The sequence below is a fragment of the Pseudomonas sp. Irchel 3E13 genome (assembly GCF_900187455.1).
Lineage (GTDB): Bacteria > Pseudomonadota > Gammaproteobacteria > Pseudomonadales > Pseudomonadaceae > Aquipseudomonas.
Map to the genome: position 1 here is coordinate 285,068 of NZ_FYDX01000004.1, position 57,671 is coordinate 342,738.

A 57,671-nucleotide genomic window follows, 5' to 3' on the forward strand; every position below is an offset into this window, starting at 1 on the left:
CGGCGACTCGACCAGCGCCTGTTCGATCACGGCGATGCCGGCCTCGTATTGCCCTTCGGCGATCAGCGCCTGGCCGTCCTTGCGCACGGCACTGGTGCCGCAACCGGCGACGGCGACGAACAGCGCCAGCAGCAGAAACGGCGCGGGTTTGTGAACGACTGGCGAAATCATGGTGCGCTCCCTACAGACAAGGTCTGGGACAGGTGCATGGGCAGGTAGACCAGGCTCAGCTCGGTGGCGGAGATCTGTTCGATCCGGTAGGTGTCGTCGATCACATCGCCGCGACGCACGACGTAGAGTTTTTCCCCGGCTTGCAGGAACACGCGCTGGTCGTCGCGATCATCCAGGCGCCCGACGAACTGGAATGGCAGCGCCGGGGCCACCGGAAGCACCTCCAGCGGCGCCACCACCAGCGGCTGCTCGGTGACTGTCGCCAACACCGTGGCCGGCTTCCACTGCTTGCTGGCGAACAGGTCGCGGGGCGGCGTTTTCAGGGTTTCGCGCACCGCGGCCTGGGCCTTTGGCGCAGGGATGGCGCTGCGCGGGGCGGCGATCACGGCGGCGCTGTCGTCCGGCGCCTGCGTTTCGAAGAAAAACCCCGGTGCCCAGGCCAGGGCGCCCGATACACCGAGAAAAGCGGTCCAGCCCAACAGCCGCTGAGTGTTCATCACGACCTCGACAGGTAAAGGGTCATGCGGATGCGCCCGGTCAGCTCGCTGTCGCCGATCCGTTTGCGTTGCAGGTCGATGTCTTCCAGCACCAGCGCCGGCATCTGCGCCAGCAGGGCCTGGAGAAAGCGGCGGATCTGCGGGTAGCTGCCGCGCAGCGGCAGGAGAATCTGGTAGCGCGCAAGCTGGGTGTCCGGGTCTACGCCGAGGGCGTATTCGCCACGGGACAGGCTGATCTTTTCGTCCCGGGCCAGGCGGTACAGGCGCTCGATGGCTTCGGTGGCTTCCGGTTGCGCCGGCAATTGCTGTTGCAGGCCCTGCAATGGATCGACGCTGGCGGCGGCGGGCTGACGTTCGCCACGGCGGACCTGGGCGAGTTGTTCGCCGACCTCGTCGCTGCGCATTTGCAGGGCGTGCAGTTCCTGCCACTGAGCAAGCTGGCCGGCGCCGTGCAGCGCCGCGCCGAGCATCAGGGCGATGCCGGCCAACGGTGCCCAGCCGAGCCGCCGCAGGTATTCATGGACACGCAGACTAGAGACGCGCATCGCCGCTCTCCCAATGGGCCGACAGGTTGAACAGGACCGGACGCTCCGGCTGCTTGACGAGGATTTCGTGGTTCAGCAGCGACACGTCGTGCAGCTCGGCGCTGGCTTCCAGGCGTTTATGGAAGGCCAGCATGGCTTCCAGGTCGCGGGCTTCGGCGCTGATCCGCACCTGCCCTTTGCGCGCATCCGGGCTCAGGCTGAGCAGCGCGATATCCTCTTGCGGCAGCCCTTCCAGCAGGCTGAACAGGCTGTCCCAAGGGCGCTGCAATTGCTGCGTCAAATTGCGCATCCGCGCCAGTTTCTGCGCCTGCTCACGGCTCTGGGCCGGGGTCAGCGCGACGACGTCGCGGGCGCGCAGGCCCAGTTGCTGTTCGGCCTGACGCACCTGTTGGTGCAGTTGCGCCTGTTGCCCATCGAGCTGGTGTTGCCAGGCCAGGCTGGCGAGCAGCAGGCCGGCGCCGAGCAGCAGCGGCGCCCAGCTCAGCGGGCCGCGCCGTGGCGGGATGAAGTCGAGCTGCAGGCGGCCCATGTCAAGCCACCACCCGGGCCATGCTGGGCAACAGCGCGGCGGGCTCGTCCAGTTCCAGCAACTCCACCGCGTCCAGCAACGGCTTCGGTGCGCGGCGTGCCGGCGCATGCACGAACAGGCGCAGGTCGGCCTGCCCGGCGTGCAGGTTGCACTCGCGGGCCAGCAACGCCGCCAGTTCCGGGTCGCTGTCGCCGACGCCCTGGCTGCGGATCTGCTGCCAGCCGCCGTCGCGTGCCAGCAGGTAGACACAGCGCTGCGGCTCGGCGAGGGCAAAGAGAAAATCGTTGCCCGGCACCTGCCCGGCAAAGTGGTTCCAGGCCGCCATCAGGTACGGCTGCACCGCGTCCAGTTTCAGGTGCGCGGCGCGGCAGCGAGCGTCGAGCCCTTGCAGCAGCGCTTCGGGCAGCGCCGCGGCAATCCGCGCGCAACCGGCGGGCTCTGGCGACAGGACGATCGCCCAGTCATCCAGCGCCTGCCCGTAGCAGCGTTCGAAACAGGCGCGGGCGTAGACCTCGAATTCCTGCGGCCGGGTGATGCCGTCGCTCCACGGCACCAGGCAGAAGCGGCAGTACTGCGCCGCAACCACCACGCTCAGGCGCCCGCCTTTGCCGGCGTGGCTGGCGAGCAGCGTGGCGAGGGCGTCGAGGGCGACCTCGGCGAGGTGTTCGCGTCCGGCGTCCACCGCAACGCTGGCCAGCCAGTGCTGCTGGCGGCCCTGGCGACGGCACAGGCCGACACCCTGGGCGCCGAGCACGGCGACGAATCGATCAGGCGATAAACGTGACACGATTGATCTCCTCCAGGGTGGTGCGGCCCTCACGAACCAGTTCCAGCGCCGAGCCGCGCAACAGGCGCAGGCCGCGCTGGCAGGCATGGGCCTTGATCCGGGAAAGGGGCTGGCGTTCGACGATCATCTGCCGCAGGTCGTCGTCCAGGTGCAGCAGTTCAGCGATGGCCGTGCGCCCGCGATAACCGCTGCCACGGCACTGGCCGCAACCGGGGGCCTGAACGAATTGCCAACCCTCGACCGGCGTCGTGCCCAGGCCCGAAGCGGCCAGTTCTTCGGCGTCCGGCTGGTGGGGTTGGGCGCAGTGCGGGCAGACCAGGCGAATCAGGCGCTGGGCAAGCACGGCGTTGAGGGCGGAGACGAAGCTGTAGGGATCGACCTGCATCTGGCTGAAGCGGCCGATCACATCGAAGACGTTGTTGGCGTGGATGGTGGTGAACACCAGGTGCCCGGTGAGCGCCGACTGCACGGCGATCTGCGCGGTGTCCGGGTCGCGGATTTCGCCGACCATGATCTTGTCCGGGTCATGGCGCAGGATCGAGCGCAGGCCGCGGGCGAAGGTCAGGCCCTTTTTCTCGTTGACCGGGATCTGCAACACCCCCGGCAACTGGTATTCCACCGGGTCTTCGATGGTGACGATCTTGTCGTGGCCGTGGTTGATCTCGCTGATCATCGCGTACAGCGTGGTGGTCTTGCCGCTGCCGGTGGGGCCGGTGACCAGGATCATGCCGTAGGGTTCGCCCGCCAGCCGGCGCAGGCTGCGCAGGGTCTGTTCCTCGAAGCCCAGGGCCTGGAGCTGCACGCCGCTGACGCGGTCGGCCAGGTCCTGCTTGTCCAGCACCCGCAACACCGCGTCCTCGCCGAAGATGCTGGGCATGATCGACACGCGAAAATCGATCTGCCGGGCGCTGATGCCGATCTTGAAACGGCCGTCCTGGGGCACGCGTTTCTCGCCGATATCCAGCTCGGCCATGACCTTGATCCGCGAAATCACCTGGTCGGCGAACTCGCTGCCGCTGACCTTGCTGATGGCGGTGAGCACGCCGTCGATGCGGTACTTGATCACCAGCCCGCTGCCGGTGACGCCGAGGTGGATATCGCTGGCGTGCATTTTCAGCGCGTCGTAGAGCGTCGAGTTGACCAGCTTGACCACCCGGCTCTGGTCTTCGCTGATGCTGGTCAGCGACAGGCTCTGTAGCGCCTCGGTTTCAACGCCGCCCTCGGCCTCGCTGCCGAGCGAGTCGACGGCGTGGAAGTTTTCTTCCTGGCGGGCGAGAAACAGCGCCAAGTCCGCGGCTTGCGCCAGGTACAGCGGCGCGCCTTGCAGGTGCTCGTCGATCCAGGCCAGGCGCTCGCCGTCGAACGGATCGGCAAACACGCCGGCGCGCTGACCGTCCAGTTCGACAAGAATGAATTCGCGCTTCAGGCACTGGGCCAGACTGACGTGAGTGAACAGCGGGGTGGCGGTGAGCAGGCGCTGGCTGTCCAGCACCGGGTAATGCAGGTGGCTGCCGAGCGCCGCGACGAAGTCGGCGGGCGCCAGGGCGGCCAGGCTGCGCAGGCAATCGAGCAGGCGTTCGCCGCTGTGCCCGGCCTGTTCGCGGGCCTGGCCGAGCAACGTACGTTCAAGGGTTGCCGGGGTGACGGCGGTTGCCGGGGGTACAGCGAGCGACACGGGTTCCATGGCCTGCTCTCCAACGCACGAGGCGCGGCGAGCCGGGGTCGGTGTGCTCGCGCCTACTCCCCGGTGAGCAGTTGATCGTCGTCGGGTGGGGGCGGTGCCGCGCCGTTGCGTCGTCTATCCGCCATAACCCAGGTGCCGTCATACAACTGCAAGGGGAAACTCTCGTTTGCGCTCCGGCGGCGTTCGACGAAACCCGTGTCCGTGTTGCTCCCGGCTCTGGACGTACGCGCGATACCCATCAGGTCGAAGACAGCGCGCGCCAGTTCCGCCAAGGGAAAGGGCTTGAACAGGATGTGACTGACGCCGAGCCGGGCAGCGCGCTCACGGACCTCAGCGGTCGGGTGCGCGGTGATCAACACGAAGTGGCAGTCCCTGTGCGAACGCACGGCCTCCAGAACCTGAAATCCCTCCATATCGGGCAAACGATAATCCAGCACGGTCACGTCGGGCTCGATGCGCTCGGCCAGGCCGATGGCACTTGCTCCGTCGTGGGCAACATGGACGCTCAGACCCTGTGCTTCCAGGTAAGCCTGGAGATTCTGCGCAAGCGTCTGTTCGTCATCGACTACCAGAACTGTCTTCACCAAGGTCGACTCCAAGAACATGCTGGTGCGGTTTCCCGATCCGGCTGAGTGCGGCCTTGTAGAGGCTTACGCACGCTTCATGCCAGACCCGGCCGGCGATTTATGACGGTGTTAACCCGTTGATTCTGTTGCTTTTGCCCTTTCACTCCAAGGCCGCTGCCCCCAACCCCGGGGACAGCATGGCACCTTGCCCCTCCACTTCCCCCAACACTGGGGAAGCCCCTCACCGGGTATCGGCCCGCTCGATCCGGGCTTCGGCCCGCAGACGCTGCAACGCCGCCTGGCGGGCCTGCGCCTGCTGTCGTTCGAAGAGGAGGTTGTGGGTCACTGCGAGTCCCTGCTCTCGTTCGACCGGGCTTTCGTCCTGTTGGTTCGAGCCATTTGCCGCGGTTTGTCGGCGCTCCCGATGGAACGCCAACACCTCTTCATCCGTGGGCGGCGAGACCTGGCCAAGCAGTGAATACACCTGCTGCGCGGCGATCTCATGACGAGTGTAGTCGGCGAACGAAGCCTCATCGAAGCCGGCATCGGCCAGGGCGCGGGTGAAACCGGCGCTGTCGGGGAAGGCCCGGCGCAGCTCTTCGAGCCGCGCGTGCACGGCCGCTTCGTCAACCTCGATGCCACGCCGGCGCGCTTCCTGCCAGAGCAGCTCCTTGGCGATCAACTGCTCCAACGCCTGTTCGCGCAGGCGCTGGTACAGGCTCGGGCTGCGGATGCTGGTGAGGGCGCGGCCCTGGTCTTCCAGGTACTCGGCGAAATAGCGCTCCACGCGCAACGCGCTGATGCCCACGCCGTTGACCCGCACCGCCGCGTCCCCGCCCTCCTCGGCCTTGAGCAGAAACGCCTGGGCCGCGGCGATCAGCACCAGGATCAACAGGAATATCTTCATCGCACACCTCTCATGGCCGATCGGCCGGACGGGTATAAGACGCCACCGGGTAGAACAGCGGCCCGGGCATCGCCAGGGTGACCACATGGGCGCCCGCCAGGCCCTGGCGCCGGCCGGGGCCGAACCCCAGCGGCGGGGTCAGGCCGGTGTCGATGTCGTGCAGGCTTTCCAGGGCGTTGACCAGCTTGTCGCGGCTGGCATCGCGGCCGGCGCGCTTGAGGCCCTCTTCCAGCAGCACCATCGAACACCAGGCGCCGACCTGCAGCAGCGCCTGGCGCCCGTCCAGCCCCTGGCGACGGCGCAGGTCGTTGAGCGCCGCGCGACCGGCCGGGCTCCAGTCGCCGGGCACGAAGGGATAGGCCAGGAACACCCGCCGCGACCACTGCTCCGGCACCTGCATCAGCTCGCCGGCGACCTGGCTGGACGCGGCGAACAGGTACGGCGTGCGGCCTGCGGCCTGGAGCGCGGCGGTCAATTCGCTGAAGGCCGGCGCCAGGCCGAGGAAAAACACCGCCTCGCCCGCCACCGCCCGGCCTTCGAACGGCTGCAGTTGCAGTTGCGTCCAGCCGCGTTGTTGCAGGTCTGCCAGCAGCAAGCGGCCCAGCGCGGCGTGGGCCGGGTCGCTGTAGAGGATGCGCGCCGGGCGCTGGCGCAGGTCGAGGGACGCCGCGGCGTAGTCGGCCAGGCTCAGCAGTTGCTCGTGCAACCCCGGCAGCGGATCGAAGATCTGCCGGCTGTCATTTTCCTCGGCCCGGGCGCCGATCAGCGGCACGCCGGCCTGCTCCAGGCGCGCGGCGAGGGTGTCGTCCAGCGCCGGCGCCAGCGGCATGACCAGGGCGAACACCTGCTCCTCATCGAGCAAGCGGGTCAAGGCCGCCTCGGCGCTGGCCTGGTCGGGGCCGGGGTCGATCACCGACAACTGCAAGGCGCGGCCATGAATGCCGCCGCTGGCATTGATCGCCTCGATGCGCCCGGCGACGATCGCCCGCACCACCCGCGCCGCCTCCGCCAACTCGCCCTCCGCGGGCAATAGCGTGCCGAGGCGCAGAAACTGCTCTTCGACGCCGGGATCGTGATCCTCGGCCAGGCGCTTGAGGTACGCGGTGAGGTTGCGCTGGTCGGCCATGGACAGGGAAAAGCGCGGCATGGCCGGGTCCAGGCGGTTGCCCGCCGGGTCGCGGCCTTCCTGAATGGCCCGGGCCAGGCTGGCATCGCTGTAGGCCGGGTAGCGGCGGCCATTGACCAGACGTTCACCGCCCGCCAGCACCAGCCGCTGCCAGCTCAGCTCGGGCGGGCGTACCCCGCCTTCGGGGCGGCCACGGCCATCGCGGCCATGGCAGTTGGCGCAGGGCACCACGCTGGCCGGGACCTGCATGTCCGCCGCGCCAACCAACGCGGTGACCTGCCCATCGGCCGCCGCCACCCCTTCGCGGTACAGGCGCTGGCCCGCGGTTTCCTGCTCGTTCAGGTCGAGGGCGAGCGCGGCCTGGCCGACGCTCAGCGCGGCCAGCAGCAGCGTGGCGCACAGGCGCTTCATGATTCAGCGCCCGGCCAGTGGCAAGGTCATCAATTGCAGGCGCTGGGCGATGGCCGCCGGCGGCGCGTCCGGGCGGATCTTGCTCCAGCGCTTGCCGGCCACGTCGCCGGCGATCAACTGGGTGGAATGCTGTTCAGGGCTGGGCAAGATGTGTCCGAGGCGCCCCAGCACCCGGTCGATATCGGCCTGGGCGCCGGTGAGGAACAGCCAGTTCGGCCCGTCCACGCCCTGCTGCCCGGCGAAGCGCTTGAGCACCTCGGGGGTATCGTTGGCCGGGTCGCTGCTGATGGAAATGAAGGTCACCTCGGCGGCCTTGTCGCCCAGCGCTTCGCGGACCTCGCGCAGCTTGCGGGTGATCAGCGGGCAGGCATCGTTGCAGTGGGTGAAGATGACGTTGAGCAGCACCACCTTGTCTTTCAACACGTCGCTGTAGAAACGCAGGCGCCGGCCGTTCTGGTCCAGCAGCTCGGTGTCGGTGAAATACGCCTGGGCATCGCGGGTGCCGCCCGCGACTGGCGGCGGCGCGGCGGCCGCCGGTTCAGCGGGCGCTGGCTTGGCATGGCCGTCGTGGGCCATGGCGACGCTGGCGAAAATCCACAGGCAGGCGCCGAGCACCAGCCAGTCGAGGGGCTTCATGCCGGGGCGACGCAGGCTGACTTCACTCATGGCTGTGCTCCTGGGCAATCGCGGTGTGGCGGGCATGGACCCGGCGGGCGCTGAGGCGATCGACTTCGCCGACCAGCTTGTCCGGGTCGGTGAAACCGTAGAACCGCGTCCAGTGACCGGTGCGGCCATCGCCCACGAGAATCAGCGGCGGGTGGTTGCTCAGGTCGGCGCTGAAGCTGCCCAGGCCCTTGAGGGTTTCGGTCACCGCGTAAGGCGTGCCGGTCAGCCAGCGCCAGCCCGGCCCGTGCTGGAAGGCGCGGGCGTAGTCGTTCAGGCGTTTCGGGTCGTCGTGCTGCGGATCGACGCTCAGCGACACCAACTGCACCTCGTCACCGACCCGCCCGCCGAGGCGCTGCTGGACCTTGCCCATGATCGACGAGACCACCGGGCACACCGTGGTGCAGCGGGTGTAGATAAAACCGATAACGGTAATGCGGTCGCCGACCAGGTCTTTTTCCAGGCGCACCGGCATGCCGTCCTGGTCCAGCAGGGCGACATCGGCGAAACGCACCTGGGTCTTTTCCTGATGGGCCGCGGGGGCGTCATGGGCGGAATGATCGACGCCGCCGTGGGCGTTAACCGTGGAGATGGCGCCGGCCAACAGGCACAGGGCCAGGACACTGCGGGCTTTGACGGATTTCATCGCGCGTTCCTCGTGCTGGGGTCATTGCGCCTTGGCGGGCAGCACCCGCAGGCTGGTGTAGTTTTTCTCGGCGAAGGCATCGCCCAGGGACGGCGCCTGCACATGCAAGTACCAGGCGCCGGCTTCGCTCAACTGCAGCGCGGCCTGGTAAACGCCCTCGCCGACTTCCTCCACCTCGCTGCTGCGGGCCCGCGACGACGGCGCGAGGAAGTAGCGCAGCGACAGGTCGCGCACGCCCTCGCGCGGTTCGCCGCTGCCTTCGAGCAGGCGAAAACGCGCCACGAACGGGCTGCCCTGCCGCACCACCGGGCGATCCATAAGGAACTCCACCCGTGGCGTGCGGCGGTGGGCGGCGTCCGGCGCCGCGGCGACCGCGGTGCTGAAGCAATGAATGATCTGCGGTTGGTTGAGCAGGAAGGCGACGTCGAAATCCCCCGCCGCCGGCAGCTTCACCGTCGAGCTGTAGACCCCCGGCGCCACCTCGCGCAGGCTGCGGTCGATGACCAGCGCGGCGCGGGCGTTGGCGCCGCGGTTGGCGTAGCCGGACATCGGCGCGTTCATGCCCTCGGCGTAGAAATAGGTGGTGTTGTCCACCGGGTTGACCACGAACACCGAGTTCTCATCGCGGGCCACCGCCAGGCCCTGGGCCAGCGGCAGGTCACCGGCCTGGCGCGGCGCGGCCGGACCGGCGTCGAAACCCTGGGTGATCGGCGTGCGCCCCTCGCCCAGGCTCGACAGGTTGATCATGGTCACCTTCGGCGACGCCAGGCCGCGCACATAGGCGTAGGCCTGGGTGAACGTCACTTGGTACGGCTCGGCGGCGACGTCGAGGTTGTGCAGCAGGCGGTCGCTGCCGGCATCGATCACCACCGCGCGGTTTTCCAGGGTGTTGAGGACGATGCCGTAACGCCCGTCGCGGCTGAAGCGCATCGGCCCCAGCCCCGGTTGCGCCTGGATGCGGCTGCGCAGGCCGTGGTTGCGGGCGTCGATCACGCTGATGCTGCCGTCGCGGCCGTCGGCCACGTACACCGCCTGGGACAGCGCGGAATACGCCACCGACAGTGGATGCGGGCCGACCTTGAGGGTTTTCAGCAGGCTCAGGTCGCTGCTGTCGATCACGCTCAAGGTGCCGCTGTCGCGGTTGCTGACGAAGGCGTAGCGCGAGTCGTGGCTGAAGGCGATTTCATGGTGGCCCTTGCCGGTGGGAATGAATTTGAGCAGCGCGCGCTTCTGCGTGTCGATCACGCTGACGCCGCTGTGGGCCTCGTCACCGGCGTTGTTGCCGACCCACAACAGGCGCTGGTCGGGCTGCAGCGCCACCCGCACCGGTTGCTGCCCGGCGGGCAGGTCTTCGACGTGCTGGAAGGTGGCGGTGTCGATCAGCGCCACCTTGCCCGCCGCTGGCAGCGACACGTAGACCTGCTTGTCGTCGCTGCTGGCCACCCAGTCCATCGGCGTATCGCTCAGGCCGATGCGCGCCAGGGTGCTGGTGATCCCGCCGACCGAGACTGACGGGTCGATCACGGTGAGGCTGGCGTCCTTGTTCAGCACCAGCAGGAAGTAACTGTTGAGGTCCATCAGCGGCCGGGCGCCGATGCTGCTCTTGAGAAACAGCGCGACCCGCGCCTTGCAGCTTTTGTCACGGTCCCTGGCGGCGTCGCCGCTCAGTGCCGGGTCGATCCAGGCCCCCGGCGACACCCCGGACAGCGGCTGCCCGGAGTTCTGGTCGGTGACCTTGAAGCGGATGCTGGCGTAGCTGCCTTCGGTCAGGCCGCCGTTGCCGCCCAGCGGCGTGGCCTCGAACTCCACGGTGACGCCATCGCGGCTCAGGCGGCTGGCGCCCAGGTCGGGGCCGACCGCCAGTGGCGCGCGCGGGTCGCACCACAGGCTTTCGTAGGCGACGCCGATGCCCATCAGCAGCACGCCGGCCATCAGGCCCAGGTACAGCGGTTTGTTCTTCTTGTTCATGCGCCTGCTCCCTGATTACTGCGCCGGTGCCGTGGCGGGTGGGGTTTCGTTGGTGACCCGAAGGATTCCCCAAAGTCCCGAGGCATTGCCGTAGGCGGCGTAGTCGCGGAACAGGTAGTCGCCCGGGATGGCGTTGCCGCCGCCGGCGCTGGGGTGCATGAAGCTGAAATGCGCCGCCGGCAACACACTTTCCTGGGCGCCGATGTACATCGCCATCGGGTTGTAGGCGAAGCGCACCGAACCGATCCCCGGCAGGCCCATCGGGTAGCCGCCGGTGTCGGCTTTCTCCGGCTGCAGGGCATGCAACGGCCACAGGTGTCCGTCGAGCTGATAGGTGATGCCGCGGCTGCCGCCGGTCGGCATCAGCACATGGGTGCGGAACGGCTGGCCGGGCTTGGCCCACAGCACCGGGGTCTGTGGATCGCCGCCGACGAGCAGGTTGGCGTAGGCCATATGGGCGTTGCCAACGTCGGCCCAGCCGCTGCCATCGGCGTGGCCGAACGGCGCGTCCGGGGCCAGGCCGAAGCGGAACCACAGCGGTTCGCTCTTGTAGTTGATGGCCATGCCGGAGTTGTCCTTCGGATCGCCCGGCACGCCGTTGCCTTCGGTGTTGATGCCTTCCACCGGCCGGCCATCGGCCCAGCGCATGTTCAGGGCGCGCTGCCAGACCGTGGCGAAATCGCGGTAGGCGGCCTGCCCGCTGACCTGCACGGTGGCCGAGGCCCGGCTGGCGCTGTCTTCGGTCCAGGTGGCGTTGAGCGGCAGGATGCTCATGGCGCCGACCAGGCCTTTCTGACCCTGCTTGATCACATCTGCCGGGGTGATGTTGAGGCCACCGAACTCGATCGGCGTGGTGTTGATGTTGTCCACCGCGCGGCCCAGTTGCGACACCGGCTTGCCTTCACGCTCCAGGTGACCGGCGTAGTACTGATAGACCTTGTTCGGCCAGGCGCCGCTGTTGCCGGCCCGTGGCGGAACGGTCTGCACCGGGTTCTGGCCGACGTTGACGCCGTCCGACTTGGTGATGTCGTAGGCCAGCAACTGGGCGTGGAAACCGACATGGCTGGACGGCCGCATCAGGTTGTTGTTGAACGCCGTGGAGCCTTCGCTGCCGTTGCGGTCGCGCTTGACCACGTTCTGCATCGAGGCGGTGCTGGCGAGGTCCGGCATCACCAGCGGCAGGCGGTTTTCCAGGGTCACCTTGATGCATTCGCCGGCGGTGGCGCGCAGCACCAGTGGCTCGATCGGCACGCCGGGCTTGAGCTTGCCGGTGCTGGCGTCGAGGTCGGCCTTGCGCACATAGAGCACCGCGGTCGGGTCATGCAGCGGCCCGGCATGGCCGCCGATGGTGAAGACCTCGCCGTCTTCCGGGTCCATCACGCTGACCTGCGGGATCGCCGTGGCGCGGGTGTTGTAGGTCAGCGTGCCGCCATTGGCCTTGAGCGGCCCGCCGACATGCTGGGCAGCGCCGGCCGGGTCGGTGATGCTGACCGCCTGCGGGTTGCCGAGGATGTCGTTGGCCAGCGCCGCGACGATCTCGTAGCTGCGGGTGACCGTCGGCCGGGTGCCGATGCCGTTGGTATTGGCGGTGTAGCGCGGGCAGATGCCGTCAAACGCCACGGTGTTGCGCGCGGCCATCGGCTGCGGGTTGTTCGGCAAGGCGAACAGGTCGCTGCGGCTGTTGCTGTAGTTGCGCATCACGCCCCAGATGCCGTTCCAGTAACCCTCCAGCGAAGCATCCAGGGAATACAGGTAGTCACCGTTGGGCGCCGCCGAACTGGAGACCATCGACACCGGCGCCATAAAGCCCAGTTGCTCGGAAATACCGACCATCTGCGAGGCCTTCCAGCCCGAATTGGAACTGCTGCCGAAGCCCGAGCCGCTTTGCAGCCACTTGACGCCGTGCAGGGTCACGTTGTGTTCCTCCTCATGGCCGCCGGCGTGCATGCGCAGGCGCACGTTGTCACCGGAATAGGTGCGCAGCATCGGCGTGAACGGGTCGCCCGGCTCGGCGCCGGCCTTGTTGATATGCGGCGGGAATTGCGTGGTGCCGCCCGTTGGGCCGACCGCCTGGGTGATGGCTGCGGGCGACAGGTTCATCGCCGGAATCGCACGGTCGGTACGGGTTTGCATGGCGAAGGCGAGGTCGCCGGCCAGGCCGTCGGCTTGCATGCCGCGCTTGCCGTCCGGGGCGACCTTGTTCGGGTCGAACACCCGCAGGGCCAACGGCTCGTTGCGGTAGTTGACGACGAACATGCCCGGGTCATCCACGGAGATCGCCTGCGGGCACGGCCGGCTCGGGCAGCCCGGCGTCAGGCCGCCACGGGATTCCACCACCGACTCCAGCAGGTTCGAGGCTTTCTGCCGAACCGGCGGGTTGATTGCGTAGCGGAAGCTGTCGGCACTGGCCGGATAGGCCTGGGCGTTGGGGATGCCGTTGGGCCCGGCGCCGACATAGACGCCCGCCTCGTAGGCATGCTGGAAGTCGCTGTATTCCAGGAAGAACTCGCGGTAGCTGTCGTTGCGCCCGTCGCTGTCGAGGTCACCGGTGGCGATCACCGCCTGCCACGACGTCGGCCCGCCGTCCTCGCGTTGCGCTGTGTTGTACAGCGCCTCGCCGGTTTCGGCATGGAACCAGGTGGAATTGGCCGGTTCGGCAAGCACGGTGGCGTACAGGCCCAGTTGCTGGTGGGTCGATGGGCCGAGGTGGTCGTGGGTGAAGATGGTGCCCAGGCCACGGTCGACGTTGTGCACGTTGATCACCGGGTCGGTGAACCAGCGTTGCATCTGCGTGCGCGCGCCCAGCCAGTCGGCCCGGCCGTAGCGGCCGAAGAACGGGTGCGCCTTGGCTTTCGGGCATTCGGCGCTGCCGTCGCGCGGGTCGCTGCTCTGGCACTGGTTGAACGCGCGGATGGCGTGGATGCGCTCGACCACGGTGCCGGGCGAGAGAATGCCGTCCTCGTAGTTCCAGCCGTTGGCCGAGCCGTCGGCGGCGGTGAGGTCCCACTTGGGCAGGTGGATGTGCTGGCCGATCACATCGGTCGGCGTGCGCACCTGATAGTCATCCATCTCGTAGAACGCCGGGATGAGGTTGGTGTGCTGGTACATCACGCAGTCGAAGGTGTTCATGCGCATCACCAGCGGCTCCGGCGGACGCTGCTTGGTGATCACCGGCCAGGCGTCTTCCCACAGGGCGATGATGCGCGCCTGCGGGAAGTGGTAGCCGACCTTGTTGTACACGGCGTCGAACTGGATGTTGGCGCCCTTGTAGATACGTGGGCGGTCGGCGGTGAACGGCGACGAACCGGTGAAGCTCATGCCGTCCAGGCGCTCGCCACTGTGGTATTCGCCCAGTGGCGAGGCCTGGGTCAGGCGCTTGGCGCGGTCGTCCATGCACGGCTCGTAGTACGGCGCGCCGGCTACCGGCAAGGCGCCGTTGGTGCGGAAGGCCTTGGCCACCACCTGGCGGCCCGGCAACAGGGCGTAGCTGGGGTGTTCGGGTTTGGAGTGGAAGCGCATCGCCGCCTGCTCGACATCGGTGCCCTCCTCCGGCATGAACACCGCCTTGGCCCGGGTGATTTCCTTGGAGAAATCCAGCGCCGTGGTGGTGGCATGGGCTTCACCGCCCGCAGCCACGCCGTCCAGCGCATGCCGTGGCAAGCCGCCGTCCCAGCCGGCGGACTGGGCCGGATCGAGGTTGGCCCACAGGCTGTTGCCGCTGTCGCGCAGGCTGCGCGCCTTGTCGGTGTCGAGCATGTCCAGCGGCGGGGTCGGCGGCCGCTGGCCGACGGTGCTTTCCATGCCGCCGATCCAGAACGGATAGCCGGGGTTCTTCAGGCTGCCGTCGGCGTTGCGGTTGGCCTCGCCGCGATCGACCAGGACCACCGAGCCGATGGCGCGCAGTTCGCCGTCGTGGGCCGAATCGTCGTCATCGTCCTCGTCTTCAGGCTCGTCGTCGTCGTCATGACGGGCGACCAGCTCCGCGGCCATTTTCGGGATCACCGCGACCTTGCCCGGCATCGGCGCCATGGCCTTGCCCGGGAGCGGCACCACGGCGGGAATCGGCGTACCGGCGACGATCTCGCCATCAGGCAAAGCCCGCGCGCCCGCGGCCGGCTTGCCGCTGCGCAAGGCCCACGGCGTGGTGTGATAGCCATCGTTGCCCTGCGCCGAGACGTCCAGGCGCGTGCCTTCCTCGAACACATCGTGGACCCGCCACATGCTCCACATGCCCTGGGCGAAGTGCGGATAGAAATGGCAGTGGTAGATGGCGTCGCCGGCTACCCGGTTGCGGTTGCCCGAGCCGCCGTTGGCGATTTCGTAGGTGTAGCCGATGCCCGGGCCAATGCCCTGGGCGTCGACATAATCGGAGTTGTCGTCATTGGGGTTGAACAGCCACTGGTGCCCGTGCAGGTGGAAGATGTGCTGCTCGTGCCCGTTGTGGCTGTTGCGGAACTTGATGAAGTCGCCGATGTAGCTGTGGTTGACGTTGGCCGGCTCCGAGGGATAGAGCGCCATGGTCGCCTTGACCCCGGTGTCGCGTGGGTCCGGGACTTCACCGGGGCGGATGTTCTCGAGGCCGACGTTAGCCGGCACGTCCACCAGCATCGCCACGTCACCGACGGTGTGCGAACTGAGGAAGAATTCCTCGTAGGCGCAGGACAGGCAGTCGTGCATCGGCCCCACGCCAAGACGGTTGGCCACCACCTCGGCGCCCATGCCGCCGGAACCGTAGTTGATCATGAACGAGTCCCGCGCCGGCTCCAGCACATGGCCCATCACCGGATCCGACCAATAGCCGGGGAAGGCCTGGGTGGCGGCGGCCTCATCGGTGAAGATCGAGGAAAAATCGCGAAACGCCTCCAGCCGGTTGGGCAGCGCCGGGTTGCGCTTGCCGAGGCTTTCCAGCGGATAGGTCGAGGCCGGGAAACTGCCATCGGTGTTGGGGCCCATGACCACGGCGTCGGCTTCGCTGGAAACGATCTCGCTGCCATCGACCATCGCCACAATCGGCGCGCCGGCCTTGCCCTCGCTGATCCACGGCTCGCGCTGCGGATAGCGCGCCTCGTAGTCCACCACCGGCTGGCCGGTCGGCGCGCGGCCGGTGGTGGCCATGCGCATTTCTTCCTCGGTGAGGGTATTGCGGTAGCTGCGCCCGCCCTTGGGCAGCACGATCACCTGGCCGAACAGACCGTTGGCGACGTTGCCCGCGGCGCCCTCACCGCCGAAGGTCGCGCCTTTGCTGGTCGCGGCGAAAGCGCCTTCGCGCTCGGCATAAAGGGTGTAGGAACGGCTATTGCCCGGTGCCACCAGAAAGTTGCCATTGCGCCCGGTGAAGGCGGCGATGTCCTGGATACCGTTGACCGCCTGCAGGCCGTTGACCTGGAAACCGACATGGCGGTCACTGACCTGATCATCGACGATCGGGTCATGCTCGCCCTCGGTCTGGTCCTTGTTCGGATTGGCCTGATAGGCCAGCAGGTTGTGCAGATTGACCGTCAGGCAGTCCCCCGCCGCGACCCGCAACACAATCGGCCGCGGACGCTTGTCCGGGCGCAGCGACACCTTGCCCGGCACCGCCGCCCCGCCCTTGCTCAGCGGCACATCGTGCTCATCCACCACATCACGGCGCAGGGCGAACATCATGCCATTGGCGTTCTGCGCGCCGAGGCGGTTGAACATCAGCGGCTGGTCCAGCGCAACGACATTCGCCACCAGCGTTCGCTCGCAGCGGATCGCTGCCTGCGCGGACAACGGGATGGCCAATACAGCCAGGGCCAGGGACAACAGAGAGGGCAACAGAGTGCCTTTGACAGTGATCATCGTGGCGCGCCTCGGTCGGGACGTTTACAAGCCGTTTTGCAAGGCCCGCGCCAGAGTTTTTAGTTGTTGGTTTTCAAGGGGATAGGTGGGGGTTGTGAAGGGAACTGGGGAAAGGGGCCCGGGGATTACCCGGTTTTTGGGGAATTGGGGGGATGACGGTGGATGGGGATTTATAGGTGTTTGGGTGATGTGGTGGCTGGAAGGTGCATGTCGAGGTTTTTCAGCGCTCTCAAGATCGAGCGCCGCCCGCGCGGCGCATCGCGACGGTTCGGCGCCCCGACAAGCTCGCTCCTACAGTTGGTTGCAACGTGCCATGGCCTGTAAGAGTTGGGTTGCTAGCTCTTGGCGCATGACGATCAGTTGAGGAAGGCTGTTAGGGCTGACTCGATACCGCGTCGTACAAACAAGACGGTCAGCTATCGCCTGACAGACATAGGCAGGTTGCAACCAACTGTAGGAGCGAGCTTGCTCGCGATGCGCCGCGCGGGCGGCGCTCGATCTTGAACGCGATGAAAACCTGGTGGCTAGCGCCTTTGGGCACCCCCGACTCCCCGAATAAACCCCTCACTCCCCCCGCAACCGCCGGTAATGCTTCAACACCTCCGGCACATACCGCTGCGTCTCGGCAAACGGCGGTATCACCCTGCCCCGGCTCAGCACCGCATCCGGCCCCGCGTTGTAGGCGGCGACGGCCAGGGCGATGTCGTTGTCGAACAGTTTCATCATGCGCTTGAGATATCGCGCGCCACCGTCGAGGTTAGCGGCGGGGTCGAGGGCGTTGCTCACGCCCAGCTCCTTCGCCGTCTCCGGCATCAACTGCATCAGGCCCATGGCCCCGGAACCGGAGCGGGCATTGGCGTCGTAGCGCGATTCGGCCTGGACCACCGCATGCAGCAAGGCCTCTGGCAGGTCGTTGGCCTTGGCCGCAGCGGCGATCAGTTCGGCATAGGGCTTGCCGGTCACCAGTTCCGCGCGGCTCGCGACCAGCCCGGGTTCGGCGATGACGCGCTGGTAGTGCCGCCCCTGTTGGTGAACGTTGGACAGGACATAGGCGCCACTGGCGCTGACGGAGATGTACACGTCGGCCTGGGCCGGCTGGACGCTGGCCAGCCAGGCCAGCAGTGCGGTGGTCACGATACGCATGATCGTCTCCTCCCGGTTTTCCCCAGAAAGTGGGGGTTATGCCCCGTTCGGGGCGGGCGTGGAGAGGTCAACGCAAGCACTGTGCCGCCCGCCGGAGCGCGGCGCCACGGGCCCCGACGCAGACGCGCACGGCCTTTGCATAAGCCATCTCACACGCTCTGGAGGAGGCCCCGGCCATGAACCGACAACGTCGCACGCAACACGGCTTCACCCTGCTCGAACTGCTGGTGGTGCTGGTGGTCCTGGGTCTGCTGGCCGGGATCGTCGCACCCCGCTACTTCAGCCAGTTGGGTCGCTCGGAAGCCAAGGTGGCGCGAGCGCAGATCGAAGGGCTGGGCAAGGCGCTGGACCTGTACCGGCTGGAAGTCGGCCGCTATCCGTCTTCCGAGCAGGGGCTGCAGGCGCTGGTCAGCGCCCCCAGTGACGAGGCGCGCTGGTCCGGGCCGTATTTGCAGAAGAAAGTGCCCGATGATCCGTGGGGCCATGCCTACATCTATCGCTACCCCGGCGAGAACGCCGAGTACGACCTGCTCTCGCTCGGCAAGGACGGCCAGCCCGGTGGCGACGGCGAAAACGCCGAAATCGCCAGTTGGCAGTAGGAGGCGCTGCCATGCGATTCAGGCTGAAAGCGTTGGGCAAGGCCGGGGTGGTCGCCCTGGAAATCGACGCCGCGGACCTTACCCAGGCCCGTGAACAGGCCGAGCGGCAAGGCTTGCGGGTGCTCAGCGCGAGCAGTGCCGAGCGCTTCGCACGCCTGCGCCGGCCGCGGCGCGAACACTTTGACCTGCTGCTGTTCAGCCAGGAGTTGGGCACCCTGCTGGACGCCGGCCTGCCACTGATCGATGCGCTGCAAAGCCTGGCGGAAAAAGAAAACGCGCCCCAGGCACGCAAGACCCTCGATGTCCTGGTGCGCCTGCTGTACGAGGGCAAATCCTGCTCCCAGGCGCTGGCGCAGTTGCCCGCGGTTTTCCCTCCGCTGTACGTGGCGCTGGTGCAGTCCAGCGAAAAGACCGGCGCCCTGGCCGAAGCCTTGCGCCGCTATGTCGGCTACCGCCAGCGCCTGGACGAGGTGCGGCAGAAGATCGTCAGTGCCTCGATCTACCCGCTGTTGCTATTGCTGGTGGGCGGCGGAGTGGTGCTGTTCCTGCTCGGCTACGTGGTGCCGCGCTTCAGCCTGGTGTTCGAAGGACTGGGCAGCAACCTGCCGTGGCTGTCGCAGTGGCTGATGTACGCGGGGTTGTTTCTGCAACGGCAGCAGACCGAACTGCTGGCCGCTTGCGTCGGGCTGTCGCTGGCCCTCGCGCTGCTCCAGCGCCAGCCGCCGGTGCGGCGCTGGCTGGGGCGGCAATTGCAGCGCTTGCCCGCCTTGCACCGTCGGCTGGTGATGTACGAACTGGCGCGGTTCTACCGTTCGCTGGGCATCTTGCTGCAAGGCGGCATCCCGATTCTCACGGCCATGGGCATGGCCCGCGGCCTGCTCGGCAGCAGCGCCGCCGAGCGCCTCGATCAGGCGTGCGAGCGGGTGCGCGAAGGTGTGTCGCTGTCGGCGGCGCTGGAGGCTGGCGAATTGGTCACGCCGGTGTCGCTGCGCTTGCTGCGGGCAGGCGAACAGTCGGGCAACGTCGGCCAGATGATGGAGCGCAGCGCGGACTTCTATGACGCCGAGATCGGGCGCTGGATCGAGTGGTTCGTGCGTTTGTTCGAACCGCTGCTGATGACGTTTATCGGACTGCTGATAGGGCTGATCGTGATCCTGATGTATATGCCAATCTTTGAACTGGCTTCTAGCATTCATTAGACGCTGAACAACGCGCAACAACGATCGGAGTGGATAAGCCCTCTCAGCACACACCGTTCCTTGATCAGTTCTTGCTCAGATCAATGTTGCTAATCGCGATAGGTGCACCGGGCTGGCCGTCTGCAGCCGGGTAATTCAACCTCACGGTTACAAACTTGGCTTCAGGAGGAACATCGACCACGAACCCGGCGCCGCCCCAACTGGGATAGGCAGGGATAGGCTTGAACGCGAACCAACCCTGGTTTCCACCATCGTTGAATTGCAGGCTCATCATTGGTTTATCCGAGTGTGGCTCTGTCGCCCCTTTTGAGAGCGCCTGCAATTGCATTGTCGTTTTCTGCGTTGCCCAATCCACCGGTGTTCCAGTCAATGGGAAAGCGGAGGCGATAAGCCTGAAGAGCCACGTCACGCCACCTTCGATGGGAAGGTCCGGCTGGGTAATCAGGGTACCCGGTTTCAAATTCACATATTTAGTCTGTTCATGCGTGCCAACTTCCACCAGGCGATCAGCTTTCCAACCGTCCAGGCCATCGATGAACTTGCCATTTTTAATAATGTTGCTCATTTCAGTCTCCTTATGTTCCTGCATCATCCAAGCCTCCGGCCGGAAGCCTCAGTACACGCTACGCCTGGGTCACTTATCTGGATACTGGTAGAAATGTCAGGTGCGGCGCTCATGTCAGATCACCGAATACGAACTTGCCTCGCACTTCAGCAATGACCAACTGATATTTCTGTCAGTTTTACTTCAACCAGGACTCTGCTGAAATAGCCCTGTCCCTTGTGGACTGCGGAGCATGATCATGAACATAACCAGCGATCCCGAAACACTCATCTATTCCATCGTCGCCGACAAAAAACACCTTCCCCACAACCAGGTAACGCGAGACAAGCGTTTTCGCGATGACCTCGCCGTCAACTCGATGGACGCACTGGAGATCCTGATCATGGTCGAGGATCAGTTCAGCATTGAAATCCCCGATGAAGTCAGTATTGATTTCGCGACAGTTGGCCAACTGATCGAACACGTGAAAGTGTGCTGTGAAAGGCCAATCGAATGATCCAGCGAAACATACCGGTTTAAATAACCCACGCCACGCTTACCCGAGAAGTCAGCCGCCGAATGCCGACAACTTCTCGGGTTTTTCTGGCCCATGAATACCGTGGGCATGCGCCACTTACTTGCGGTTCAAGGCTTTGATGATTTCAACATTGGTGACGCCCATCTCGATATCAGGCTGGGACTCTCCGGACGGGATGACAATAGTTGCGATCCCGGACTTAAATCCCACTGGCGCCGTGAATCTGAACGCGGCCAATCCCCACGATGGATAGGCGACACAACGCCGCGTGATGATGTGTGTCATGGCACCATCGAACAAGGACACCGACATGTAGGCCAGGAGAAAACCATCAGACCGTACTGGCCAGGTAGACGGTTCTGAATCGCCGAATGACAGACTGGAGTCATTTTCCAATGGCAGTGCGCTGGTTTCCAGGCGGAAGAGGTAGTCAGTGCCGCCCTCGAGGCCACTGAATGCCTGACGAATCTGGATGCCTTGCCCAAAGTAGGCGTAATGCAAGCCACCGTCTTCGGCGGTGTTCACCAGATGATTGGCTTTCCAATCGGCCAACCCCTGACGAAAATCACCATTGCGGATAATGTTGTCCATGTTACAGGTCCTCGACTGAGTCATTAAAAGTCACCAGATAACTATCAACGTTGCTGATGCTGGTGACGCTCAGGCTAGGGCAATACGAATGTTCCTGAAACTGACAGAAATATCAGGTATCCCGAGCAGGAAAGTTGCCGTGACGATGGTTGAACCGCCGGTTCAATAGTCATACCGATCCACCGCCCGCCGCCGTTCATTGTCGTCGCGCATGTCGTAGTTGGCGGTGGTCTGGATGTTGCTGTGGTGCGCCAGTTTCTGGGCAATCGACAGGTCGTGTTCTTCGATCACCCGGGTAATGAAGGACCGGCGGAAATCATGGGGCATGATCTTCACGCCGACCTGCTGACCGCGCTGGCGGGCGATGTAATAGATGGCGTGCTTGGTGATGCGTTCGCGGGTGATGTGGCTACCGCGACGGATGCGGTTGAACAGGAAGCTGTCGTCTTCCTGGCCCGCCGGCAATTGCTCGCGGCGGAACGCCAGCCAGGCATTGAGCTTTTCGAAGGCCCAGACCGGCGCGTACTTGATCAGTTGTTTGTTGCCCTTGCCCAGCACCCGCAGGCTGCGCTCGGCGAAATCCACCTGGGCCAGGTCGAGGTTGACCGACTCGGACTTGCGCATGCCGGTGCCGTAGAGCAAGGCGATCACCGCGGCATCACGCAGCCCCTGCGGCCGTGGGTCGGCGGCGCAGACGTCCATCAGTTCGCGAATCAACGTGCGCTTGAGGTTGCGCCCCACCGGCAGGCGCGTGCCCTGCACCGCCTTGACCTCGCGGATGCGCAGCAGGCGCTCCTGGTCGATCAGACCGAGGCGCCAGGCTTCGTTCATCACCCCGCGAATGGCGTTGACGTACAGCGACGAGCTGTTGGGCGCGTAGCCATCGCTGCGCAACACCGCCACCAGATCGGTCACGTGCGCGGGATCGAGCTGGTGCCAGGGCACTTCGACGATATCGATGCCGTCGAAACCGAGGCGGTCGGCGGCGTCCTGAAGGATGTACTTCATGGTCAACTGGCTGGAAGGCGCCAGCCGGGCGAGGTATTGCAGCAGCGGGTTGGGCAGTGACTCAGGCAAACCGTGGGGTTCCTCGATAGCGGGGGCGGTAACCGAAGGCGCGCAGGATGACCGAGCGCACCCGCTCGGGCAAGCCCTTTTGCCTGACGGCAATGCCGCCGAAGGACTACAGTTGGCGCATCCGTAACTGCAGCGAGTTCACATGGCACTTCACAAACTGGTCCATACCCATCCACGGCTGAGCGCCGCCGCCTTGATCGGGATTCTCGGCGGTTTCTTTATCCCCGCAGGCGACACCGTGCAGCATGTGCTGGCGGGCTGGAACCTCGCGGTCTGGCTGTACCTGGCGCTGGTGTTGGGCCTGACCCTCGGCGCCACGCCTGAAACCGTGCGCCGCACCGCCGATGTCGAAGACGAGAACGCCGCGCTGGTGTTGTTCGTGGTCAGTATCGCCGCCGTGGCCAGCCTGGCCGCGGTGACCCTGCAACTGGCCGGCAGTGGTGATCTGCACGGAGAGGAAATGCTCCTTCACTACGGCTATACCGGGCTAACGGTCGCCGGTTCCTGGCTGCTGATCGGCACCATCTTCAGCCTGCATTACGCTCGCCTGTTTTACACCAGTGAGAGCAGTGAGCCGCTGCTGCGGTTCGCTGATGGTGAGCGCCACCCCGATTACTGGGACTTCCACTATTTTTCGTTCACCTTGAGCGTCGCGGTGCAGACGTCGGATATCGGTGTCGGGGGGCGCGGGATGCGTCGGGTGGTGCTGGCTCATTCGGTGATCGGCTTTGTCTTCAATACGGCCATTCTTGGGTTTACCTTGAATATTGCTGCCGGGCTGCTGAGCTGAATCAGGCCTTCATGGGGGCCGGGGGCGATGGATAACCCACAGCACCAATACCCAATCCCAAAGTCCATCCCCAGTACCCCGCGAAGAACCTGAAACAGGGAACTCACAGCCGCCGGTCGGAAAACCAAACCCCACAGTGCCAGACCGACTAGCGGTCGCCATGCCCCGAACAACAGAGAAACCGTTTGCCCTGCACCTTCGGGTAAAGCGGAATGTGACACCCATCATGGAACAGGAAAAACAACCGGGAATTATTCCCGTTCACGCGGTTCATTGCTGCTATGGTTAGTCACTGGCCCCAAAGGTCAGGATTTCGGGATGTCATTCAGGGTTATCGGCAGCACGATACAAGGAGGCCTGTATGAACAAGCTCACGTTTCCAGGCGCATGCCAGATGATGCGCTGGCATTTCCATCCGCTGGGCTTCGAGGCCACCATGGACGCCCCGCGCAGCATGGTTGCCCGTCTGTTCGACCGCGCCACCGGCGAGACCTTGCTGGCCATTGCTGGCATCCCTTGCTCCACCGTCATGGCCGCCCACGATGTGGAACGGATCATCGAAGCGGTGGAGGACGAACTGGAAGCCTTCCAGCCGTCCTGCGCCCTGCAGCGCACCGCCTGACCGTCAGGGTCGGGCCTGGTTAGTCATCACCTTCTCGATATCACTCAGAAAACGCTCGGCCGGCACCGGCTGGCCGAGCAAGTAACCCTGCAACGAATCACAGCCCAGCCGCGTCAGGAAATCCTGTTGACGGTCGGTTTCCACGCCTTCGGCAACGATCCGCAAACCCAAAGCCTGCCCCAGGGCGACGATTGCCGAGACGATCGCCGCATCATCGCTGTCGTGCTCCAGGTCGCGGACGAAACCGCGGTCGATCTTCAGCTCGTTGGCCGGCAGACGCTTGAGGTACATCAGGCTCGAATAGCCGGTGCCAAAGTCATCGATCGACAAATCCACGCCCATGTCCGACAGCCGCTGCAGCACGCAGAGGCTGGCGTCGGCATCGTGCATGGCGGTAGTTTCGGTGATTTCCAGGGTCAGGCTGTTGGGCGGCAGGTTGTTGCGTTCGAGCGCCGCGGCCACGCTGTCGACCAGTCCGGCATGGCAGAACTGGATGGCCGAGAGGTTGACCGCAATGCGCCAGTCGCTATGGCCCTGGTCGAACCAGATGCGCATCTGCCGGCAGGCTTCTTCCAGCACCCATTCGCCAATGGGGATGATCAGGCCGGTCTTTTCCGCGAGGACGATGAAGCGGTCCGGCAGCAGCAGGCCCATGCTCGGGTGGTCCCAGCGCACCAGCGCCTCGGCACCGATCGGATGACGGCCCACGGCGTCGAACTTGGGCTGGTAGAACAGCCGGAACTGCTTCTGCTCCACCGCCGTGCGCAAATCCTGAAGCAATTGCAGTTGCAGGCGCGCGTTGCTGTTCATCGATACGTCGAAGAAGCTGTAGCCATTCTTGCCCGCGTTCTTGGCGTGGTACATGGCGGCGTCGGCGTTGCGCAGCAACTCGTGCTGGTCATTGCCGTTGCCGGGATAGAGCACGATGCCGATGCTGGCGGAAATCTGCAGGCTCTGCTCCGCCACGCGGAAGGAACGGGAGACCAGATTGACCTGTTTTGCCGCGACGCTGACCGCGTCGTCCGGATCTTCCAGCTCAACCAGCAGGACGAATTCGTCACCGCCGATCCGCGCCAGGGTGTCCTGGCTGTGCAGATGGCCGCGCAAGCGCAGGGCGACTTCCTTGAGCAACTGGTCACCGGTGTGGTGGCCGAAGGCATCGTTGACCGGCTTGAAGCCGTCCAGATCGATGAACATCAGCGCAAAACAACCGCCATGTTCCGCCACTTTGCTCATCGCCTGGTCGATGCGGTCGGCCAGCAGGGTGCGGTTGGGCAAGCCGGTCAGGGTGTCGTGCAGCGCCAGTTGGGTGAGTTCCTGGTTGGCGAGGGTCAGCGAGCGCGCCAGATCAGCGGTGCGCGCCTCGAGACGGGCGTCCAGCACCGAGGTCAACAGGGCCACGGCAAGCACCGCCAGGGTGGTGATCAGCACCAGATAATCGAGGCCATCGCCGCTCACGCCCTCGTTGAAGGCGCCGCAGAAACTGCCCTCGGGGAAGTTCGCCGCGGCCATGCCGGTGTAGTGCATGCCGACAATCGCCACGCCCATGACCACCGCCGCCCCGCCGCGTATCTGGCGTACATAGGGCGTGTGGCGGCGCAGGCGGAAGGCGATCCACAGCGCCGCCATCGACGCCCCGACTGCGATCAGCAGCGACAGGCCAAACAGCGCCACGTCGTACTCGATACCCGGCTGCATGCGCAGCGCCGCCATGCCGGTGTAGTGCATGCAACTGATACCCGCGCCCATGATCCCGGCGCCCAGCAGCAACATGTGTAGCGGCAGGCTGGTCTGGCTGACCAGCCACAGGGCAAAGCCCGAAGACAGTACCGCGATGACCAGCGACAGCACGGTCAGGGTGAGGTCGTAGCCCAACTGGATCGGCAGGCTGAAGGCAAGCATGCCGATGAAATGCATCGACCAGATGCCCATGCCCATGGCCAGCGCGCCACCGCCCATCCACAGATAGACCGCCCGCCCCTTGGCCGTGGCCAGGCGTCCGGTGAGGTCAAGGGCGGTGTAGGAAGCCAGGATCGCCACACACAGAGAGATGACGACCAGAGTAGGTGAGTAACTGCCAATCAACATGAGGCTTTCCACGAATGGGGCTGGATAGGGCAATTTGCCAGCCCATAAAAGCCGATGATTGTACTCAACCTTTCGCGAAACGCACGGAGTTTCAGCCGGTTGGTGAAGGGTGATTTGGCGCGGAACTGTGGGAGCTGTTAGCCGCGAAGGGCCGCTCCCACAGAATCATGCGTGGCCGACGCTTTGCGACGGCGGCGGATCACTCCTCGGTAAACGCCTGTTGCGCATCCCAGCCACCGCCCAAGGCCGCGATCAACTGCACGCTGGCCACCAACCGACCCTGCAACAGGGTCAGCGCACTTCGCTCGTTGCTCAGGGCGGTGGTCTGCACGTTGACCACATCCAGATAGCCGATCAGCCCTGCCCGGTACTGGTTCTCGGTCAGACGCAGCGATTCACGCGCCGATTCCAGCGCCTCCTGGCGCACATTCGCCTCGTCGCCGTAGACCTTGAGCTGGACCAGGTAGTTTTCCACTTCGCGGAAACCATCCAGTACGGTCTGCCGGTACTGCGCCACGGTCTGGTCGTAGACCGCCACGGTACGGTCGACTTCCGCCGAACGCTTGCCGGCATCGAACAGGGTCATGGCCAGGCTCGGGCCCACCGACCAGAAGCGGTTCGGCAAGCTGATCCAGTTGCTGAAGGTGCTACTGCTGTAGCCACCGCTCAAGCTCAGGCTCAAATCCGGGAAGTAAGCGGCGCGGGCAACACCGATTCCGGCGTTAGCCGCCATGACCTTGCGCTCGGCCGAGGCGATATCGGGACGTCGCTCCAGCAGTTGCGAGGGCAATTCCAGCGGAATCTGCGGCAACCCCGGGATCGTGGTGGTCGGCGCCAGGGCGAACTCCGCCGGCAGCTTGCCCATCAGCACGGCGATGGCGTTTTCCAGTTGCGCGCGCTGCCAGACCAGGTCCACCAGGTCAGCCTCGGTGCTCTTGAGCTGGGTTTGCGCCTGGGCCACCGCGTCCTTGCCGGAAACCCCCGCCTTGTACTGGTTCTGGGTCATTTTCAGCGAGCGCTGATAGGTCGCCAGGGTCGCTTCAAGCAGCCGCTTCTGTTCGTCCATCACGCGCAATTGCAGGTAGTTTTGTACCAGCTCGGACTGCAGGCTCAGGCGCATCGCCGCCATGTCGGCCAGGCTCGCTTCGGCACTCGCCTCGTCGGCATTCAGGCCTTCACGCAGCTTGCCCCACAGGTCGATTTCCCAACTGACGCCCAACTGGGTGCTGTAGGTGTCGCGGATACCGCTGCTGTTGTTGCTCAGGCTCGAACTGCTGCTGCCGGTGCCCTGGCTGGAACGGGTCTTGCCGGCGCTGAGGTCGAGGCTGGGGAACAGCGACGCGCGGGAGCTGCGCACCAGGGCCTGGGCCTGACGGTACTGGGCCTCGTACTGGCGCACGGTCTGGTTGCTGGCATTGAGCTGCTCGACCAGCGCGTTCAGTTGCGCGTCGCCGTACAGCTCCCACCAGGCGCCGCGGGCCAGCGCGTCGGACGGGTTGGCCTGGGTCCAGCCTTCGGCATGCTTGAACGGCACCGCGGTATTCATCTCCGGGCGCTGGTAATCGGGACTCAAGGTGCAAGCGCTGAGCATCGCCACGCACAGGCTGGCCGCCAGCAGGCGCGAGCCCCGGGCGCCGAGCAGGCGCAGCAGCGAAGAATCGGAAAGCAAGACAGGTTGACTCATAGCGGGGTTTCCAGGGCAGCGTCGGTCCGCACTCCGCGCCAGCGGTTGAAGCGATGGCGCAGACGGTCCAGATAGAGGTAGACCACCGGGGTGGTGTAAAGCGTGAGCATCTGGCTGAAGACCAGGCCGCCGATGATGGTCACGCCCAGCGGCTGGCGCATTTCCGAGCCTTCGGCGGTGCCGAGCAACAGCGGCAAGGCGCCGAGAATCGCGGCCAGGGTGGTCATCAGGATCGGTCGCAGGCGCAGCAGGCAGGCGCGGCGGATCGATTCTTCCGGGCCGAGGCCCTCATGACGCTCCAGTTGCAGCGCCAGGTCGATCATCAGAATGGCGTTCTTCTTGACCACGCCGATCAGCAGGAACAGCCCCAGCAGCGAGATCAGGCTGAACTCGCCACCGGTGACGTAGAGCGTAAGCAAGGCCCCTACCCCGGCCGACGGCAGGGTCGAGAGGATGGTCAGCGGGTGAATGTAGCTTTCGTACAAGATGCCCAGCACCAGGTACACCAGCACCAGGGCGCCAAGAATCATCAGCGGCTGGCCTTGCTGGGTTTTGCTGAAGGCGTCGGCGGTGCCGCCAAGCTTGGCGATCACCGACTCCGGCAAGCCGACCTTGGCCACCGCCCGCTCCACCGCGGCCAGGGCCTGATCGGGGCTGTGGCCTTCGGCGACATCGAAAGAGATGTCCTCGGAGGCGAACTGCCCTTCGTGGCTGACCCGGTCGTTGGCCAGGCTGTTCTCGTAACGGGCGAACGTGGACAGCGGCACCCGCGCGCCATCGGCGGTGATCACCTCGACCTGCTCCAGGGTGCTGGGGTCCTGGGCATATTTCGGGTTGATCTCCATCACCACCTGATACTGATTGAGGCTGTCGTAGATGGTGGAGATCTGCCGCTGGCTGTAGGCGTTGTTCAGCACCGCGGTGACCATGCTCATGTCGATGCCCAGGCGCTTGGCCTGCTCGCGGTCGACCACCAGGGTCACCTGCTGGGTGCCGCTGCCGTCACGGGCGTCGATGGCGGTCAGTTCCGGCAGCGCGCGCAGCGCCGCCACGACTTTCGGGTACCACTCGCGCAGCGCCTGCAAATCACCGCTCTGCAAGGTGTAGAGGTACTGCGAAGTGGTCTGGTCGCGGCCACCGCCACCCAGTTGCAGGTCCTGGTCGGCCATCAGGAACAGGCGGCCGCCCGGCACTTGTGGCATTTCCTTGCGCAGCCGCTCGATCACCTTCTGCGCGTCCAGCTTGCGCTCGGCAATCGGCTTGAGGCGCACCAGCACCATGGCGTTGTTGGTGCCGCTGTTGCCGCCGATAAAGCCGGCCACGCTCTGCACCGCCGGATCGGCGAGCAAGGCGCGGCGGTAGATTTCCATTTTCGGCTGCATCACGGTGAACGACAGGCCGTCATCGCCGCGGATGAAGCCCTGCAACTGGCCGGTATCCTGCTGCGGCATCAGGGTCTTGGGCACCACCACATACAGCGCGATATTCACGCCGATGGCCAGCAGCAGGCTGAACAAGGTCAGCTTGCGATGGCGCAGCGCCCAGCCGAGGCTGCGGTCGTAGCCGGCGATCATGCGTCGGTTCAGGCTGTCGCTCCAGCGTTGCAGGCGGGTCTGTCCGGCGTCGTGGGCATGGGGCTTGAGCCAGCGGGCGCAGAGCATCGGGGTCAGGGTCAGCGACACCACCAGCGAGACAATGATCGCCGACGCCATGGTGATGGAGAACTCGCGGAACAGCGCATTGACAATGCCGCCCATGAACAGGATCGAGACAAACACCGCCACCAGCGACACGTTCATCGACAGCAGGGTGAACCCCACTTCCTTGGCCCCGAGGTAGGCCGCGCGCATCGGCGGCTGGCCGTCCTCGATATGCCGGGAAATGTTCTCCAGCACCACGATGGCGTCGTCCACCACCAATCCGGTAGCAAGGATCAGCGCCATCAGCGACAGGTTGTTCAGCGAGAAACCGCACAGGTACATCACCGCGAAGGTGCCCACCAGCGACACCGGCACCGCCAGCGTCGGGATCAGCGAAGCGCGGAAATTGCCGAGGAACAGGTAGACCACCAGGATCACCAGCACCACCGCGATCAACAGGGTGTGCTCGGCTTCCTTGAGGGTCGCCTTGATCACCGGCGAACGGTCCATGGCGATGTTCAACTGGACGCTGGACGGCAGCAGCGACTGCAGCGCCGGCAACTGCGCCTTGATCTGCTCCACGGTCTCGATGATGTTGGCGCCGCTCTGGCGGTTGATCACCAGCAGCACCGCCTCGTCGTCGTTGAAGAAGCCGCTGTTGTAGCGGTTTTCCACGCCGTCGGTGACTTTCGCCACATCGCTCAGGCGCAGCACCGAACCGTTCTGGTAACGGATCACCAGCGGCTCGTAGTCCTTGGCTTTCTCCAGTTGGTCATTGGCGCGCACCTGCCAGTTGCGGCCAGCATCCTCGACGAAGCCCATGGGCCGGCGCTGGTTGGCCGCGGCCACCGTCTCGCGCACATCGTCCAGGGACAGGCCGTACTGAGTGAGCCTTTTCGGCTCCAGCTCGATGCGCACCGCCGGCAGCGAGCTGCCGCCGATCTGCACCTCGCCCACGCCGGACACCTGGGACAGGCTCTGGGACAGGATGGTCGACGCCAAATCGTACAACTGCCCCTTCTGCAACACTTCGGAGGTCAGCGACAGCACCATGATCGGTGCCTGCGACGGGTTGATCTTCTTGTAGGTAGGCATGCTGCGCATGCCGCTCGGCAATAGGTTGCGCGTGGCGTTGATCGCCGCCTGCACTTCCCGTGCGGCGCCGTCGATGTCACGGTCGAGGTCGAAGCCGAGAATCACCCGGGTCGAGCCCTGGCTGGAACTGCTGGTCAGGGTGGTGACGCCGGCGATGGTGCCCAGCTTGCGCTCCAGCGGCGTCGCCACCGTCGCCGCCATGACCTCGGGGCTGGCCCCCGGCAGGCTGGCCGAGACCACGATCACCGGGAAGTCCATCTTCGGCAGCGGCGCCACCGGCAACAGGCCGAAGCTGACGCCACCCAACAGCAAGATCGCCAGGCTCAGCAGCATGGTCGCCACCGGGCGACGGATAAATGGGCCGGACAGGTTCAAGAGCAGCTCCCCGTGACACTCGGCAAACTGCAAGCAGGGTTGTGGAGGCTGATCACACCGCTTCCTCCACAACGTTCTGTTCAGGTTTGAAACGGCGCGCCAGGCGATCAAAGTACAGGTAGATCACCGGCGTGGTGAACAGCGTGAGGACCTGGCTGACCAGCAGCCCGCCGACCATCACCAGGCCCAGCGGCTGGCGCAGCTCGGCGCCGGAGCCGGTGGCGAGCATCAGCGGCACGGCGCCGAACAACGCCGCCAGGGTGGTCATCAGGATCGGCCGGAAACGCAGCAGTGCGGCCTGGTAGATCGCGGTTTGCGGGTCCATGCCCTGGTGGCGTTCGGCTTCGAGGGCGAAGTCGATCATCATGATCGCGTTTTTCTTGACGATACCGATCAGCAGGATGATGCCGATGATGGCGATCATCCCCAGGTCATTGCCGGTGAGGATCAGCGCCAGCAAGGCGCCCACCGCCGCCGACGGCAGGGTCGAGAGGATGGTGATCGGGTGGATGTAGCTCTCGTAGAGCACGCCGAGCACGATGTACATGGTTACCACGGCGGCGAGCACCAGCAGCAGCGTGCTCGACAGCGACGCCTGGAAGGCCTCGGCCGCACCCTGGAAGCGGGTCTGCACGCCCAGCGGCATGCCGATGTCCTTCTGCACCTGCTCGATGACCTGCACCGCCTCGCCCAGGGATACGCCTTCGGCCAGGTTGAACGACATCATCACCGCCGGGAACTGGCCGATATGAGCGATAGCCAGTTGCGCCTGACGTTCCTCGACGCGAGCCAGGGCCGACAGCCGGACCTGCGCGCCGTCGGTGGTCTTGACGTAGATCTGGTCCAGCACCTTGGGCCCGATGCTCGACGCGGCGGCGGCCTGCAGCACCACACGGTACTGGCTGGCCTGGGTGTAGATGGTGGAAATCTGCCGCTGGCCAAAGGCGTCATACAGCGCATTGGTGATTTCCGAGACGGTCACGCCGAGGCGGCTGGCGGCGTCGCGGTCGATCACCAGGAAGACTTGCAGGCCCTTGTCCTGCAAGTCACTGGCAACGTCGGTGAGTTCCGGCCGCTGTTGCAGGGTCTGCACCAGGGTGTCGCTCCACGTCGACAGCAACTCGGCATCCGGCGAAGACAGGCTGAACTGGTACTGGGTGCGGCTGACCCGGTCCTCGATGCTCAGGTCCTGCACCGGCTGCATGAACAGGCGGATGCCGCTGAGGCGGTCGACCCGTGGTTGCAGGCGGGCGATCACCTGGGCCGCGGTGAGGTCGCGCTCGCCGTGGGGCTTGAGGTTGATCAGCAGGCGACCGCTGTTCAGCGTCGCGTTGTCGCCATCGACACCGATATAGGACGACAGGCTTTCCACCGCCGGGTCTTCGAGGACCAACGCGGCCAGTTCCTGCTGGCGCTGGCTCATGGCGGTGAAGGAAATCGACTGCGGCGCCTCGGAAATACCCTGGATCACCCCGGTGTCCTGCACCGGGAAGAAGCCCTTGGGCACCACCAGATACAGCAGCACGGTCAGGCCCAGGGTCGCCACCGCCACCAGCAAGGTCAGCGGCTGGTGCCGCAGGACCCACTGCAGGCCGCGGCCATAATGCTCGATCATCCAGTCGATCCAGGCACCGCTGGCACGGTAGAAACGGCCCTGCTCTTCTTCCTTCGGCTCGCGCTTGAGCAAGCGCGCGCACATCATCGGCGTCAGGGTCAGGGACACCACCAGGGAAATCAGGATCGCCACCGCCAGGGTGATGGCGAATTCGCGGAACAGCCGCCCCACTACATCGGCCATGAACAGCAGCGGGATCAATACCGCGATCAGCGAGAAGGTCAGCGAGATCAGGGTGAAACCGATCTGCCGGGCGCCCTTGAGCGCCGCCTGCAACGGCGTCTCCCCTTCCTCGATATGGCGGGCGATGTTCTCCAGCATGACGATGGCATCGTCCACCACGAAACCGGTGGCGATGGTCAGCGCCATCAGGGTCAGGTTGTTGATCGAGAAGCCGGCCAGGTACATCACGCCGAAGGTGCCGATCAACGACAGCGGCACCGCGACCGACGGAATAATGGTCGCACTGACCCGGCGCAGGAACAGGAACGTGACCATCACCACCAGGGCGATGGCGATCAGCAGTTCATGCTGCACATCCTTGACCGAGGCGCGGATGGTCTGGGTGCGGTCGGTGAGCACCGCCACGTCGAGGCCGGCCGGCAGGTTGTCGGTGATCGACGGCAGCATCTGCTTGATCCGGTCCACCACCTCGATGACGTTGGCCCCCGGCTGGCGCTGGATGTTCAGCAACACCGCCTGGTTCTGGTTGGCCCAGGCCGCCAGGCGCTCGTTCTCGGCGCCGTCGACGATCTCGGCGACATCCTTCAGGCGCAGCGGCGCGCCGTTGGCGTAGGCGAGGATCAGGTTGGCGTATTCCTCGGGGGAGCGCAGTTGGTCGTTGGCGTCGAGCATCGACACCCGGGTCGGGCCGTCGAAGTTGCCCTTGGGCTGGTTGACGTTGGAGGCACCGACCAAGGTGCGCACATCGGCAAGGTTCAGGCCCGCCGAGGCCAGCGCCTCGGGGTTGACCTTGATCCGCACCGCCTGGCGCTGGCCGCCGGCGATGCTGACCATGCCGACGCCGCTGATCTGGGCGATCTTCTGCGCCATGCGGGTATCGACCAGGTCATTGAGCTTGGGCAACGGCATGGTCTTCGAGGAAATCGCCAGGGTCAGCACCGGGGTGTCCGCCGGGTTGACCTTGTTGTACACCGGCGGTGCCGGCAGGTCGCTGGGCAGCAGGTTACTGGCGGCGTTGATCGCGGCCTGGACCTGTTGCTCGGCGACATCCATGTTCATTTCCAGGCTGAAGCGCAGGGTCAGCACCGACGCGCCACCGGAACTGGTGGACGCCATCTGGGTCAGGCCCGGCATCTGTCCGAACTGGCGCTCCAGCGGCGCGGTCACGGCGCTGGTCATTACCTGCGGACTGGCGCCGGGATACAGGGTCATGACCCGGATGGTCGGGTAATCCACCTGGGGCAAGGCCGCCACCGGCAGCAATTTGTAGGCGATCAGGCCGGCCAGGACGATGGCCAGCATGCTCAGCGTGGTGGCAACCGGACGGAGGATGAACAGCCGCGAGAGGTTCATGCGCCAGCCTTGCCTTGACGGGCCGGACGCTCAGGCACGGCCGAGACATCGTTCTTGTCCTGGCCTTGCAAATGCTGGCCGGGCGTCGTCGGGACCTCGGCGGCGTCGTCCACCACGTCAACCACGGTGCCGTCGCGCAGGCGATCGGTGCCTTCCAGCACCACCCGCTCGCCCTTGGCCAGGCCTTCCTTGATCACCGTGCGCTCGCCGTCGCTGGCGCCCAGCTTGAGGGTGCGGATATGCACCTTGTTCTCGGCGTCCACGACATAGACGAAGGTACCGTTGGTGCCGAACTGGATCGCCGCCGCCGGGGCGGTGATCACGTCTTTCTGGGTATCGGCGAGCAGGCGCACGTTGACGAACTGGTTGGGGAACAGCGCTTCGTCCTGGTTCTCGAAACGCGCCTTGAATTTCAGCGTGCCGGTGGTGATGTCGATCTGGTTGTCGAGGCTGCGCAGCACACCGACGGCCTGCTGGCGAGTGTCGCCGCGGTCCCAGGCCTCGACCGGCAGCGGCGCGCCACTGCGGAAGCGCGCGAGCACGGTGTCCAGGTCGGTTTCCGGCAGGGTGAAGGCGACGGTGATCGGCTGGGTCTGGGTGATCACCACCAGCGCGGTGGTGTCGTTGGCCGCCACCAGGTTGCCCAGGTCCAGTTGACGCAGGCCGAGGCGACCACCGATAGGCGCGCGGATTTTAGTGAAGTCGAGGTTCAGCTTGGCGTCGTTGACCGCCGCCTGGTTGGTCTTGATCGTGCCTTCGTACTGCGCGACCAGCGCGGCCTGGGTATCGAGGGTCTGCTTGGCGATGCTGTCTTCGGCGAACAAGCCTTTATAGCGCCCAAGGTCAATCTGGGCGTTCTTCAGTTGCGCCTGGTTCTGCGCCAGAGTGCCTTCGGCCTGCTGCAGGGCGATCTGGTAGCTGCGCGGATCGATCTCGGCGAGCAGGTCGCCGGCCTTGACCTGCTGGCCTTCCTGGAAGTGCACCTTGACCAACTCCCCCGCCACCCGGCTGCGCACGTTGACCGTGTTGGTCGCGGTGACCGTGCCCAGCGCCTTGTAATACAGCGGGAAGTCGCCCACCGCTGCGGACGCTACGCGCACCGGAACCGTGGCGGTCGAGTTGCCGAAGCCCGGACGCCCCGGACCACCCATGGGACCCGCGCCGCCGCGCCGGCCCACTGCCGGCGCCTCGCTCTTGGCCGGGGCCTTGGTTGTCGTCGATGCCGGCCACAGCCACCAGCACAGGCCGGCGACCAGCAACAGAATCAACAGGCTGAACAGCCAGCGGCGGGAAGAACGGGAGGAAGATTGCATGGGTTGACCGACCATATCTGCGCAGGAAACTTTGAAGGAGGCTGAACGATAAGCACTCGGGACCGATTAGCAAAGCGCCTTTACCGGCAATTTACTGATCACTGACGTAGCCAAGGCCCTGAACTTTAAATGAAAACGGCCTGGACAAAGCCAGGCCGTCATCACGTTTCAGGTTTTTGCGGGCAAGCCCGCGAGCAACTTACTTCAGGACAGCAAGGGCTGCCTCGTAGTTCGGCTCTTCGGCGATTTCGCCAACCAGCTCGCTGTGCAGCACCTTGTCGTTCTCATCGACGACGACTACGGCACGGGCGGCCAGGCCAGCCAGCGGGCCGTCGGCAATGGCAACGCCGTAGTTTTCGAGGAACTCGCGGCCGCGCAGGGTCGACAGGTTCTTCACGTTGGTCAGGCCTTCGGCGCCGCAGAAACGCGCCTGGGCGAACGGCAGGTCGGCGGATACGCACAGCACCACGGTGTTGGCCAGTTCATTGGCCTGGGCGTTGAATTTGCGCACGGAGGTGGCGCAAGTCGGGGTGTCGACGCTCGGGAAGATGTTCAGCACTTTGCGCTTGCCGGCGAAGTCCTTCAGCGACACATCAGCCAGGCCCTCGCCGACCAGCGAAAACGCTGGCGCCTGAGCGCCGGCTTTCGGCAGCTCGCCGTTGACCTGAACCGGATTGCCTTTGAGAGTCACTTGAGCCATGAACGGAGTCCTTATGCGAGAGGATAAAAGGACCCAGAGTTAAGCACGAAAGTCGGCGTCCACCTATGGGCGGAATGCAAATTGTTGAATTGCCGGACAATTTTTGTGGACAAAACAGGGTTAAAAAACCGAACAATCTGTCGCGACGGCCCACCGGACCGTCGCGCCACAAGCATCACGGAAGCAGCGAATACACTACCGACGACAGCGCCACCAGCCCTACCAGGGTCACGAATACGTTGGACATCGCGCCACCGTATTTGCGCATCGCCGGCACGCGGCGGATCGCGTACATCGGCATCAGGAACAGGATCGCCGCGATCACCGGGCCGCCCAAGGCTTCGATCATGCCGAGAATGCTCGGGTTGAGCGTGGCGACGATCCAGCACACCACCAGCATCAGCGCGGCGGTCACCCGGTCCAGGGTCTTGGCCTGGGGGCGCTTGCCGGTCTTGAGGATGATGCCTTTGAGGCCTTCGCTGGCGCCGATGTAGTGGCCGAGGAACGACTTGGCAATAGCGACAAAGGCAATCAGCGGCGCGGCGAAGGCGATGGTCGGGTTGCTGAAGTGGTTGGCCAGGTAGGACAGGATCGACAGGTTCTGCGCCTTGGCTTCGGCCAACTGCGCCGGGCTCAGGGTCAGCACGCAACTGAAGACGAAGAACATCACCATCGCCACCATCAGCAGGTGCGCACGGGCCAGGATCTGCCCGCTGCGCTGGTCGGCGTGCTCGCCGTAGCGGCGTTTCTGCTCGACGGCGAAGGCCGAGATGATCGGCGAATGGTTGAAGGAAAACACCATGACCGGGATCGCCAGCCACAGGGTATGCAGGAAGGCGCCGCCCGCCGGCAGTTCACTGGCGGTGGCGAGGATGCCGCCGTTCCAGTGCGGAACCAGGAATACCGCGAGAAACGCCAGGGCCACGATGAACGGATAAACCAGCAGGCTCATTGCCTTGACCGTGGCCTGCTCACCGCAACGCACCACGGCCAGCAAGCCGAGGATCAGCACGAACGACAGCAGCGCCCGCGGCGGCGGCTGGATGTGCAGTTGATGCTCCATGAAGCTGCCGACGGTGTTGGTCAGCGCAACGCTGTAGATCAGCAGGATCGGGAAGATGGCGAGGAAGTACAGCACGGTGATCATCGCACCGGCGCTGAGGCCGAAGTGTTCTTCGACGACTTCGGTGATATCGCCGTCGCCGCGCCCGGAGAGGACGAAGCGGGTCAGGCCGCGGTGCGCGTAATAAGTCATCGGGAACGCCAGCAGCGCCAGGATCAGCAGCGGCCAGAAGCCGCCGAGGCCGGCGTTGATCGGCAGGAACAGCGTACCGGCGCCGATCGCGGTGCCGAACAGGCCGAGCATCCAGGTGGTGTCTTGACGGGCCCAGCTACCGAGGGTCGCGGCTGGGGTCGATTCAAAGCGTTGTTCAACGCTCGGGGCCTGCTCATTCATTCCGGGTGCAACTCCACACGCAAGACTGCAACAGCGCCGGAAGTGGCGAAACAGACGCCTCAACGCACCCCGGCCATCAAAGAGGGGCGCGATTGTGCGCTGAAAGGTTGCACTTGCAAAGCCCTGTCCGAGGAATGGTTGCACCGTTGCGGTGCGGGGACAGACTGAAAATCGAGGGGATTGCTGAAGGCCGCACTGTAGGAGCGGCTTCAGCCGCGAACGGCGGCGAAGCCGTCGTAAACCCTGAATCCCGAATAGGCTGATGCACCTGGAATTCCGGTTTTGTGGCCGCTGCCGCGGCCAATCGCGGCTGAAGCCGCCCCTACAAGGTCTTGTACCAGGCGATCGGATGTAGTGCGAAAGATCACTGCACCGCAGCAAACGCCTCAGCCACCTGCTGCAGGTTGTCCGGACGTACGCCCGACATGCACACGCGGCCGCTGTCGATCAGGTACACACCGAACTCGTCACGCAGGCGACGCACCTGGGCCACGCTGAAGCCGGTGTAGCTGAACATGCCGCGCTGGCTGAGGAAGAACGAGAAGTCCTGGCCCGGCAGCAACACCGCGAGGGCGTCCACCAGACCCTGGCGCATTTCCAGGATGCGCAGGCGCATCTGCTCGACTTCCGCCACCCACTGGGCATTCAGGCCGGCATCGTTCAACACCGTCGCCACCAGTTGCGCGCCGAACGCAGGCGGGCTGGAGTAGTTACGGCGCACGGTGGCCTTGAGCTGGCCGAGCACGCTTTGCATGGTGTCGGCGTCGTCGCAGACCACCGACAGGCCCCCTACCCGCTCGCCGTACAGCGAGAAGATCTTCGAGAACGAGTTGCTGACCAGGCACGGTACGCCGGCACGCGCCGCTTCGCGGATGGCGAAGGCGTCGTCCAGCAGGCCCGCGCCGAAGCCCTGGTAGGCGATGTCGAGGAACGGGATCAGGTTGCGCGCCTTGACCACCTCGATCACCTGTTGCCATTGCCCCTGGTTCAGGTCGGCGCCGGTGGGGTTGTGGCAGCACGGGTGCAGCAGGACGATGCTGTTGGCCGGCAGGGTCTGCAGGGCCGCGAGCATGCCGTCGAAGTTGACGCCGCCGGTGTTCTGGTCGAAGTACGGGTAGGTGTGAACCTTGAAACCGGCACCTTCGAAGATCGCGCGGTGGTTGTCCCAGGTTGGATCGCTGACCCAGACCTGCGATTCAGGGAAGTAACGCTTGAGGAAGTCGGCGCCGACTTTCAGTGCGCCGGAACCGCCGACGGTCTGCACGGTGGCGACACGGCCGCTGGTCACGGCCGGGTGATCGGCGCCGAACAGCAGGTTCTGGATCGCCTGACGGTAGCCGGCCAGGCCTTCCATCGGCAGGTACAGCGAGGCTTCGTGGGGCTTGTCGGCCAGGCGCTTCTCGGCCTCGCCCACCGCCGCCAGTTGCGGCACCACGCCGGCGGCGTCGTAATACAGGCCGATGCTCAGGTTGACCTTGTTGGCCCGAGGATCGGTCTTGAAGGTCTCCATCAACGAGAGGATCGGATCGCCGGCATAGGCATCGACATGTTTGAACACAGCGCGCAACTCCTTGGGACAGGGTCAATCGAACAAAGTGTGTCGAGGATACCCGGAGTGCGGGCGCAGGAACATGCCCTTGGTGCAACCGTTCAGTGCAGAACTGCACGTGGGACGTTTGCATCCGACAGTCGCCCTGCCGGATGCAAACGCGCGGTTAGTTACCGGCGTCTGGATTGAGGTCCGGGTCGGCGTTGCCGGTCTTCTGTCCCAGCGGATCGATGTTGTCCGGATTGGCCGGATCCTGGCGCTGGTCGATGCCCGGCGCCGGCGCCAGTTGCAGCACCTCGTTGGTGTAGGCCCACTCCTTGGCGACCAGGTCAGGATGGTCGTTCAGGTGCATGCCGTAGCTGGGGATGATCTGTTTCAGCTTTTCCTGCCAGGCCGACGAGGCGAGACGGTCCTTGAACACCTTCTGCATCAGGTCGAGCATGATCGGCGGCGCGGTGGAAGCGCCCGGCGAGGCGCCCAGCAGGCCGGCGATGGTGCCGTCCTTGGAGGCCACCACTTCAGTGCCGAGCTTGAGCACACCGCCCTGGTTCTCGTCCTTCTTGATGATCTGCACCCGTTGGCCGGCCTGCCACAGGCGCCAGTCTTCCTTCTTGGCTTTGGGGAAGTAGGTCTGCAACGCGGCAAAGCGGTCGTCATCGGACTGCATCACTTGGCCGACCAGGTATTTCACCAGGTCGAACTCACGCAGGCCCACCCGCATCATCGGCCAGGTGTTGTGCAGCGACATGCTGGCGAACAGGTCGAGGTAGGAGCCTTCCTTGAGGAACTTGGTGGAGAACGTGGCGAATGGCCCGAACAGGATCACCCGCTTGCCGTCCAGCACCCGGGTGTCCAGGTGCGGCACCGACATCGGCGGCGCGCCGGTGGAGGCGATGCCATAGGCCTTGGCCATGTGTTGCAGGGCGATATCCTGGTTGTCGGTGACCAGGAACGAGCCGCCCACCGGGAAGCCGGCGTAGTCCTTGGCCTCGGCGATGCCGGATTTCTGCAGCAGCGGCAAGGCCGCGCCACCGGCGCCGATGAACAGGAACTTGGCGTCGGTGGTGGATTTGCTACCGTCCTTGAGGTTCTTGTACTCGACGCGCCACGAGCCATCGTCGTTGCGGGTGATGTCCTCGACCTCGCTGGACAGTTTCAGGCTGAAGTTCGGCCGGGTCTGCAGGTAGGCCACGTACTGCCGGGTGATTTCGCCGAAGTTGACGTCGGTACCGATGGGCGTCCAGGTGACCGCGAGCTTCTGCTGCGGATCACGCCCGTCCATCATCAGCGGCACCCACTTTTTGATCTGCTCGGGGTCTTCCGAGTACTGCATGGGCCGGAACAGCGGGCTTGCCTGCAAGGCCTCATAGCGTTTTTTCAGGAAGCGGATATTGTCGTCGCCCCAGACAAAGCTCATGTGCGGCGTGCTGTTGATGAACGAACGGGGATTCTTCAGCACGCCATTCTTCACCTGCCAGGCGAGAAACTGCCGGGTGATCTGGAAGGATTCGTTGATTTCCACGGCTTTGGTGATGTCCACCTTGCCGTCTTTTTCCGGTGTGTAATTCAACTCGGCCAGGGCCGAGTGGCCGGTGCCGGCGTTGTTCCAGCCGTTGGAGCTTTCGTTGGCGACCTTGTCCAGGCGCTCGACCAGCTCCATCGACCAGCCTGGCTCCAGTTCGTTGAGCCAGATCGCCAGGGTCGAGCTCATGATGCCGCCGCCCACCAGCAGCACGTCGACCTTCTTCGTCTCGGCGGCCTGCGCGCTGGCGAAGCCGCACAGCAACGTCAGCCCGGCGAACGCCGCTCTCCATTTCATCCCGATCGTCATGTTTTCTCCCACGAGGCGAGCCTCGATGTGATTGGCGTGAATTCCCTGCCCATTGGACCGACCGCCGGCACCCCGTGCCGCGGTCTTCGCGCCCTGGTGCACGCAAGGCAAGCGAAGCCCGATGGCAGTCCTTGAAGCACATGGCTTCGAGGGCCGCGACCGGCGAACAGTTCAAAGGCTAGCTCAGCCCGCGCGGCCTGCCGTGCAACGTTTCAGGTCACGGCACGGGTTTGCGCGGCGATACTCATAGACAGGACGAACGACATCGGGTGTTCTTTTGCGCCAACCCGGCATCGAAGCGCAGCGCAAACATCAAAAAATCCTGATGCCAGCCATCGCAACGATGAATTTTTCCTGATGCGAAGCCGACATACTCTGGCCTGGAACCCGCCCGGCCCAACCCGGGGCAGCCGAGTGTCCACAGAGGCACCGGATCTCGATAACAACTCCAATACCTGCCGAGGATCCCCAATGCCCGTCCCTCTTCCGTCCAACCAAGACGAGCACCTGCTCGCCAGCCACGGCTATCGCCAGGAGCTGGACCGCGGCCTGAGTCTGTGGTCGTCGTTTTCCGTCGGCTTCGCCACCATTTCCCCGGTGGTCGGCATCTATTCAGTGATGTCCCTCGGCGCCATCAGCATCGGGCCGTCCTGGGTGTGGATCGTGCCGCTGTGCCTATTACTGCAACTGAGCGTGGCCCTGGTCTACGCCGAACTGTCGTCGCAGTTCCCGCTGGCTGGCGGTTGCTACCAGTGGGTGCGCCGGCTGGTGGGTGACCGCCTGGCCTGGTTCACCGGCTTCCTTTATCTGGCCGCGGCGCTGGCGTCACTGACCACCGTGGCCTACCTCGGCGGTTTCTGGCTCGGCTTGCTGATCACCAACGAGCCGCCCTCGGCCAACACCCAGGTGGCCTGCGGCGCGGCGCTGCTGGCGCTGGGCCTGGGGGTCAACCTGCTGGGCATCAACCCGCTGAAGTACTTCGTCAACGCCGGAATCTTCGCCGAAGCCATCGCCTCCATCGGCATCGGCGTGCTGTTGCTGCTGTTCTTCCGCAACCATGATTTCAGCCTGCTGTTCACCAGCATGGGCGCCGAAAGCGCGTCCGGCGGTTCTTACGTGAGCGGCCTGCTCACCGCGCTGGCGGTGTGTGGCTGGGCCTTCCTCGGCTTCGACGCCTGCTCGCAACTCTCCGAAGAAACCACTGACGCCCGCGTCTCCACCCCTCGGGCGATCCTGCGCTCGATGCTGGTGGTGGGCCTGACCGTGATGCTCACCGCCTTCGCCGTGACCCTGTCGTTCAAGGACCCGGCCGCGGTGGTCAGCGGACAAATCATCGACCCGGTGACCCCGGCGGTGGTGGATGCCTTCGGCGCCTGGGCCGAGCGGCCCTTCGTCGCCATCGTGCTGATCGCGTTCGTCGCCTGCGTGGTCTCGGTGCAGACCTACATCGGCCGGGCCATCTTCGGCATGGCCCGCGACGGCATCCTGCCCGGCTCGGCGCTGCTGCGCCGGGTCGACCGACGCAAGGTGCCGATGGCGGCGATGGTCTTCAGCACCCTGGTGGCCAGCCTCGGCCTCGGCCTGGGCCTGAACGCCACGGCGGTGGGCACGCTGATCGCCTTTGGCAGCGGCGGCTTCTTCTTCGTCTTCCTGATCGTCAGCGTCAGCGCCTTGTACGCCCGCCTGAGCGGTCGCTGGGACCCGGCCAAAGGCGCCCTGCAACTGGGCCGCAAAGGCCTGATGATCAACATCATCGCGGTGTGCTGGCTGCTCTTCGAAGCGGTCAACGTGGCCTGGCCGCGGGAACTGCTGGCTCCGCCCGGCGCGCCGTGGTTCCAGGTGTGGGCGGTGGTGGTGGTGTTCTCCGTCCTGGCCCTGTTCGGCCTGGCATACCTGCTGATCGCCAAGCCCCATCGCCGTATCGCCACCAGCCTCAGCTTCGCCGGTCGCGCCGTCGACTGATTCAATCCCCTGCCCGCCCGCTCCACTCACCGGCCTCGCGCTGGCGGGGCGGGCTTGTGCCTGAAAAAAGGAATTCGCCATGTCTACCCTGCATTACTGGAACTACCCCACCGAGATTTTCTGCGGCGCCGGCGCCCTCGACCTGCTGGCCCAGCGCTGCGCCCTGGCCGGCATGCGTCGCCCGTTGCTGGTGACCGACCCCGGCATGCTGGAGCTGCCGCCGCTGCGCGCGGTGCGTGCGCATCTCGACGCACAAGGCGTCGACTACGCGCTGTTCCACGGCCTGTCCGGCAACCCGAGCCTGGACGAGGCCCGCGCCGGCGCCCGGGTATTCGCCGACGGCCAGCACGACTCGCTGATCGCCCTCGGCGGCGGCAGCGCCCTGGACGCGGCCAAGGGCATCGCCCTGCTCAGCCGCGATCCGCATGGCCTGGAACGCTTCGAATGGGCGCAGATGCTGGAGCACTTCCCGACCCTCGCCGACTACCCCGCGCTTGGCCTGCCCGCGCTGATCGCCATCCCCACCACCGCCGGCACCGGCTCGGAACTCGGCCGTGAAGCGGTACTCACCGACACCGTGCAAGGCGTGAAAAAGGTCATCGGCCACCGCGAACTGCTGGCCCGCTGCGTGATCCTCGACCCGGCGCTGACCACCGGCCTGCCGGCAAAACTGACCGCCGCCACCGGCATGGACGCCCTGACCCACCACCTGGAAGCGCTGTTCTCGCCGCTGCATCACCCGATGTCCGCCGGCATCGCCGTGGAAGGCGTTCGCCAGGTCAAGCTGCACCTGGAAAACGCCGTGCGCGATGGCAATGACCTGGTTGCCCGCGAAGGCATGCTGGTGGCCTCGGCCAGCGCGGCGGTGGCATTCCAGAAAGGCCTCGGCGGCGCGCACGCCCTCGCCCATCCGCTGGGTGCGCGCCATCACCTGCACCACGGCTTGCTCAATGCGGTGTTGTTGCCTTATGTGCTGCTGGCCAACCGCAGCGCCATCGAAAGCGACGCCGCGCGCCTGGCGCGTTATCTGGAACTGGACGATGCCAGCTTTGACGGGCTGCTGGCCTGGGTGCTGGAACTGCGTGGCCGGGTCGGGATTCCCGATACCCTCGCCGAACTGGGCTTGACCGGCGAGGATGCCGCGCTTATCGGCGAGTTGGCGCTGGCGGATATCTCGTCGTCGGAGACCAATGCGTTGCCGCTGACGGCTGCCGACTATTCGCGGATTTATCGCAATGCGGTGGCTGGGAAGTTGATCTGAGCATTTTTTTTGGGGCCCACCGCTGCCCTCAAGCTGCGCACAACTAAATCCCTAATCCATGCACCGCCAGCAGGTCCTCGATAAACGCCCGCGCCGCCTCACTGCGTGGCCGGCCGGTGTAGGTGATCATGCTGTGCACCACCTCGTAGCGCAGCCGCTCGGGTTGCAACGCCCGCATGCGGCCGCGCTCGATCCAGATCTGCGCATAGTGGGTCGGCAGGTAGCCCAGATGGGTACCCGCCAACACCGCGTGGGCCACCGCTTCCATGTGATAGGCGGTGGCCCGGCTGCGCTCGGGGCGCAGCGGCAGGTCCTGGTTCTCGGGAAGAAAGCCGTGGCTGATCCAGTTGCACGCGGCAATACGCTCCAACGCCGGCTCTGCCTCGTCGAACAACGGATGCCGATCGCCACAGAACACGCCGATCTCCTCGGTGTACAACGGCAGGTAATCCAGGCTCGGCCGCGAGCGGCTGAAGTACGACACAGCCAGGTCCAGTTGCCCGTCGATCACCGCCAGTTCCAGCTCGGTGGGTGAGTTGACGTACAGGTTCAACTGCACGTCCTGCTCACGCTGATAGAAGGTCGCCAACGCCTCGCCGAAGCGCGCCTGCGGCAGCGTCGCCACGTTGTCCGCCAGCCCCACATACAGATCGCCCACCAGATTGCCCGACAGCGCCTGCGCCTCGTCACGGAACAGGCCGATGGCGTCGAACATCGCCTGCGAGGCATCGAGAATCCGCTTGCCCTTCGCGGTCAGGCGAAAGCCGCCCTTGCCGCGCTCGCACAGTCGATAACCCAGACGCTTTTCCAGGCTGCCGATATGCATGCTGATGTTCGACTGGCTCATGTTCAGTTCGGCCTGGGCCGCGGTAAAGCCGCCGCATTTCACCACGGTGGAGAAGATGCGCAGCAGGCGCAGGTCGAGGTCGGTGACGGTTCGGAGCATGGATAAACTTAAACAGGCCGGTGGAGAAACAGGGTGGCAGAGTGCCATTGACTTTACACCATAGCGCTCTAATCTGGCAGCAACAGGATGTCGCTCATACTCAAGGGAATGAAATTCATGAGGCTTCCATATTCCGAAAACTATGTTTGGAAAAAGACAGTAGACCGTCAGGCAGCACTATGGGGAGTTTTGTTTTCCTGTGGAATGCTCCTGCAAGGTTGTGCTGGCCCATCCGGCTCAGCAACGCTCTATAAAGTCGACTCCGCAAGAAAACTGACCTCTGTCTTTTCAGCGCCCCGAGGCAGCGACCCCTCACAAACGGGCTCGCCGAACGTCGCCCCCCTGCAGAATGCAGTAAAAAGGACGGTTCCTAATGTCGATATGAAAGGCAATGACGTCTATCAGATTTATCTGTCTGATGGTTACTTCAAATACTTGCCAGATTTCAACGGCGTCAACGAAGTTGTTATCGTCGCCGAATTCACCGAGGTCAGTTCTGGAACAAAAGGCGATACCGTCACCACCGTCCTGGGGCCTTTCGAGGGTGTTTCAGACAACTCAAAATCTCCTGTATTCAACAAACTACTCTACGGGCCAAAAAAGCTGGAATCCGATCAAGTCAGTGTCACGATCACCGTGATCGAATACGATCAGGGCGAGAATGAAGACGCAGCTGCTTTCCTGGATTTCATCACCTCCGCCAGCCAGATTTTCTCGTTCATCAACCCAGTGACAGCTACCGAACGTGCCTTCACCAAGGAGATTGCCAAAAGCCTGCTTGCCCTCAACAAGGATGAAGTTGTAATGCGGGTAAGTTTCGACCTTGTCGGTGACTCCGGTAACCTGAGCACCTACAGCGACGTCAATGGCTCTTTCATTCCCCTCACGCCCGGCAACTATGTACTCATCAATAAGGAGGGCTGTGCGGTAAGCACCTGTTTTGGTTACCTGAGCGAGGGAAAATCCAAAAACCCAGTGGCTTATCTTGGCGATGCGTTACTTTTCTTACCTGTCGCATTACGCCGAGGCTTTACAGATACGCCAGATAGCTATTCGCTTGATGAAGTAAATTCGGAAAATATCGCAGTAGATGGGCAGAGTCTAATCAATGCGCCACCCGACCCAAAGAAGAGGACCTATACCGACAAAACCTGGCTGACACTCTCTGTGGTCAAAGGAGGCGACCCCAGCCTTTGGGAAAAAAGAAAACTACTGCTGAGTGCCGACGAAGCCGTTCAACGTATAGGTAAATCGCCTAACAGCAGTATCCAGACAAACAGTGACTATCAAGTAGCCCTCCAGGCTCTGGAAGCTGCCAGAAAACAGGAGCACGCAGCTAAAGGCACTATACAACTGGTGACTGGGCAGGATACGCAAGGCAACTACACATTAGTCAGCATTCCACAGGAAGTCTGCCTATTTCATCCCAGCACAGTAAATTCAAAAAAACTCCAGGCAAACTTTTATCGTCTGAGCGATACATTACCGCCGGTAATGATCAGTACATCGGATATGAAGCCCAACACCGAAAAATCAACGCCCAACAATTCCTGCTTTACCGCCAATGCCAACGCCATGGTACCGGGAAAATACGAAGTATCGTTGTTCTATAGCATCGGCACGGAAAACTATAATCAAACACTTAAATATACGATTCCAAAGTAGCGTTCAGGAAAGCCAGTACATGATTGGATAAGTGCAACCGACGCGCCGATTACGTCACGGAAACCTCTCGAAAGATTTTCTATCGGCTCGCTGTTCTTTCCGCTCGGTTGGCGGTAGTTTCGACGGGTTTCCGTCAACCCGGCCCGCAACCACCATGACCACCCCGTCCCTCAACGCCTTGCGCGTCTTCGAAGTGGTTTCCCGCCACGCCAGCTTTCGCCTCGGCGCCGAGGAACTGGGCGTGACCCAGGCCGCGGTGGCGCAACAGATTCGCGGGCTGGAGGCCGGCCTCGGGATCAAGCTGTTCGAGCGCCTGCCCCGCGGCCTGGCGCTGACCGACGCCGGACGGACCTATGTGGCGAGCATCCGCAAGGCATTCGAACTGATCGACGAAGCCACCCGCGCGCTGCGCCCGGAGCCGACGCACCTGACCATCAGCGTCACCCCCAGCCTCGCCTCGCGCTGGTTGATTCCGCGGCTGTCCCGTTTCACCGAGGCCCATCCGGGGATCGACTTACGCGTGCTGGCCACCGAACGGCTGTCGCATTTCCACAACGACGGGGTTGACATCGCCGTGCGCTACGGGCGCCCGCCGTTCGGGCCGGGGCTAAACGCGGAATTGTTGTTCGACCAGCGCATCGTCGCCGTGGGCAGTCCGGCGCTGTTGGACAACCTGGGCATGCCGCAGCGCGTGGACGATCTGCACGATTACATGTTGCTGCACGACGCCCATAACCTCTGGCCGCAGTTCATCGCCCAGGCGTTCGACCAACCGCTGGCGGTCCCGCCCAAGAACGTGCGCTTCAACCAGACCTCGCTGGCGATCGAGGCGGCGATTGCCGGCCAGGGCCTGGCGCTGGCCAGCCACTTCTTCGTCCAGGACGATATCCACGCCGGCCGCCTGAGGTGCATCACCGCCCATAAGCTGGACATGGACACCGGCTTCTATCTGGTCTGGCCGCGCAAGTCCCGCCAACCCGCCGCGCAGGCGGTGGTGCGGCAATGGTTGATGGAACAGGCGAGCGCCTGAAGCAGTAGTTTTTCTATTGCCACATGAAAGCCCGCGTGGCTCTCTCGTCGCGCCCGCCGGTGTTAGCCTCGAGGCTCTTTCAACCGCGCGGAAAACCCCTTCATGCCTACCGAAAACACCTTCATGGCTGGACGCTCATGAAGAAATCAGCGCTCGTCGCCTTCGTCTTCCTCGGGCTGATCTGGGGCAGCAATTTCATTTTCGTGAAGTGGGCCGCGCAGGTGATCAGCCCGCTGCAGATCACCTTGATGCGGGTGTTCTTCGGTTTCCTACCGGTCATGGCCTATGCCCTGCTCAAGCGCGAGCTGCGCTGGGCGCACTGGCGTCACGCGCATCATTTCGTGGTGATGTCGCTGCTGGCCACGGCGCTGTACTACTACGCCTTCGCCCTGGGCACGGCACTGCTGCCGTCGAGCGTAGCCGGCGTACTCAGCGGCGCGATCCCGTTGTTCACCTTTCTCGGCGCGGCGCTGTTCCTGCGTGGGGAAACCATCAACGGCACACGGATCGCCGGGGTCATCCTCGGCTTTATCGGCGTGCTGCTGATCGCCCGCCCCTGGTCCGCCACGGGCGACATCAGCCTGGGCGGGGTCGGCTACATGCTGGGCGGCTCGCTGTGCGTGGGGCTTTCGTTCGTCTATGCGCGGCGCTATGTCAGCCCGCTCGGGCTGCCCGTGGCGGCCTTGACCACCTACCAGATCGGCTTCGCCCTGCTGTTCTTGCTGGCCGTCACGCCCATGCGCGGCATCGACGCGCTGTTCGCCGATACCCGCGCCTGGGTGGGGCTGACCCTCGGCCTGGGCCTGCTGGGCACCGGGCTGGCGTATATCGCCTACTACCACATCGTCGAATCCCTCGGCGCCATTGCCGCCTCCAGCGTCACCTACATTCCGCCGGTGGTCGCACTGTTGATCGGCGTGGTGCTGGCCGGTGAATCCACGGACGCGGTCGCCCTGCTAGCGATCGTGTTTATCCTCGCCGGGGTGGCCTGCCTGCAGATTGGCGGGCTGGCCCGCCGCCGGGCTTCGACACCGGCAGTTGACCCGGCAGCACGGGTTCATCAATGATCGACGCTCGCCTCAATTGGACAGGACCACTTGATCATGGATGTACGCTGCACCTCCCTCGACGAAGTCCGCCAACACATCGACCGCATCGACCGCGAGCTGGTCACCCTGCTTGCCCGCCGCGGCAATCTGGTCGCCCAAGCGGCCACCTTCAAGAAAACCTCCGATGAGGTCCGCGCCCCGGCGCGGGTCGAACAGGTGATTGCCAAGGTACGCGGCATTGCCGAGGAAACCGGTGCCTCGGCGCAGGTGGTGGAGCAGGTCTACCGCGCGATGATCGATGCGTTCATTGCCGAAGAACTGCACACCCATGCGGCGCTGGCCGAAAAGGCGGCACGCCCGCCGGCATGACCGCTAGCCAGTAACAGGCCCTTCTAGAAACGGATTTCCAGAGTACCCACCATGCCCCGTACTGCAGCCGAATCACTCGACCTCTATTACAAGCACCGTTATCTGCTGATGAATCCGCTGTGCCGGATCATCACCGGCAATGCCGGGCTACGCAGTTTTTTCGAGCGACACGAAAAAGACCCTGGCGATGACACGGCCTCGGAAAAGGTGCGACAGGTCCTGATCGACAACAACCTGTTCGGCAACGAAAAGGCCCGCGCGCTGCTGGGGGAATACGCAGACGTCAGGGCCGCGTTTACCCGCAACGCAAACGAGCAGATGGACGCGTTCGTCAAGACCATCCAGCAAGACCCCGAACACGCGAACTTCGCGCCCTCTGAAGCGCTGCACAAGGCATTGCTGGCCGGTATCGACAATGACCTCTACGCCACCCTGCTCGAGTACTGGATCGACATCGAAAACGTCAAGACCGCCTTGGGCAACCGGCCCCAGCCGGTGCTGTCGCAGGATGGCAGCAATCATCCCGCCTACCTCATGCGCGGCGACTCGCAAAGCATGATCGAGTACCTGAACAGGGTCGTTCCCGACTTTCGCAACGACGTTGCCGCTCGCACGGCGGTGACCATGAACACCCACTGGGTGACCAATCAGCCCTTCTCCACCAGCAGCGGCGACGCGCTGGCCTCGCTGGCCGGACGCTCGATGATCTGGCTGATCCGTGTCGACCCGCAGACCACCAAGGGCCGCTCCGGCGGGCTGTACGTGGGCGAGGACGAGGTGCTCCTGCCGCACGATGTGAAGCTGGCGTTCAAGGGCATGATCGGGATCAGTTCGAGCGATGACATCGCCAACGTTGATATCTCGCAGTTCGCTGACAGCGCCGGGTTGAGAGACAAGATGGGAGCGATCTACAGCGCCGAAAGCAATAACCTCGGCGGCAAGAAGGTCTGTTTCCTGGTCAGCGAAGAAGAGTAGAACGCCGTGACACGGGGGAGCCTTGCGCTCCCCCGTGACCAGTCAGAAGTCCCAGCGGGTGGTGACCATGACGTTGCGCGGGTCGCCGTAGGACACTGAGCTGTAGAAGCCGACGTTGGTGTAGTAGGTCTTGTCGAACACGTTATTGAGGTTGACCGTGGCCGACAGGTTGTCGGTGATTTTGTAGCGGGCCATCAGGTCGACCAGCCAGAAGTCGTCCTGGGTGAATTTCTCTTGAACGCCTTTGGCGCGATTGGTCAGTATTTGCCAGGACTGGCCCTGCCAGCGCGCACCACCACCAACGGTCAGACGCTCCAGCGGGCCTTGCAATTTGTAGGTGGTGTAGAGATTGAACTGGTCCTGCGGCTCCCAGGTGGACACCTTGTCGCCATGCTGGTCACGCACGACTTTGTGGGTGTAGCCGCCCATCAGGTTCCAGCCGGTGGCCAGTTCGCCGCTCATTTCCGCTTCGACGCCCTTGGTGGTCGCGGTGATGCCGTAGTAGGCGTCGTAGAGGTTCGGCAGGGTTGGGTTGGCGTTGTAGTCGCTGTCCGATTCCGGGCGGTTTTTCTCATGGACTTCGAAGTACGCCAGGCTGGCATTCAGGCGACCGTCGAAGAATTCGCCCTTGATGCCCAGCTCGTAGTTCTGGCCTTCGTCAGGCTCGAGCATCTTGTTGGTGCGGTCGCGGTAGTCGGTCTGCGGCAGGAAGATGTCGGTGTAGCTGGCGTATAGCGACAGCTCATCGTTGAGGTCGTAGGTGACGCCGACATAAGGCACGAGGCGCCCGGTTTCGCGAGTGTCACTGGTGCCGGTGATCTTGTAGTTGGCCAGCCGCGCGCCCAGCAGCAGGTGCAACTCGTCAGTGAGGCTGAAGCGCGAGGTCAGGTAGCCACCGGTCTGCCAGGTGGTCTGGTCGGTGCGGTAGCTGACGTCGCCCCAGCCCGGCTCGAGGCCGCTGCCGCCATCCCAGTTCCAGAAGTCGTAGGAGTTGCTGTCGCGGTAGGTCGCGGTCCAGTAGTCCTTGCCTTTCCAGTGCGCCTTGGAAGCGGCCGCGCCGACCACCAGTTGGTGCTCGCGGCCGAACAGCGAGAACGGCCCGCTGAAGTAGACGTCCGCCGAGTCGGTGGTGGTTTCGCCGGTGTACTTGTTGCCGTAGATCGAGGTCACGCCGGTGGTGGCGTTGGGCCGACCCTGGATCGAGCCCAGCGGCGCGTAATAGCCGTTGACCTGGTGGTGCACTTGCGCCTTGCCGACCCATTCGTTGGCGAAGCTGTGTTCCAGGGTGGCGAACACGGTACGGGTGTATTGCTCCCAGCGGCTCCATTCGGCGCCGTTGTTGAACGAGCGCGAGGTGCTGACGCGGTTGCCCTGGCTGTCGTAGATCGGAACGCTGCCGGACCAGCTCGAGCCTTTCGGGTCGTTGTCCTGGTAGTCGGCACCGACGCTCAGCAGGGTGTCGGGGTCGAGGTCGAACTCGAGGATGCCGTAGTAGACGCTGGTCTTGCGCTCGTAGTGGTCGAGGAAGGAGTGCTTGTCCTGGTAGGCCGCCACGGCGCGACCGCGCACGTTGCCGGATTCGCTGAGCGGGCCGCTGACATCCACCTCGGAGCGGTAGTTGTCCCAGCTGCCAGCGCCCAGCTCGACATGGCCCTTGAAGTCAGCAGTCGGCTTCTTGCGCACCAGGTTGATGGTGCCGCCAGGGGCGCCCGCGCCGGTGAGCAGGCCGGTGGCGCCCTTGAGCACTTCGACCCGGTCGTAGATCGCGGTGTCGCTCAGGGTCTGCCCCGCCGAGTAGGCCGCGGTGCGGGTGGTGGGGATACCGTCGTACTGGAAGTTCTGGATCGAGAAACCGCGGGCGTAATAGTTGCTGCGGTCGGAGTCATAGGAAGCAACGGTGATGCCCGGGGTGTGGCGCATCACGTCGTCGATGGAGTTGAGGCCGAAATCGTCCATGTGCTGGCGGGTCACCACGGTGATCGACTGCGGCGTTTCCCGCGGCGTCAGCACCAGCCGCGTGGCGGTGGCGATGGTGCCCGGGGTGTAGGAACCGCTGTCTTCGGTGATGGTGCCAAGCTGGTTGGAAACGACGTTGGTGGCGCCCAATTCCATGACGCTGCCGCTGACCGGCACGGCTTCAATCTGGAAACCGTCCGCGCTGGCCCGGGCCATCAGGCCGCTGCCCTTGAGCACCTGGGCAAAGCCTTCGGCCACGGTGAAGCGGCCGTGGACACCCGGGCTGACAAGCCCCGCCACCTGCTGCGAGCTGACGGAAATCGGCGCGCCGGCGGCCTGGGCATAGCGGCCCAGCACCTCGCCGAGCGGGCCGCCGGCGATATCGAACGCCAGGACCTGCTGCTGGGCGAAGGTCAATACGGGGGCGACAAGGGCAATGCCGCCGAGGGCCAGCCGCAGGCTGAGGCACAGACGGCTGGGACGCAGGGACAGCGCGCGCAACGATGAAGCCATGGTTTCGGTTCTCCTGAGTGTGTTGGCCCAGGGGAGGACGGGCGAAAATCGAAAAGGCGAAGCGGAATTGCAAATTATTTGCGTTCTTCTTCATCCAGTGGTGTCACCCGGGTCAGCCACGGCGTGAAATGCGTGACCTGCAACGGCAATGTGCGCTCCAGCAGGCGCAAGGCGCGATCGCTGTCGTCGGTCGGCAACATTACCGTGACCCGCATGCCGGCCAGTGCCTCGCGGTCGAACGACAACAGTCCCGGACGATGCCGCGCCAGCCGCTCCAGCACATCGCTCAAAGGCTGGTCGGTGACCAGCAATTGATGCTGGGTCCAGGCGCCCTCCTGCGCCGCGACATCCACCGGTTGCACCGCGCCGATGCCGTTGGCGTCCACCCGCACCTGCTCGCCCGCGTTCAGCACCAGGGTGCCGACAGGGCTTTCGATCCGCGTCGACGATTCGAGCATGGTCACCCGCGTGGCGTCGTCGCGGCGCTCGACGATAAACCGCGTGCCCAGCGCGCGGATGCTGCCCTGCGGCGTATCGACATAGAACGGCCGCTGCGCATCCTTGGCCACCTGCACGCGCAGTTCGCCCCGCAGCAGATGGATGCGCCGCTCCTGCGCGTCGAAGCGCCAGTCCACCGCCGAATCGCCGTTGAGACTGATCTCGCTGCCGTCGGCCAGGCGCTGCTCGGTCCAGACGCCGCGTGCGGTGCTCAGGTCTGCCAGCAGGTAGCCGCGCTGCCAGTGCTGATACCCCAGCAACCCCGAGCCGATCAGCAAGCCTGCCAGCGCCAGCGCCTTGATCGCCTGCGCGCGCGGACGGCCCTGGTGCGCACGTCGCAAGGCGGCGCGGGCCGGTTGCCGCGGCAGTTCGGCAAGGGGTGTGAGATGGCCCTGCAAACGGGCGACAGCGGCGGCATGCTGGGGGTCGGCGGCCAGCCAGGCGTGGTACGCCTGACGCGTGGCGGCGTCGGTCTGGTTGTCGAGGCGCACCAGCCATTCGGCGGCCTGACGCAATACGGAAGCGGAAACGGCGACGCTCATCAAGCCTCCTGGGCGACGAGGTCGCAGATCAACAGGGCTTCCACCAGATCCTTCTGCACCGTTCTGATCGAGACGCCGGTCTGGCGGGCAATCTGCTCCTGGCCCAGTCCTTCCAGATGGCGCAACACAAAGGTCTGGCGCACCCGCGGATGCATGCGCGCCAGCGCCCGGTCGATGCCTTCCAGCACCTGGATCGCCTGGAGAATCTGCTCCGGCGACGGCGCTTGCTCCAGGTACGACGCGCAGCGCTCCAGCTCTTCGCGGTAGGCCTGTTCCAGGCGCTGGCGCCGGCCATTGTCGATCAGCAGACGGCGCGCCACCGTGGCCAGAAAGGCCCGCGGTTCGCGCGGCGCGACATAGGTGCCGGCGGTGAGCACACGGATGAAGGTGTCCTGCGCCAGGTCGGCGGCGTTATGCGGGCACTGCGTCCGCCGCCGCAACCAGCCCAGCAACCATCCGTGGTATCCCTGGTACAACGCGTCGAGGGTGTCGCTCCGGGGAGGCTGGCTGGAGTCCATGGCACAATTCGCACAAATGAGAATTATTCATATTAATGCTGGCCATTGAAATGCCGCAAGTGCCATTACGTTGTCGCCGACTTCTGGCGCGTCGCTTGCCAGCAAATCAACGACCCCAGCGTCACCAGCAACGCGCCCTGCCAGAACTGCCCGCTCAGGTGCGCGCCCAGCCAGATCGAGGCGAACGCCGAAGACAGTACCGGGGAAAAATACGACGCAGTGGCCAACAACGTCAGGTTGCCGCGCAGGATACCCAGGTTCCACAGCGCGTAGCCGCCGGCCATGGCCACGCCAGCGGCGAGCAGTTCCAGGCTGTTGCTCGCGGTGAAAGCCGGCAACGGCGCCCCGCTGAAAGCGAACTTGATCCACAGCAGGCAGGCGGTGAGGAAGAAGAACAGCACCACCAGGTTCTGCCCATTGGCATAGCGGCGGGTGACGTTGCAGTAGAGCGCGAAGGTGACCGCGCAGCTCAGCGCCAGGCCGTAACTCAGCGGGTTGGACTGTACGTTGGCGATGATCTGGGCCAGCGAAAAACCATCGCCACTGACCACCCAGAGAATCCCCGACAACGCCAGCGCCGTGCCCGGCACGATCAGCCAGCGGGCGCGCTGGCCGTTCATGAAGATCGCCAGCAGCACCGTGAGGCAGGGCCAGAAGTAATTGAGCACCATCAATTCGATGGCCTGCTGCGCGTCATTGGCGAAGCCCAACGCCAGCGACAGGCAGATTTCATAGGCGACGAACAACGCGCTTCCGCTCAGCAAATAAACCCGGGGTACCGAGCGCAGCCGCGGTCGCCCGAGCAACGCCAGAAGCATCAACGTACCCAGCGTGTAGATCAGCGCCGCGCCGCCGAGCGCGCCGAAGATTTCGCTGATGCTCCTGATCAAGCCGGACGCCGTGCTCCACAGCAGGATCGCCAGCAAACCACACACCGTTGCCGCCCGCGTTCCGCTGATTGTCATGCTTGCTCCCCGCCAAAAGGCGTCGAGTCTAACGGAAACCTCGCACAAGATCGGTTAAAAAACCGCACAGGCAAAGCAACCAACAAGCGGCACGGCGGTCTGGATAAAAATGATGGCACTTGAACCTGCCATCCAACACAGCGACGTTTCAGCCGGTGCCATCACTGGTACGGGGGCGCGCAAAAATTCAGGGTACCGGCCAGGCCGGTCGATGGCAGGAAGAGGAACTGTCCAGTGGCAAATACACCTACACGAGTCGATGACTCTTCGACTGCAGATATCTCCCGTCACCCCAAGGACATCTTTTTCGCGGCGGTGGAAACCACGCGAATGCCGATGATCGTCACCAACCCCAACGCTGCCGACAACCCGATCATCTTCGCCAACGCGGCCTTTCTCGACATGACCGGCTATGACCCCAAGGACATCGTCGGCAAGAACTGCCGGTTCCTCCAGGGCCCGGACACCGACCCCGATGTCGTGACCTCGATCCGCGACGCGATCAAGGGCCGCTACGACTTCGCCACCGAGATCCTCAACTACCGCAAGGACGGCAGCACCTTCTGGAACGCGCTGTTCATCTCGCCGATCTTCAATGAAAAAGGCGAGCTGATTTACTTCTTCGCCTCGCAACTGGATGTCAGTCGGCGCCGGGATGCCGAGGATGCCCTGCGCCAGTCGCAGAAAATGGAAGCGCTGGGCCAGCTCACCGGCGGTATCGCCCACGACTTCAACAACCTGCTGCAAGTCATGAGCGGCTACATCGACCTCATCCGCACCGCCGCGGAAAAGCCCGCGCCGGACATGGACCGGATCCGCCGCAGCACTTTTCACGCCCGCTCCGCCGTCGACAAGGCCAGCACGCTGACCAAGCAACTGCTGGCGTTCTCGCGCAAGCAGAAACTGCAAGGCCGGGTGCTCAACCTCAATCAACTGGTGGAAACCGTCCAGCCGCTGGTGACCCGGACCTTCGGCGACGGCGTGCAGGTCGTATACGACCTCGAACACTCATTGAAAAACTGCCGGATCGACCCGACCCAGGCCGAGGTGGCGCTGCTCAATGTGTTCATCAACGCGCGCGACGCGCTGATCGGGCGCAAGGAACCGCGGGTGTTCATCGAAACCCGCAATGTGCTGGTCCGCGACCTGGCCGTCGCGTCCTACGACGGTCTGCTGCCGGGGAGCTACGTGAGCCTGTCGATCACCGACAACGGCATCGGCATGCCCGCCAGCATTCGCGACCGGGTGATGGACCCGTTCTTCACCACCAAGGAAGAAGGCAAGGGCTCGGGCCTCGGGCTGTCGATGGTCTACGGCTTCGCCAAACAATCCGGCGGCGCCGCGCGGATCTACACCGAGGAAGGCTCCGGCACCACCCTGCGCCTGTATTTCCCGGTGGACAGCGGCACCGTGCTGCCGGTGGAACGACGGCTGACCTCGGAAGCGAAGAACGGCCATGAGACCGTGCTGATTGTCGAAGACCGGCCGGACGTGGCGGAGCTGGCGAAGATGGTGCTTGAGGATTACGGCTACTGCGCCGAGATCGTGCTGAATGCCCGCGAAGCGCTGAAGTGCTACGAAGCCGGCGAGCGTTTCGACCTGCTCTTCACCGACCTGATCATGCCGGGCGGCATGAACGGCGTGATGCTCGCCCGCGAAATCCGCCGCCGCCACCCCGCCACCAAGGTGCTGCTGACCACCGGGTATGCCGAAAGCTCCATCGAGCGCACCGACATTGGCGGTTCGGAGTTCGACGTCATCTCCAAGCCCTACCTGCCCCACGACCTGGCGCGCAAGGTGCGGCAGATTCTGGATTCGCCGGGGGGGATTGCTTGAGGGTTGTTTAGCGCCTTCACGTTCGGCGCATCGCGAGCAAGCTCGCTCCTACACCTGACGCGCCCCCTGTAGGAGCGAGCTTGCTCGCGATAGGCCGCGTCTGCCCCCCCTACAAAACCCCCATCAAGGTCCACAACCGCCTCGCCTCGGCATCGGAACTGATCAATTCCCCCAGCAATTCCCGCAACGGCTTGTTCCCCCACTCCACGCCCCGGCGAATCAGGTACGGCACCGGGCTGTGGGGTTCGGTGCGGGCCAGGTAATCCGCGATCACCAGCAACTGCCGATAGGCTTCATCACGGGTACGGGGTTCGGTGGACGGCAGGCGGGTTTCAGTGACGGGGGCATCCATCGTCGGTGGGCTCTCCGGTTGTGGCTCGGGGGTTTCGACAGGAACAACCTGCGGCGGATGCAGGGCGACGAATTCTTTAAGCAGGGTTTCCAGCGTCTGCAGGACCGTGCGCAATTGCGCGAAAGCCGGCGCGGAATCGCCCAGGTGACGGTCGCACCAGCCATCGAGCAGCAGCAGTTGCGCCTGTCCGTTCTGCACCGCCAGCAGCCCTTGCTGCCACCAGCTCAGGGGCGTGAGGCGCACCTGCTCGCTGATTTTCTTCTGCAACGCATGGGCCGCCTCGGCGGCGACCTTGGCCGGTTTGCTGTCGTTGACCTGGACCTGGCGAAGCTTCATCTGTTGCCAGTCTTGCAGGCTGAAGCGTTCGACATCGCCCGGCGTCTGCGGCAGCAGTTGCAGGCGCGACAACAGCACCTCTTTGTAGCGCGTCGCCACCCATTCCAGTGGCGCGGCACGCCAGTCCACGTCACCGTTCTCGACCAGCGGATGCACCTCGTCGGGGTAGCGCTCGCACAGCCCGCCCAGCAACGCCAGGGCGTTGACCACGCCGGCCATGCCTTCGCGGTGCAACCAGGCTTCGCCGAGCCAGGCGGCGACCATCAGGTCTTTGCTGCGCTCACGCAACACCTGGGTGGCCTGCCGCTCAAGGCCGGCCCAATCGGCGCGCTTGACCTCGTTGGTGGACCAGACGCCGGTGGGCAACGTGGTGTCTTCTTCTCGGCGCATTTCTCGCATCACGGCGAAGACCGCGTCATAGGTCAGGCTGGGGCCACACGGCGACTCGGCGGAAATGGGTTCGAGCAACTGGCCGACCCGCTGGGAAAAGCCGGGTGAGGTCATGGGTAATCTCCTGTATCAGCCACCGAACGCGGCGCGTAGCCGAACGGTGAAAGCGGTGCCTGGACCGGCAACGGGTGAATGGACAA

The 57,671-nt window shown here is 64.5% G+C and carries 46 protein-coding genes (2 of these 46 running past the window's edge); 13 read left to right on the forward strand and 33 right to left on the reverse strand.

Going from position 1 to position 57,671, the window contains the following annotated elements:
• The 14 genes from CKW37_RS08200 to CKW37_RS08265 all read right to left on the reverse strand — a co-directional run.
• Nucleotides 1-171, reverse strand: the 5' end (the start) of a protein-coding gene (locus CKW37_RS08200; RefSeq protein ID WP_095155186.1) for a secretin N-terminal domain-containing protein. 1,662 nt of this gene lie to the left of the window's left edge; 171 of the gene's 1,833 nt are visible here — the first part of the coding sequence; the start codon lies at nucleotides 169-171; its stop codon lies beyond the left edge, outside the window.
• Nucleotides 168-668: a hypothetical protein gene (locus CKW37_RS08205; RefSeq protein ID WP_095155187.1), complete on the reverse strand. Its 501-nt coding sequence runs from the start codon at nucleotides 666-668 to the stop codon at nucleotides 168-170. The genes CKW37_RS08200 and CKW37_RS08205 overlap by 4 nt, the downstream gene beginning before the upstream one ends.
• Complete coding sequence (gene pilO / locus CKW37_RS08210; protein ID WP_095155188.1) at nucleotides 668-1,213, reverse strand: type 4a pilus biogenesis protein PilO; 546 nt, start codon at nucleotides 1,211-1,213, stop codon at nucleotides 668-670. The genes CKW37_RS08205 and pilO overlap by 1 nt, the downstream gene beginning before the upstream one ends.
• Entirely contained in the window at nucleotides 1,200-1,742 is a 543-nt protein-coding gene (locus CKW37_RS08215) for a pilus assembly protein (RefSeq protein ID WP_095155189.1), read from the reverse strand. The genes pilO and CKW37_RS08215 overlap by 14 nt, the downstream gene beginning before the upstream one ends.
• A gap of 1 nt (nucleotide 1,743) precedes the next feature.
• Nucleotides 1,744-2,529 (reverse strand): hypothetical protein, encoded by a 786-nt coding sequence (locus tag CKW37_RS08220; protein WP_095155190.1) that lies wholly within the window; start codon nucleotides 2,527-2,529, stop codon nucleotides 1,744-1,746.
• Nucleotides 2,510-4,213, reverse strand: coding sequence for a GspE/PulE family protein (locus tag CKW37_RS08225; RefSeq protein ID WP_095155191.1), 1,704 nt, complete (start codon nucleotides 4,211-4,213; stop codon nucleotides 2,510-2,512). The genes CKW37_RS08220 and CKW37_RS08225 overlap by 20 nt, the downstream gene beginning before the upstream one ends.
• Before the next feature lie 53 nt (nucleotides 4,214-4,266).
• Nucleotides 4,267-4,800, reverse strand: a complete 534-nt coding sequence (locus CKW37_RS08230) for a response regulator (protein WP_095155352.1) — start codon at nucleotides 4,798-4,800, stop codon at nucleotides 4,267-4,269.
• Between the two features lie 220 nt (nucleotides 4,801-5,020).
• Nucleotides 5,021-5,686 (reverse strand): SurA N-terminal domain-containing protein, encoded by a 666-nt coding sequence (locus CKW37_RS08235; protein ID WP_095155192.1) that lies wholly within the window; start codon nucleotides 5,684-5,686, stop codon nucleotides 5,021-5,023.
• A gap of 10 nt (nucleotides 5,687-5,696) precedes the next feature.
• The gene (locus tag CKW37_RS08240; protein WP_095155193.1) at nucleotides 5,697-7,223 is read right to left on the reverse strand and encodes an ABC transporter substrate-binding protein; all 1,527 of its coding nucleotides are present in this window, start codon (nucleotides 7,221-7,223) and stop codon (nucleotides 5,697-5,699) included.
• A 3-nt stretch (nucleotides 7,224-7,226) separates the two neighbouring features.
• On the reverse strand, nucleotides 7,227-7,889 hold the full coding sequence (locus CKW37_RS08245; protein WP_095155194.1) for an SCO family protein: 663 nt from the start codon (nucleotides 7,887-7,889) through the stop codon (nucleotides 7,227-7,229).
• A complete protein-coding gene (locus CKW37_RS08250; protein ID WP_095155195.1) occupies nucleotides 7,882-8,532 on the reverse strand; it encodes an SCO family protein in 651 nt (216 codons plus the stop codon). Before CKW37_RS08250 ends, CKW37_RS08245 begins: the two co-directional genes overlap by 8 nt.
• Before the next feature lie 21 nt (nucleotides 8,533-8,553).
• Nucleotides 8,554-10,500, reverse strand: a complete 1,947-nt coding sequence (locus CKW37_RS08255) for a YncE family protein (RefSeq protein ID WP_095155196.1) — start codon at nucleotides 10,498-10,500, stop codon at nucleotides 8,554-8,556.
• 15 nt (nucleotides 10,501-10,515) lie between these two features.
• The gene (mnxG, locus tag CKW37_RS08260; protein ID WP_095155197.1) at nucleotides 10,516-16,323 is read right to left on the reverse strand and encodes a manganese-oxidizing multicopper oxidase MnxG; all 5,808 of its coding nucleotides are present in this window, start codon (nucleotides 16,321-16,323) and stop codon (nucleotides 10,516-10,518) included.
• A gap of 564 nt (nucleotides 16,324-16,887) precedes the next feature.
• Complete coding sequence (locus CKW37_RS08265; protein ID WP_095155198.1) at nucleotides 16,888-17,466, reverse strand: lytic transglycosylase domain-containing protein; 579 nt, start codon at nucleotides 17,464-17,466, stop codon at nucleotides 16,888-16,890.
• A gap of 176 nt (nucleotides 17,467-17,642) precedes the next feature.
• On the opposite strand from CKW37_RS08265, the gene gspG reads away from it, so the two are divergent.
• Together gspG and CKW37_RS08275 are read left to right on the forward strand one after the other, a co-directional pair.
• Entirely contained in the window at nucleotides 17,643-18,065 is a 423-nt protein-coding gene (gene gspG, locus CKW37_RS08270; protein WP_095155199.1) for a type II secretion system major pseudopilin GspG, read from the forward strand.
• 11 nt (nucleotides 18,066-18,076) lie between these two features.
• Nucleotides 18,077-19,264, forward strand: a complete 1,188-nt coding sequence (locus tag CKW37_RS08275; protein ID WP_095155200.1) for a type II secretion system F family protein — start codon at nucleotides 18,077-18,079, stop codon at nucleotides 19,262-19,264.
• 64 nt (nucleotides 19,265-19,328) lie between these two features.
• On the opposite strand, the gene CKW37_RS08280 is transcribed toward CKW37_RS08275, so the two are convergent.
• Nucleotides 19,329-19,829 (reverse strand): hypothetical protein, encoded by a 501-nt coding sequence (locus tag CKW37_RS08280; RefSeq protein WP_143501938.1) that lies wholly within the window; start codon nucleotides 19,827-19,829, stop codon nucleotides 19,329-19,331.
• 238 nt (nucleotides 19,830-20,067) lie between these two features.
• On the opposite strand from CKW37_RS08280, the gene CKW37_RS08285 reads away from it, so the two are divergent.
• Nucleotides 20,068-20,325 carry an acyl carrier protein gene (locus CKW37_RS08285; protein ID WP_159985237.1) on the forward strand — a complete coding sequence of 86 codons (258 nt, stop codon included), beginning with the start codon at nucleotides 20,068-20,070 and terminating at the stop codon, nucleotides 20,323-20,325.
• 117 nt (nucleotides 20,326-20,442) lie between these two features.
• Here CKW37_RS08285 and CKW37_RS08290 read toward each other — a convergent pair whose 3' ends face one another.
• Together CKW37_RS08290 and xerC are read right to left on the reverse strand one after the other, a co-directional pair.
• Nucleotides 20,443-20,937: a hypothetical protein gene (locus CKW37_RS08290; protein WP_095155203.1), complete on the reverse strand. Its 495-nt coding sequence runs from the start codon at nucleotides 20,935-20,937 to the stop codon at nucleotides 20,443-20,445.
• Between the two features lie 162 nt (nucleotides 20,938-21,099).
• Complete coding sequence (gene xerC / locus CKW37_RS08295) at nucleotides 21,100-22,014, reverse strand: tyrosine recombinase XerC (RefSeq protein WP_095155204.1); 915 nt, start codon at nucleotides 22,012-22,014, stop codon at nucleotides 21,100-21,102.
• Between the two features lie 142 nt (nucleotides 22,015-22,156).
• Here xerC and CKW37_RS08300 point away from each other — a divergent pair, with 142 nt between their 5' ends.
• Together CKW37_RS08300 and CKW37_RS08305 are read left to right on the forward strand one after the other, a co-directional pair.
• Nucleotides 22,157-22,804 carry a DUF1345 domain-containing protein gene (locus tag CKW37_RS08300; protein WP_095155205.1) on the forward strand — a complete coding sequence of 216 codons (648 nt, stop codon included), beginning with the start codon at nucleotides 22,157-22,159 and terminating at the stop codon, nucleotides 22,802-22,804.
• A gap of 361 nt (nucleotides 22,805-23,165) precedes the next feature.
• Nucleotides 23,166-23,426, forward strand: coding sequence for a DUF1652 domain-containing protein (locus CKW37_RS08305; RefSeq protein ID WP_095155206.1), 261 nt, complete (start codon nucleotides 23,166-23,168; stop codon nucleotides 23,424-23,426).
• Nucleotides 23,427-23,429: 3 nt separating this feature from the next.
• Here CKW37_RS08305 and CKW37_RS08310 read toward each other — a convergent pair whose 3' ends face one another.
• From CKW37_RS08310 to mqo, 9 genes are all read right to left on the reverse strand, one after another.
• Nucleotides 23,430-25,514, reverse strand: a complete 2,085-nt coding sequence (locus CKW37_RS08310; protein WP_095155207.1) for a bifunctional diguanylate cyclase/phosphodiesterase — start codon at nucleotides 25,512-25,514, stop codon at nucleotides 23,430-23,432.
• Nucleotides 25,515-25,713: 199 nt separating this feature from the next.
• Nucleotides 25,714-27,198, reverse strand: coding sequence for an efflux transporter outer membrane subunit (locus CKW37_RS08315; protein ID WP_095155208.1), 1,485 nt, complete (start codon nucleotides 27,196-27,198; stop codon nucleotides 25,714-25,716).
• A complete protein-coding gene (locus tag CKW37_RS08320; protein WP_095155209.1) occupies nucleotides 27,195-30,308 on the reverse strand; it encodes an efflux RND transporter permease subunit in 3,114 nt (1,037 codons plus the stop codon). Before CKW37_RS08320 ends, CKW37_RS08315 begins: the two co-directional genes overlap by 4 nt.
• A 52-nt stretch (nucleotides 30,309-30,360) precedes the next feature.
• Entirely contained in the window at nucleotides 30,361-33,459 is a 3,099-nt protein-coding gene (locus tag CKW37_RS08325) for an MdtB/MuxB family multidrug efflux RND transporter permease subunit (RefSeq protein ID WP_095155210.1), read from the reverse strand.
• Entirely contained in the window at nucleotides 33,456-34,772 is a 1,317-nt protein-coding gene (locus tag CKW37_RS08330; protein ID WP_095155353.1) for an MdtA/MuxA family multidrug efflux RND transporter periplasmic adaptor subunit, read from the reverse strand. Before CKW37_RS08330 ends, CKW37_RS08325 begins: the two co-directional genes overlap by 4 nt.
• A gap of 199 nt (nucleotides 34,773-34,971) precedes the next feature.
• Nucleotides 34,972-35,472, reverse strand: coding sequence for a thiol peroxidase (gene tpx / locus CKW37_RS08335; protein ID WP_095155211.1), 501 nt, complete (start codon nucleotides 35,470-35,472; stop codon nucleotides 34,972-34,974).
• A gap of 175 nt (nucleotides 35,473-35,647) precedes the next feature.
• A complete protein-coding gene (locus CKW37_RS08340; protein ID WP_095155212.1) occupies nucleotides 35,648-36,928 on the reverse strand; it encodes a serine/threonine transporter in 1,281 nt (426 codons plus the stop codon).
• Nucleotides 36,929-37,292: 364 nt separating this feature from the next.
• Nucleotides 37,293-38,486: an amino acid aminotransferase gene (locus CKW37_RS08345; protein WP_095155213.1), complete on the reverse strand. Its 1,194-nt coding sequence runs from the start codon at nucleotides 38,484-38,486 to the stop codon at nucleotides 37,293-37,295.
• A 157-nt stretch (nucleotides 38,487-38,643) separates the two neighbouring features.
• On the reverse strand, nucleotides 38,644-40,296 hold the full coding sequence (gene mqo / locus CKW37_RS08350) for a malate dehydrogenase (quinone) (protein WP_095155214.1): 1,653 nt from the start codon (nucleotides 40,294-40,296) through the stop codon (nucleotides 38,644-38,646).
• 483 nt (nucleotides 40,297-40,779) lie between these two features.
• Between mqo and CKW37_RS08355 the strand changes: the two genes are divergently transcribed.
• Nucleotides 40,780-42,270 carry an APC family permease gene (locus CKW37_RS08355; protein ID WP_095155215.1) on the forward strand — a complete coding sequence of 497 codons (1,491 nt, stop codon included), beginning with the start codon at nucleotides 40,780-40,782 and terminating at the stop codon, nucleotides 42,268-42,270.
• Between the two features lie 79 nt (nucleotides 42,271-42,349).
• The gene (locus CKW37_RS08360; protein ID WP_095155216.1) at nucleotides 42,350-43,531 is read left to right on the forward strand and encodes an iron-containing alcohol dehydrogenase; all 1,182 of its coding nucleotides are present in this window, start codon (nucleotides 42,350-42,352) and stop codon (nucleotides 43,529-43,531) included.
• 43 nt (nucleotides 43,532-43,574) lie between these two features.
• On the opposite strand, the gene CKW37_RS08365 is transcribed toward CKW37_RS08360, so the two are convergent.
• On the reverse strand, nucleotides 43,575-44,477 hold the full coding sequence (locus CKW37_RS08365) for a LysR family transcriptional regulator (RefSeq protein ID WP_095155217.1): 903 nt from the start codon (nucleotides 44,475-44,477) through the stop codon (nucleotides 43,575-43,577).
• A gap of 117 nt (nucleotides 44,478-44,594) precedes the next feature.
• Between CKW37_RS08365 and CKW37_RS08370 the strand changes: the two genes are divergently transcribed.
• The 5 genes from CKW37_RS08370 (at nucleotide 44,595) to CKW37_RS08390 (ending at nucleotide 49,565) form a co-directional block, all read left to right on the forward strand.
• Nucleotides 44,595-46,142, forward strand: coding sequence for a hypothetical protein (locus tag CKW37_RS08370; RefSeq protein ID WP_143501942.1), 1,548 nt, complete (start codon nucleotides 44,595-44,597; stop codon nucleotides 46,140-46,142).
• A 154-nt stretch (nucleotides 46,143-46,296) separates the two neighbouring features.
• Nucleotides 46,297-47,172, forward strand: coding sequence for a LysR substrate-binding domain-containing protein (locus tag CKW37_RS08375; RefSeq protein WP_095155219.1), 876 nt, complete (start codon nucleotides 46,297-46,299; stop codon nucleotides 47,170-47,172).
• Between the two features lie 137 nt (nucleotides 47,173-47,309).
• Nucleotides 47,310-48,239 carry a DMT family transporter gene (locus tag CKW37_RS08380; RefSeq protein ID WP_095155220.1) on the forward strand — a complete coding sequence of 310 codons (930 nt, stop codon included), beginning with the start codon at nucleotides 47,310-47,312 and terminating at the stop codon, nucleotides 48,237-48,239.
• A 36-nt stretch (nucleotides 48,240-48,275) separates the two neighbouring features.
• Nucleotides 48,276-48,590 carry a chorismate mutase gene (locus CKW37_RS08385; protein WP_095155221.1) on the forward strand — a complete coding sequence of 105 codons (315 nt, stop codon included), beginning with the start codon at nucleotides 48,276-48,278 and terminating at the stop codon, nucleotides 48,588-48,590.
• 51 nt (nucleotides 48,591-48,641) lie between these two features.
• Nucleotides 48,642-49,565 carry a hypothetical protein gene (locus CKW37_RS08390; RefSeq protein ID WP_095155222.1) on the forward strand — a complete coding sequence of 308 codons (924 nt, stop codon included), beginning with the start codon at nucleotides 48,642-48,644 and terminating at the stop codon, nucleotides 49,563-49,565.
• 42 nt (nucleotides 49,566-49,607) lie between these two features.
• Here the strand turns inward: CKW37_RS08390 and CKW37_RS08395 are convergent, their stop codons facing one another.
• The 4 genes from CKW37_RS08395 to yddG form a co-directional block, all read right to left on the reverse strand.
• Nucleotides 49,608-52,034 carry a TonB-dependent siderophore receptor gene (locus CKW37_RS08395; protein ID WP_095155223.1) on the reverse strand — a complete coding sequence of 809 codons (2,427 nt, stop codon included), beginning with the start codon at nucleotides 52,032-52,034 and terminating at the stop codon, nucleotides 49,608-49,610.
• Between the two features lie 74 nt (nucleotides 52,035-52,108).
• The gene (locus CKW37_RS08400) at nucleotides 52,109-53,074 is read right to left on the reverse strand and encodes a FecR domain-containing protein (protein WP_095155224.1); all 966 of its coding nucleotides are present in this window, start codon (nucleotides 53,072-53,074) and stop codon (nucleotides 52,109-52,111) included.
• Complete coding sequence (locus CKW37_RS08405) at nucleotides 53,074-53,592, reverse strand: sigma-70 family RNA polymerase sigma factor (protein ID WP_095155225.1); 519 nt, start codon at nucleotides 53,590-53,592, stop codon at nucleotides 53,074-53,076. Before CKW37_RS08405 ends, CKW37_RS08400 begins: the two co-directional genes overlap by 1 nt.
• Before the next feature lie 65 nt (nucleotides 53,593-53,657).
• Nucleotides 53,658-54,557, reverse strand: coding sequence for an aromatic amino acid DMT transporter YddG (gene yddG, locus CKW37_RS08410; protein ID WP_095155226.1), 900 nt, complete (start codon nucleotides 54,555-54,557; stop codon nucleotides 53,658-53,660).
• A gap of 234 nt (nucleotides 54,558-54,791) precedes the next feature.
• Here yddG and CKW37_RS08415 point away from each other — a divergent pair, with 234 nt between their 5' ends.
• A complete protein-coding gene (locus CKW37_RS08415; protein WP_095155227.1) occupies nucleotides 54,792-56,393 on the forward strand; it encodes a histidine kinase famiy protein in 1,602 nt (533 codons plus the stop codon).
• Nucleotides 56,394-56,502: 109 nt separating this feature from the next.
• Here the strand turns inward: CKW37_RS08415 and tssA are convergent, their stop codons facing one another.
• Together tssA and CKW37_RS08425 are read right to left on the reverse strand one after the other, a co-directional pair.
• The gene (tssA, locus tag CKW37_RS08420; RefSeq protein WP_095155228.1) at nucleotides 56,503-57,585 is read right to left on the reverse strand and encodes a type VI secretion system protein TssA; all 1,083 of its coding nucleotides are present in this window, start codon (nucleotides 57,583-57,585) and stop codon (nucleotides 56,503-56,505) included.
• A protein-coding gene (locus CKW37_RS08425; RefSeq protein ID WP_095155229.1) for a type VI secretion protein IcmF/TssM N-terminal domain-containing protein crosses the window boundary here: on the reverse strand, nucleotides 57,582-57,671 show its final stretch. Its footprint extends 3,717 nt past the window's final position; 90 of the gene's 3,807 nt are visible here — the last part of the coding sequence; its start codon lies beyond the right edge, outside the window — the gene reads right to left on this strand; its stop codon occupies nucleotides 57,582-57,584. The genes tssA and CKW37_RS08425 overlap by 4 nt, the downstream gene beginning before the upstream one ends.

Coding starts and splice junctions, on each gene's coding strand:
- pilO (WP_095155188.1), bottom strand. CDS start 1,213: ATGCGCGTCTCTAGTCTGCGTGTCCATGAATACCTGCGGCGGCTCGGC.
- CKW37_RS08355 (WP_095155215.1), top strand. CDS start 40,780: ATGCCCGTCCCTCTTCCGTCCAACCAAGACGAGCACCTGCTCGCCAGC.
- CKW37_RS08250 (WP_095155195.1), bottom strand. CDS start 8,532: ATGAAATCCGTCAAAGCCCGCAGTGTCCTGGCCCTGTGCCTGTTGGCC.
- CKW37_RS08275 (WP_095155200.1), top strand. CDS start 18,077: ATGCGATTCAGGCTGAAAGCGTTGGGCAAGGCCGGGGTGGTCGCCCTG.
- tpx (WP_095155211.1), bottom strand. CDS start 35,472: ATGGCTCAAGTGACTCTCAAAGGCAATCCGGTTCAGGTCAACGGCGAG.
- CKW37_RS08315 (WP_095155208.1), bottom strand. CDS start 27,198: ATGAGTCAACCTGTCTTGCTTTCCGATTCTTCGCTGCTGCGCCTGCTC.
- CKW37_RS08380 (WP_095155220.1), top strand. CDS start 47,310: ATGAAGAAATCAGCGCTCGTCGCCTTCGTCTTCCTCGGGCTGATCTGG.
- CKW37_RS08365 (WP_095155217.1), bottom strand. CDS start 44,477: ATGCTCCGAACCGTCACCGACCTCGACCTGCGCCTGCTGCGCATCTTC.
- CKW37_RS08235 (WP_095155192.1), bottom strand. CDS start 5,686: ATGAAGATATTCCTGTTGATCCTGGTGCTGATCGCCGCGGCCCAGGCG.
- mnxG (WP_095155197.1), bottom strand. CDS start 16,323: ATGATCACTGTCAAAGGCACTCTGTTGCCCTCTCTGTTGTCCCTGGCC.
- CKW37_RS08265 (WP_095155198.1), bottom strand. CDS start 17,466: ATGCGTATCGTGACCACCGCACTGCTGGCCTGGCTGGCCAGCGTCCAG.
- CKW37_RS08285 (WP_159985237.1), top strand. CDS start 20,068: ATGAACATAACCAGCGATCCCGAAACACTCATCTATTCCATCGTCGCC.
- mqo (WP_095155214.1), bottom strand. CDS start 40,296: ATGAAATGGAGAGCGGCGTTCGCCGGGCTGACGTTGCTGTGCGGCTTC.
- CKW37_RS08300 (WP_095155205.1), top strand. CDS start 22,157: ATGGCACTTCACAAACTGGTCCATACCCATCCACGGCTGAGCGCCGCC.
- CKW37_RS08240 (WP_095155193.1), bottom strand. CDS start 7,223: ATGAAGCGCCTGTGCGCCACGCTGCTGCTGGCCGCGCTGAGCGTCGGC.
- CKW37_RS08280 (WP_143501938.1), bottom strand. CDS start 19,829: ATGAGCAACATTATTAAAAATGGCAAGTTCATCGATGGCCTGGACGGT.
- CKW37_RS08405 (WP_095155225.1), bottom strand. CDS start 53,592: ATGGACTCCAGCCAGCCTCCCCGGAGCGACACCCTCGACGCGTTGTAC.
- CKW37_RS08290 (WP_095155203.1), bottom strand. CDS start 20,937: ATGGACAACATTATCCGCAATGGTGATTTTCGTCAGGGGTTGGCCGAT.
- CKW37_RS08255 (WP_095155196.1), bottom strand. CDS start 10,500: ATGAACAAGAAGAACAAACCGCTGTACCTGGGCCTGATGGCCGGCGTG.
- CKW37_RS08305 (WP_095155206.1), top strand. CDS start 23,166: ATGAACAAGCTCACGTTTCCAGGCGCATGCCAGATGATGCGCTGGCAT.
- tssA (WP_095155228.1), bottom strand. CDS start 57,585: ATGACCTCACCCGGCTTTTCCCAGCGGGTCGGCCAGTTGCTCGAACCC.
- CKW37_RS08225 (WP_095155191.1), bottom strand. CDS start 4,213: ATGGAACCCGTGTCGCTCGCTGTACCCCCGGCAACCGCCGTCACCCCG.
- CKW37_RS08310 (WP_095155207.1), bottom strand. CDS start 25,514: ATGTTGATTGGCAGTTACTCACCTACTCTGGTCGTCATCTCTCTGTGT.
- CKW37_RS08375 (WP_095155219.1), top strand. CDS start 46,297: ATGACCACCCCGTCCCTCAACGCCTTGCGCGTCTTCGAAGTGGTTTCC.
- CKW37_RS08325 (WP_095155210.1), bottom strand. CDS start 33,459: ATGAACCTCTCGCGGCTGTTCATCCTCCGTCCGGTTGCCACCACGCTG.
- CKW37_RS08370 (WP_143501942.1), top strand. CDS start 44,595: ATGAGGCTTCCATATTCCGAAAACTATGTTTGGAAAAAGACAGTAGAC.
- CKW37_RS08360 (WP_095155216.1), top strand. CDS start 42,350: ATGTCTACCCTGCATTACTGGAACTACCCCACCGAGATTTTCTGCGGC.
- CKW37_RS08385 (WP_095155221.1), top strand. CDS start 48,276: ATGGATGTACGCTGCACCTCCCTCGACGAAGTCCGCCAACACATCGAC.
- CKW37_RS08400 (WP_095155224.1), bottom strand. CDS start 53,074: ATGAGCGTCGCCGTTTCCGCTTCCGTATTGCGTCAGGCCGCCGAATGG.
- CKW37_RS08395 (WP_095155223.1), bottom strand. CDS start 52,034: ATGGCTTCATCGTTGCGCGCGCTGTCCCTGCGTCCCAGCCGTCTGTGC.
- CKW37_RS08330 (WP_095155353.1), bottom strand. CDS start 34,772: ATGCAATCTTCCTCCCGTTCTTCCCGCCGCTGGCTGTTCAGCCTGTTG.
- yddG (WP_095155226.1), bottom strand. CDS start 54,557: ATGACAATCAGCGGAACGCGGGCGGCAACGGTGTGTGGTTTGCTGGCG.
- CKW37_RS08390 (WP_095155222.1), top strand. CDS start 48,642: ATGCCCCGTACTGCAGCCGAATCACTCGACCTCTATTACAAGCACCGT.
- CKW37_RS08340 (WP_095155212.1), bottom strand. CDS start 36,928: ATGAATGAGCAGGCCCCGAGCGTTGAACAACGCTTTGAATCGACCCCA.
- gspG (WP_095155199.1), top strand. CDS start 17,643: ATGAACCGACAACGTCGCACGCAACACGGCTTCACCCTGCTCGAACTG.
- CKW37_RS08215 (WP_095155189.1), bottom strand. CDS start 1,742: ATGGGCCGCCTGCAGCTCGACTTCATCCCGCCACGGCGCGGCCCGCTG.
- CKW37_RS08205 (WP_095155187.1), bottom strand. CDS start 668: ATGAACACTCAGCGGCTGTTGGGCTGGACCGCTTTTCTCGGTGTATCG.
- CKW37_RS08245 (WP_095155194.1), bottom strand. CDS start 7,889: ATGAGTGAAGTCAGCCTGCGTCGCCCCGGCATGAAGCCCCTCGACTGG.